We start from the raw sequence: 57,671 nt of genomic DNA on the forward strand, positions 1-57,671 counted from the left end.
CTCCGGTACAATACCGAAGCCATCTCATAGCAGCTTAAAACGTTAAGGGTGCTTTTATTAAACTGTCCAAACTCTAGGGCTCAGTTCACTGAAGAAGGCGTATGGTCATTTACTCAATGAAAATTTAGGTCAATTTTGGTTTAAATAGTCCTCAATCATCACCCGATGCGAACCGACGATTTGCTCCGGTAAATCTTTCAAAGAGAAATACGTTAACGCAACACTTTCTGCGCTAATCCGCAACGTTCCGGTCGTTTCGGAAGCAACGTAAGCGAGCGAAACGCTTTGAAAGACATCGCCGTTCGCAAGCGTCGTGACATAATTTTTTCCGGAATAGACACCAAGCAAAGTCAGTTTTTCGGCGATAAGTCCCGTCTCTTCTAGCAATTCACGGCGTGCGGTTTCATCTGTTGATTCAGCCCATTCCATCAGACCCCCCGGCAGTCCGAACCGGGCCTGTGCTTCATTCCGTTGCTCGAGCAAAATATGTCCGTCCTTGACGACGAGAACGACGGCACCGACGAGAATTAGCGGGGTATGTCCAACCTGTTTACGGAGTGTTTCCACGTAGTTCATCGGGACACCTCCTGATGAAACGGACAGCCGCTTGGAACGCTTGGTTCTTCCGCTGGAGCAGAACGGGCGAAGAAATTCGGTCGTTTGACGGTCGGATCGAAATCTTTGTGGAAGACATGCGTCGCGGCACCGCTCATGGGCGGTACGAGCCAGGACCATTCTCCGGTTACGTCCCGTTCACAGGCCGCTTCATTTTTTTCGAACCGGGCAAATTGTTTCGTCGCCGTATGATGATCGACGATTGTCACACCGCTCCGTTCAAACGAATCAAGAACGGCATAATTGAGCTCGACGAGTGCTCGGTCCTTCCATAACGACCGCTCCCGTGACGTATTCAGTCCAAGTTGTTTGGCGACCAGCGGCAAAAGATCGTAGCGGTCAGTATCGGCCAAATTTCGGGCACCGATTTCTGTTCCCATGTACCAACCGTTGAATGGAGCACACAGATAGGAAATACCGCCGACTTCAAGCCGCATATCGGAAATCATCGGCACGGCATACCATTTGATTGTCCGGTCCCCAAACAGATTTTGCTCGGGGTGTTGAATCGTGACTTCCAGCACCAGTTCATCCGGAATCGGATGCAAACTGACTTGGCCGTCGAGTTCAATCAGTAAGGGTAAGATATCGAAATCGGTTTTAGATCCGCTCCATCCGAACGACTCACACAACTGAGTGAAGGCGATTGAAGCCGAATCCCCAATGATACCGTCCGGGGTGTCATATCCGGCGTAACGGATCAATTGATGGTTCAAGACACGGACCCGGTCGGGATCGAAAATCGTAAGGGTCGAACGGATCCGGCCTTCGTTGGTCGCATACGAAATGTGACGGAACAAGGCATCCCGGACCGATTCGACTGTCAGCGCATCGCGGGCATCCATGACGTGAAGTTGATCCCAAAAAAGGCGTCCGATACAGCGGTTGCTGTTCCGCCAGGCGAGTTTTGCTCCATACGTAAGTTCTTGAAGCGTTTGCGTATACGTACCTGTCCGCAAAATTTCTTCGCGCACTTCATGCAGGCGATGTGCCTCTTGCGGGTATTGTTCTATATAGTCATAAAAAAAGCGTTCGGCTTCAGTGAGTAAAGTAGACACGGCGTAAATCCTTTCTTTATCCAACACGACGATGGTTCTTGCTTCAGTGTACCGTTTGCTTGCGCTTTGTGCCAAACGATAATCGTTAAACGCTTACTTACAAGTTCAAAAGACGTTAAAAGTTTAGAAAGTGTATGGAAAGGGGGATAGAGGAGAGAACTATTCGAAAGTGAGGAAATTGTTATGTCATTATTAAAACCTGTATTTGCCCGATTTTTTGGCGAAGCCTTTTTTGATAAATCGGCTCAGCTTGCTTATTATCTGATGTTGTCCTTATTCCCATTTTTATTATTCGTAGTGGGCCTTGTGTCTTTTTTACCGTTCACATCGGGTGACGTCCTCGATTTGATCCGTCCGTTTGCTCCGGCGGAAACCTATGATTTAATCCGGAAAAATGTCGTCGGGATTTTTGATAACGGGGGCCTGAAACTGGCCTCGATCAGCTTCCTGGCAGCCTTTTGGCTCGCTTCGATGTCGGTCCAGTCACTGGTCCGTTCGTTAAATGATGCGCTAGAAGTCACGCGGAAAGTGCCGTTTTGGAGAGGGTTACTGCAGGACTTTGGTTTTACGGTCGGAATGATGATTATCTTACCGATGTCGCTTCTCGTTCCGGTTGCTGAAAAGTTAACGCGGCGTTTCATCACGCATTTTGCGATCGTCAATGATGTCGTCACGAACTACTCCTGGATTTGGTTTTTATTCCGTTGGGGACTCGGATCACTGTTCCTGTTGGTCTTCTTCATTCTGCTGTATCGTGTTTTACCGAGTGTCCGGTTGACAGTCCGTCAAGTCTTACCGGGTGCGTTGTTTGCGACAATCGCCTGGCAGGCTGTTTCTGAATTCTTCTCGTATTACGCGGAATTCGGCAGTTACGACCGTTTGTATGGACAACTGGCCGGAATCATCGTCCTGATGACGTGGTTCTATTTGTCATCTGTCGTCCTGATGCTCGGTGGATTGATGAACGCTGAACGGATGCGGCAAAAGAAAGAAGCAAAGGTCTTAAAACCCGAAAAAATCAAACAAGAGACTGTCCGTTAAGGGTAGTCTTTTGTTTGACGTTGACTTACTTTTTGATAGAAAAATACACCGATTAAACCGGTCGTAAACAAGGCAAGCAGAAGTAACGAGAGTTGTTCAAAATGCGTGGTTTTTAAGAAGACGCTCGCTGCAACAGCGGCATAAAAACTGCCAAGACTCTTTTTGACGAATTGACTGCTGAAGAGATTGAGGAATGACGCGCCGAGCGGTGAGCCGATGAGTGCTCCGATGATTAGAGCGATCCCTAAAGCAAGCGGTGCCTGTGTACCTGACATGAAATAACTCGTAACGCCGCCGAGTACAATCAACGTAGCTGCCGCAATACTTGTTCCGATTGCTTGCTTCAGCGGGAAACGCACCCATCCCATCAAAAGCGGTGTCAATAAGAATCCACCGCTGACGCCCATCAAGGACGACAGGATTCCGGCAGCGGTTCCGATCGCGACCAGTTTATAGAACGAGGCGTGCGGCACAGGTGTCTCCCGAATGACTTTTTTAGCCGGTTTCAAAAACTGGATGGCAAACAGCAGGAGCAGAACGATGTAAAGGGTGGAGATGACCGTATCCGCACCGCTGTGCCGTTCCATCCAAAAGACGACAGGCGTAATCGCGGCGGAGCCGATGATACCGGAAACGCCGATCGTAACAGCATCCCGCAGGTGAAAGTTATTTTGACGGAGATGGGCAAAGGTGCCTGTTACCGTCGAACCGAGTGTCAAAAGTAAACTTAAGACGATTGCGGTGCTTGGGGTGTATCCTAAGATCAATAAAAGAGGGGTCAGGATGATGCCTCCGCCGATTCCGAAAAAACCGGAGAGAATGCCGATTGCGGCTCCAAGTACGAGAAAAAGTAATAAATCCAAGCGTATTCCTTCTTTCTGTGAAGTGATACAGATGACTCTACGGGGAAAGTAATGATTAGGAAAATGAATTATACTGATGGTAACGATTAGAAAAATAAATGAGGTGAATCCATGAATTTTAATGAACTGAAGACCTTCGTCGCGTTGGTCGAAACCAAACATTTTACGAAAACAGCGGACCGCTTATACATTTCACAGCCGACGGTTAGTCTCCATTTAAAACATCTGGAAGAACATTTCGGACAAAGTTTGATTCATCGCCATACCTTTAATAAGACGATTGAAATCTCGGAAGCGGGATGGATTGTGTACCGGCATGCCAAGGAAATTTTGCACCAAGCGATCCGGCTCGAGCAGGAAATGGATGAGTTGGAAGGCATTACACGCGGGACGCTCAGAATCGCGGCCACACATACGATCTACGAAGCGATGTTAGAAGAGATGATTCACGACTTTTTGCTGGTCTATCCGGATGTTTCCGTCGATGCGCGCGTCATGAATCAGGAACAAGTCGAACAGGCCTTGCTCCATTACGAGATTGATTTAGGTATGGTAGAAGGACTGCATCGCTCGCACCAAATCGAAGCCATTCCTTTTGCGACAGATCGACTGCGCATCATCGGTCATCATCAGCTGGTTCCGGAACAGGCAACCTGGATTTACCGGGAAGAGGGATCAGCCGCACGTTTAGCACTGGAAACGTGGTTGCAGACACAAGCAATTGTTCCGAAGCGGATAATCACGGTATATTCCAACCGCTTAATCAAACAGTTAATCAAAAATGGAACGGGAATCTCAATTCTTTCGGAACGCTTGGCGGGAAGCCTGCTCGAATCAGAACGGTTTCAGACACACGATGATTCGCAGATTGATCCAAGGATGTTTCAATTCATTACACTTAAAGGAGAGACGACCCGTCTGTCTCAAAAATGGATCGATCAACACAGTAAGTCCGAATAAAAACTTTTTCGTTGACATATACCCCTATAGGTATTATTGTATGGAATGTAGCCAACAGATATGACACAGGTCACACGGTAAAAAGGAGAGTGTTCTTCACATGGAAAAAGTGTACGAAGACAAAATCATTCATCGGATGAACCGGATTGAAGGTCAGCTTCACGGCATTAACCGGATGATGAAAGAAGAGGCATCCTGTAAAGATGTTGTTACTCAACTGAGTGCGACACGGAGCGCGATTGATCGTGTCATTGGACTTGTCGTGAGTGAAAATCTCATCGATTGTGTCACGAATGACGAAACAGCTGATAACCACGAACAGTCTGTAGCAGAAGCTGTTCAACTGTTATTAAAGAGTAGATAAAAAAATTTACAACGATTAATACCCCTTAGGGTAAAATAGATGGAGGAATTTTTCAGATGTCAGAGATTAAAAAAACAACGATTGTCTTGTTCAGTGGAGATTACGATAAGGTCATGGCAGCGTATATCATCGCCAACGGCGCAGCCGCTTACGACCATGAAGTGACGATTTTCCATACATTCTGGGGATTAAACGCCATGCGTAAAGACGAACCGATTCAACCGGATAAAACATTACTTGAAAAAATGTTCGGTAAATTCATGCCGCGCGGTGCCGACAAGATGCCGCTTTCCAAAATGAACTTCGGTGGTGCCGGTCAGAAGATGATCAAAAACGTCATGAAAAAACACAATGCGATGCCGCTTCCCGATTTAATCGAACTGGCAAAAGAGCAGGATGTAAAACTGGTCGCTTGTACGATGACGATGGATCTGCTCGGCTTAAAGCAGGAAGAACTGCATGATGGGATCGAATATGCCGGCGTGGCAGCGTATCTTGCTGATGCTGAAGACGGAAACGTCAACCTGTTCATCTAATTTCGAGGAGGATTGATGCAAGTGGATATCTTGAACATCGTATTTCTAGTGATTGTCGCTTTTCTCGCTTACCGGATGTTCGCCCCGACAAAAGGTGTCAACAAATTGTCGGCGTCCGACTTAAAGCAACGGTTAGGCGACCGGACCCGGTTTTATTTGGATGTCCGGACACCGGGTGAGTTCAAAGGAAATCACATTAAAGGATTTAAGAACATTCCGCTCCAAGTCTTGCCGACGCAACTCGATAAGATTCCGAAAGACAAAGAAGTCATCGTAATCTGCCAGAGTGGCATGCGCAGTAAACAAGCGGTCAAACAATTAAAAAAAGCCGGATATACGCAAGTAACGGAAGTGTCAGGCGGAATGAATGCTTGGCGTTAAAAAACACGAGGAGGAATAACAAATGAAACGATTCACAGCAAAAGAAGTACAGGAAAAGCTAGAGAACGGAGAACAACTTAACATTATTGATGTCCGTGAAGTGGATGAAGTCAAAGAAGGTAAAATTCCAAATGCGATTCATATTCCACTCGGTCTCGTCGAATTCAAAATGAACGAACTCGATAAGAAAAAACAATACGTCATGGTTTGCCGTTCCGGTGCCCGCAGCGGCCGTGCCGCAACGTATCTTGAAGGACAAGGCTATGATGTCATCAATATGGATGGCGGGATGATGGCGTACGAAGGTAAAACCAACTAATTTTTTTAATTTTAATTATACCCCTATAGGTAAAAGGAGCGAATACTTTTGCAGACAATCAAAACAGATATCGTACTTGATGCACGTGGTTTAGCATGTCCGATGCCGATTGTTCGGACGAAAAAAACGATGAAGACAATGGAACCGGGTCAAGTCGTAGAAGTTCAAGCGACAGATAAAGGATCGACGGCTGATCTTCGGGCCTGGGCCAACAGTACAGGCAACCAATACCTTGGAACGATTGAAGATGGCGATGTTCTACGTCATTACGTCCGGAAAGCTTCCGGTAATGATCAGGAAGCGCCGGCATTTCAAAAAGTCGTCAACAACGAGACGGTCGAAGCCGTTTGCGGCAACGCGGATATAATGATTCTGGATGTTCGGGAAACGGCGGAATACGCCTTTTCACACATCCCGAGTGCCGTCAACATTCCACTCGGTGAACTGGAAGAACGTATCGAAGAACTCGACTCGTCGAAAACAATTTATGTGGTCTGCCGGACAGGAAACCGCAGTGACTTAGCTTGCCAACAACTCGACGCTAAAGGATTTAACGTTCAAAACGTCGTTCCGGGGATGAGTGACTGGAAATACGACACAAATCAAACCGTTTAATTCGTAAATTACGATCAGGAGGAATCAGACAGATGGCACAAGCAATGACTACAAAAGAAGTCACCCAAAAAATCATTCGCCGTGAAAAAATGTTTATCTTGGACGTCCGGAATGAAGACGCGTTTCAAGACTGGAAAATTGAAGGCGAACAATTTTCTTATCTGAACGTTCCATACTTTGATTTACTTGATGGTGTGGAAGACATACTGGATCAACTGCCGACCGATCAAAACGTACTCGTCGTCTGTGCAAAGGAAGGATCGTCGATTTTCGTTGCGGATTTGTTGGAAGAAGCAGGGCGGACGGTCTCGTATCTCGCAGGAGGAATGAAAGCCTGGAGCGAACACCTCGAACCAATCTCACTTGGATCATTAAATGAAACCGGTGCAGATCGTGGAGAAGTCGTTCAGTTTGTCCGCATCGGGAAAGGCTGCCTGTCTTACATGATTATCTCGGAAGGCGAAGCCGTCCTCGTGGATGCAACGCGTATGACAGATGTTTACCTCGACTATGCAAAAGAACGTCAGCTTGAAATCACACATGTTTTTGATACACATCTTCATGCCGACCACATTTCAGGTGGACGTGAAATTGCGGAAAAAACAGGCGCGACATATTGGTTGCCACCAAAAGACGCGCCAGACGTCACATTTGATTATGCAGCGCTCGAAGATGGAAGCCACGTTCAGGTAGGAGATACACAAATTGATGTACGGGCACTTTATTCCCCGGGACATACGATCGGATCGACTTCGTTCGTTGTCGATAATCGTTATCTCCTGACGGGCGACATTTTGTTTATTGATTCAATCGGGCGTCCTGATTTAGCCGGTCTCGCAGAAGACTGGGTCGGTGACTTAAGAGACTCGCTCTACAACACGTACCGTGAACTGTCGAAAGATCTGATTGTTCTGCCTGCTCACTTCATGTTAATCGAAGAATTAAACGAAGACGGCAGCGTCGCAGAAAAACTCGATGTATTACTTGCCAACAATCATGGCTTGAACATCGAAGACGAAGAAACATTCCGGAAAATGGTGACAGAAAACTTGCCGCCGCAACCGAATGCGTACCAGGAAATCCGTGAGACGAACATGGGGAAACAGACACCGGATCTCGAAGCACAACGTGAGATGGAAGTCGGTCCAAACCGATGTGCCGTTCGCTAAACTAAAAAAATCACTTCAGGAGGAATTACAATTATGAAATCAGAACTCGTATTAGATGCAAAAGGACTTGCATGTCCAATGCCGATCGTTAAAACAAAAAAAGCAATCGCCGGACTCGAATCCGGACAGATTCTTGAAATCCATGCAACCGATAAAGGGGCTAAAAACGATTTACAGGCATGGGCAAAATCAGGCGGCCATGAGCTCATCAAACACGAAGAAGATGCCAGCGTTTTAAAATTCTGGATCCAAAAAGGGTAATTCAAGTTGAAGGAGGGCTGGCGACAGTCCTCCTTTTTAAAGGAGTGAATTAAATGGAAATTGGATTTATCATTACCATTTTTTTGATTGGATTCGTTGGATCATACATTTCAGGAATGCTCGGAATCGGTGGTTCAATCATCAAATACCCGATGCTGTTATACATTCCGCCGTTGCTCGGATTCGCTGCCTTTTCGGCCCATGAAGTGGCGGGAATCAGTGCGATTCAAGTCTTTTTTGCGACGATTGGCGGCGTTTGGGCTTACCGGAAAGGCGGTTATCTCAACAAGTCATTAATCGTAAGTATGGGTGGGGCCATTTTAATCGGAAGTTTTATCGGTGCCTACGGATCAAATGTCTTGGCGGAAGATACCATCAATATCGTCTACGGAATACTGGCGTTAACGGCAGCGGTCATGATGTTCGTTCCGAAAAAAGGACTGGATGATATTCCGCTCGATCAGGTTCGGTTCAACAAAACAATTGCGGCGAGTAGCGCGTTCATCGTCGGAGTCGGGGCCGGAATCGTCGGTGCGGCGGGAGCATTCTTACTTGTTGCGATTATGCTCGTCGTTTTAAAAATCCCGACCCGGATGACGATTGCTTCGTCGCTCGCGATTACCTTTATTTCGTCAATCGGCGCAACGGTCGGAAAGATTACGACAGGGCAGGTCGATTGGGGACCGGCGGCTGTCATGGTCGTCGCCAGTCTGATTGCGGCACCGCTCGGCGCAATCGCCGGGAAAAAGATGAACACGAAAATACTGCAAATCATTCTCGCTGTCCTGATTTTAGCGACAGCCGTCAAAATTTGGATGGATATTTTATGAAAGAATACAAAAAAGCGATACTTTGCTTGTACGTCAGCAAAGTATCGCTTTTTTTGATGAAGCTACAAACGGCTTTTTTCAATGACATCGACAAGTTGCCGTTCGACATCGAGTGCGACTTGTTTTAACTCGTCTTCTTCCACCAGACCAATCAGTGAGGTCGGGCGCGGCATGCCGATTTTCGTTTGTCCATCTTCCGTATAGACAGCGAGTTTACACGGCAAAAAGTAGCCGGCCCGCCGTTCCGCCGACAAGACACGATGGGCTTCTTTCGGGTTACAAACTTCAAGGATATGATACTGGTCGTCAAACGGTAATTCTTTTTCAGCGAATTTCTTCGCCAAATCAAACTCCCATAAGACACCGAACGAAATCTCAGCAAGTGCTGTCTTCAGACGTTCAATCGTTTCTTCCGTTGAATGATTGGAACTGACCGTGTAATCAAACATAAATACCCCTCCCGGTTTTTTAGATGTCTTAGATTTATTTCCCTCTTTTGACAGGATGAATCGTCTTTTTTGAATGTGCCGAATGAAGGCAGACCGGGCGACAAACTGTGTGAAATCAAGGTACATTAGAAAAAAGACATCTGCCCGCGGGTGAACGACGTAAGCTTAAAAAAGGAGGCGGAGGGAGATGAAGAAACGAATGTTGACGATTGTATCAGTCGTAGCATTGATTGCGATCATGATTGGCGGCTACTTTGTTTTCCAGCAACAACAGGCAAAATCGAGTGGGAGCAAAGAGTTGTCGTATACAAAAGAAGAAACGGCGATTCTCGCCGGAGGATGTTTCTGGTGCATGGAGCCGCCGTTTGAAGAGTTAAAAGGGGTGAAGTCAGTAGTTTCCGGTTATACCGGCGGAGAGGTGAAAGATCCGACGTATAACCAGGTATCGGCGGAGACAACCGGTCACCGGGAAGCGGTCCTGATTACGTTTGATCCGGATGTCATTTCGTATAAACAACTGCTGGATGTGTACTGGCGTCAAATCGATCCAACCGATCCGAACGGTCAATTCGTCGATCAGGGGGAGTCGTATACGACAGCGATTTTCTATACGAATGCGGAACAAAAACAGATTGCGGAACAGTCGAAGAAGGATTTGGCTGCGAGCGGTATCTTTGATAAAAAAATTGTCACACCGTTGATTGAAGCCGGTCCGTTTTACGAGGCGGAAGCGTATCATCAAGACTATTACTTGAAGAGTGAAACGAAATATAAATTCTACCGGGCTGCATCCGGACGTGATGAGTTCATCAATCAATATTGGAATGATCAGCCAAAACTCGATCTACCGAAGTATTCAAAATTGACCGACGATCAAATCAAAGCAAAATTGACGGATATTCAGTATAAAGTCACCCAGGAAGACGGAACGGAGCCTGCTTTTGATAATCCGTACCATGACTTAAAAGCAGACGGGATTTATGTCGATTTGATTTCCGGTGAACCGTTATTTTCATCAAAAGACAAATTTGATTCGAAAACCGGCTGGCCGAGCTTCATCCGACCGTTAGAAAAAGGAAATATCATTGAAAAAAGCGACTTTGCTTTAGGAATGAAGCGGATGGAAGTCAGAAGCCGGCACGGAAATGCCCACCTTGGTCACGTCTTTAATGACGGTCCCGAGTCGACTGGTTTACGTTATTGCATGAACTCGGCTGCTTTACGGTTTGTGCCGAAAGCCGACCTTGAAAAAGAAGGGTACGGTCAGTATGCTTCTGAATTTAAATAATCAGCTAAAAAGGGATTTTTCACTTTCGTGAAAAATCCCTTTTTCTTTCGAAAATGTAAGGTAGCCGCTCCAAAAATAACTATCCATTTTATCCAAATATTGTTTATACTGTAAACAATGTAAGATCATATCTTGAGGAGGAACATCGTGAAAAAGTTAACGATTTGGCTCATGCTGAGCTGTTTGATTCTGACACTCGGAATCGGACCGTCAGCTGTGAAAACGGCAGCGGCAAGTGAATTGTCGGAAGCCGTCTTATTAAAAGCAGGTCAGGAAACGGTTCTTAAAACCGGAGCCGAAAAAAAGAATACATACTGGTACAAGGTCGAACACCAGGCCGGGATTGAAAAAACGGCGACACACTTTGAATTATCAATCGATACGGATCAGCCGATTGAAGTAACGGCTTACCCGAGTCAGGAAATGGCATCAAAAGACGAGACCTTTGACCGTTACCGCGGATATGCAGAACCTAACGATAAAGAGGTTACAAAAATTGCTGTTCCTTATGCCTGGGACGGACCATACTACGTCAAGGTCGATTATTATCCAGAAATCGAAGAAGACAAGTCGGTCAAACCAGCCAACGTCAAGTTGACATACAACAATGTCAAACTGGCGGTCGAATACGAGCCGATTAGTGATATGAGCTGTATGGCGGAAGAAGCACTCAAACAAACATCAGATGAAAAACCGATGCTTGCCTTGATGCACGCCATTCAAAAACAAGTACTGAGCCAATCGGAACAAGGTCGCAACTTAACTTCGTTGTACTATAAGGCTTCACCATACGTCGTTAAAACGTTGTTGTTCAACAAAGATAAACGGACACAAGCCTACGAGGATTTAAAATCGTTGAAGCCGGCTATGACAGCTCTTGTCAACGGTACAGCGTACACATTGACAAAAACCGATCAGGCAGCCGTCAATCGCTTATACGCATTGACACGTGACGCATCACCGGAAGTCATCGCAACGGAAATCAATCAAGTCGCGAAAACGGCGAACATTGAAACGATCGGCGGTTCAGACTTAACAGAAGCGTTTAAACCGTTCGGTATTCAGGTTAAATCAGAAGCGAAAACACGGTTCATCGTGAAGTTGAAACCGGGTCATACCGAGCGGACGATGAAAATCGCCGGTACACAGGCAACAGACGTTGAGAAGTTATCGCTGGGTAAAACAGGCGAATTCGTCATCGTCACGGAAGATCCGACAGTTAAAAATCAGTCGGCAGCAGTCCTGAAACAATCATTGAAAAAATCAAGTGCTGTTGAGTATGTCGAACAAGTCCAGACATACCGGGCAACAGGAGATATCAACTATGACTACCAATGGTCGCTCAATCAAAAGTCGATGGTTGAACAGTTCCCGGATGCAGGAATCGGATTCGAAAAATTCCTGAAAAACAATGCTGGTCAAAAGTTGAAGCCTGTCACGATTGCCGTCATTGATACAGGAGTCGATTACCGCCTCAAGGATCTCCAAGGGAAAGTTGATATTGCCCAGGAAAAGAACTACGTTGATGTGAATGGAAAAGGTGATGCCATTGACGATAACGGTCACGGTACGCACGTCTCGGGTGTCATTGCAGCCGCTCTCGAAAACGATTACGGCATCCGTGGTATCCATCAGTCGGCAAAAATTCTTCCTGTTAAGGTATTGAATGCCAACGGTGAAGGGGAAACGGATGCGATCGCCCTCGGAATTAAATACGCGGTCGATCACGGAGCAAAAATCATCAACATGAGTCTTGGCGGCGGGGAAAGCCGGACAATGGCATACATGATGAAATATGCGGCAGATCACGGTGTAACGGTCGTCGCGGCGTCAGGTAACGAATACGATTCAATGGTCGGCTTCCCGGCGAGCTCAGAGTACGCGATTTCGGTCGGAGCAACGAATCCGCTCGGTATGGTCGCTGATTACTCGAACTACGGCATCGGACTTGATGTCGTCGCACCAGGTTCAAAAATCGCAAGTCTTGTTCCGGACGGAAATACGGTCTACATGGACGGAACAAGCATGGCAGCTCCGCACGTTGCAGCGGTTGCCGGCATTTTGGCATCACTCGATTCTAAATTGACACCAAAACAAATCGAGACGATCTTACGGACAAGTGCTGAGCCGCTTGCCTTTGAAAATCCAAATGACTGGTACGATGAAGAAGACGATATGGAAGATGAGTATCCACCGGGTTATGAGAAAGAACGGACACCAGACTTCCCGGCTTTCGTCAGTCCGGTATCGGGATACGGAAAAGTCAACATCACACGTGCCATCTCGCAATTGCATTTAAACGGAAAAGTCAATCCGGTCTATGACAATCAGCTTGTTGTCAGCGGACAAGTCAAAACCGGAACAAAAGTTAAAATCACGACAGTCAAGACAACAATGATAAACGGTAAAGAAAAGAAAGAAACGATTACTTTAGCAAACACAACAGCTAAATCCGGTAAATACAGTGTGACGATTCCGCGTCAGGAAAAGACGACTGTGTTGACGATTCATTACACGAACGGTCTGGATGTCACATCGGAACGGACGGAAGTCTTGCCAGGGAAAGCTCCAGCTGCCCCGAAAGTGAACCGCGTATTGGCCGGAGCGACGAAAGTCACCGGTACCGCGATTGCGAACGGTAAGATTACGGTAAAAGATCCGAAAAACAAAGTAGTCGGAACAGCGGTCGTCGACAGCAAAGGGAAGTTCACGGTTAAAGTTAAAGCACTGCAACCAAACACCCGTCTTGCCGTCACGGTCAAAGACATTGCCAACCGTTCGAGTAAAGCCACTGTCGTAACAGTTCTTGCTCCTCCGGCCGCGCCAAAAGTGAAGCCGGTAACAGCTGGTCAAACGAAAGTAACCGGTACTGGTGAGAAGAAAGCGCATGTCTATATCCAAAATGCGAAGAAAAAAGTCATTGCCAAAGGAACGATCACTTCTAAAGGAACGTTCTCTGTAAAGATTGCGAAACAAAAAGCAGGAGCGAAGCTATATGTCTACCTTAAAAATGACTTGAAACAAACAAGTCCTAAAACAGCAGTTGTCGTCAAAAAAGCGAAGAAATAAGTCTTAAAAGCACCCTTTTTCGGGTAAAACGAAAAAGGGTGCTTTTTTTTGATAAGTTATCTTACTTTTAAAGTATTTTTTTTGAAAATATGTTACTTTTAATTGATTCGACTATTTTTTAAAAAAGCATCATTCGAAGCGAATGATGAGGAGGATATTTCATGATTAATTGGATTCGGAGACGAATCGGGCGGCAACTACTGGCAGTATTATATGTCTTACTGTTTTTGGTTTCGATGACTTCCTTTATGGTTTATGGTTATATGGAAAATCGAATCGAATCATCACGCGATAACTTAGAAGTCATCAGCGAACAAAATCGTCGCGCAGATCATTTATGGGATAACTGGCAGAACGTCCAGTTTGGTTTGCGGGGATTTGTCATTTTCGGTAACCAGGAACGTTTTGATCAAATCCAGGAGCTACGGACAGAAATCAAAAGTGAAACGGATTGGTTTACCCGTAAAGCCAAAACGGATGAAGAAGAAGAATTTGCCGCCCAAATGACGAATATGTACAACTTATATTATGGAGCCTTGTTTCCTTTGACCCAGTCGTACGTAAATGAAAAAAAGGCGAATCAAATCAATGAAGATTTTTTACAGGGTGACAGTCTGTTCTCATTACCGATTGCTAAACGATTGGTGGAACAAGGTCAATTAAAACAAACAGCGGACGGTTCAATTGATGTCGAACCGGATATTGAAAAAGCATCTTCGGCATTAAATGAATACCGGAATAATTTACAACAACAGCAGGATACAGCCGTTGCCAACCTGCGGAGTGAGGTCGCAAAAACGAAATGGGTTTGGATTTCGAGTATCTTTGTCCTTATTATCTTTATTTTACTGTTTGTTCATCCGTTCCTGAAACGAATGACGAAACAGTTATTACGCCTGATTGAGGACAATCGAAAGCTGTCACGAAACGAGCCGATTGAGATGGATGTCATGGAGCGGCGGACAGATGAGATTGGCATGTTGCGCTCATCCTTTAATCAGATGGCTGTGACGACCAATCTACACAAAGAAGAGATGCAGAATAAAAACGAAGAGTTACAGGCACAGAGTGAAGAATTACTGGCCCAACAAGAAGAATTACAATCGCAACAAGAAGAACTCGAAGAGGCGTATCAGGCGACGAAACAAAACGAAGAGAAGCTGAAGATGCGCAGCGAATTAACGGAAGCACTCGCTGTCCGGGAAACAGTCGAATCGTACCCGGCGATTGTTCAAAAAATGTTGGATATCACTTCATCCGAATATGGAGCCTTGTTGTTGTATGACGATGGCGTTTACATCGGTGCGACGACGAACGGCATGAAGATACAACAGGTTCAATCCTTACTGGATGATGAGAATTCCTTATTGAACCGGATGCGGTTAGGGACAAAAGTCGTTCAGTCGGAAAAACGGGTTTCGCGGACAAACGACACACCATACAGCTTCAGTACGTATGAAGTTGCTTTGCCGATTTATGATCCATCGACGCATCAGTTGATGGCTGCCGTCTACATGGTTCGTTATCAGTCTCCATACCAGTCGCAACAGTTGGCGGATATGCGTGAGTTCTCGCAACAGATGACTTTATCCCTGTTGCGGACGCGTTCATATGACGAGATGAAGCAGGAAAAACAAAAGACCGAGCAGGTACTTGACTCAATCCGGGAAGCGATTATTTATCTGGAAGACGGAAATGATGAATTATACGTCAACCGTCCGTTGTTCGAACTGATACCGGAGCTGCAATCCGAATTTACGAGGGATCGGACTTTATCGTCGGCCAGTTATGTGATTGAAGTGATGCGTAATATCGTCGATGATGTCGAACGATTTAACGATTATTTGGACTTGATCCGGTCCGGGGAAGTTTCTCCGGATAAAGTTCAATTTGATGTCCGTGGTAATTCCGCACATCTTGAAGTATATGCAGAACGAATCGATATTGAAGGTGGTTGGAAAGGGGTCATCCTCGTCATCCGTGATATTACCCGGGAAACAGAAGCAGACCGTCTGAAGACCGAACTTGTTTCGACGGTGTCTCACGAATTGCGGACTCCCTTGTCTTCGATTTACGGATTCACGGAATTGATGCTCAATCGGGAGATTGATGCGATAAAACAACAGAAATATTTGTCGACGATTCATAATGAAACGGAACGGCTGTCGAATTTGGTGACCGATTTCCTCGATGTTCAACGGATGCAATCGGGTGGACAACGTTACCAAATGGCTCATCTTGATTTGTATTCGATTGTCGATCAAGTGATTGGTGTCTATAAGGCGTCAAACGGACTTCACGATATTCAGCTTCACTTGTTGAGTGTAGAACGACCGGCGATTATTGGAGACGAAACACGGATTAAGCAGTTGCTGAACAATTTAGTCAACAACGCCATCAAGTATTCACCGGACGGTGGACAGGTTGACATTACAGTCAGCACGGATCAGGAAAATGCGACGATTCAGATTACCGATCACGGTATCGGGATTCCACAATATGCCTTTGCCCATCTGTTTGATAAATTTTATCGTGTGGATAATTCAGATACACGACGAATCGGGGGTACGGGACTTGGTCTTTCGATTTGTAAGGAAATCGTCAAAGAACATGACGGTGTGATTCATGTCGAATCGACTGTCGGAAAGGGAAGTACCTTTACGGTCGCCCTGCCGTTGCACGCATTGGAAAATGTCTAATCTAAACAGGTATCGGATTGCTTCGGCAACCGGTACCTGTTTTTGTTTTACAATAATTTTTCAAACGCTGAGAAAAAACACAAGACGTTCAGTGAATATTTAAATATAATGAAGAGATAGTTAAAAAACAGAAAGATTTGCCGATAAACATATAGGACAAACGAACTAGGACAAAAGAAAGGGCGTGGACGATGCATAAACTAATCTATACCATCATCGGCGGATGGGTGATGTCTCATTTGTTATGGTTAGGAATCATCGGCACATCATCGGATCTTTCGAGAACAGGGAACAGCCTGTTCATGATTCTAGGCGCGGTCCTTTCGACGATCATGTTGGTAGCGGCGGCGCGGCGTCATCCGAATCGTCCCATTACGCAACGTCTATTTTTACTGCTCTTATTCGGAAATATGTCGCTGGCGATGGGCGAAACGGCAGAATTGATCGTGTCCCAACAGCACTTGGAACGTTCCGGAATGTTTGATGGAATTGATTTAATATTCAGTCTGCAAATCGGATTTTATTTGCTGGCTTTTTGTTATTTTTTAATCAGTCGCCGTTCAGAAGTGAATTTACGATTTTTCCTATTTGATGAACTCATCATTTTGATTGTGACAGGGGCGATTTCCTGGCATTATCTCGTCACGCCGTATTTGGAACAGGCGGAACTGTTCAGCATGGAAACACTGTTATTACTCCGTTATCCATTAGGAGATCTGTTGTTACTGGGTGGGATGCTGATCCTGTTCTTTGGTGTCATGAAACGTGGAAACAGTATCCCGCTTCTGATGATATTGATTGGTTTTCATCTGCAGTTGATTGCGGATTTATTATACGTCATTTTGGATCGAACCAGTCTTCCGATTTCTTTGATGTGGTTGGATCCGATTTGGATTGCGACCGTCTTATTAATTGGCGGGGCAGGACTGTTATTTGATGTCGATGAACGACCGATTGGATTTAACGTCAACCGGCGGATTCTGGACGGGATTCGTCTCGTGACACCGTATGTCTTCCTGTTGATTTTGTTTGTGACAATGGCACGTCAAGCCGTCAGTTGGAATGGTTTAACGATTGGTTTAATGATTGCCATTCCTTTATTGATTTCAAGGCAGGTTCGGATCGTGATGGACAATCAACGGTTGCGGGAAAATCTTGAGGCGAAAGTCGAGGAGCGGACGGCAGCACTCGAACAGGCGTTGGAAGAGATGGAGCATATGGCTTATCATGACGCACTGACGAATTTACCGAACCGGTATTTGTTTGCCCGCTTGTTCAAGGAGGAACTTCGCCGGGCGGAAATTCATCAACGATTTGTCGGTCTGTTTTTCATCGATATTGATCATTTTAAACAAGTGAACGATACATACGGCCATCAAATTGGAGATCAGTTGATCATTGATATCGCCAACCGTCTTGAAAAAAAATTGCCGCATAATACGGTCATCTCCCGACAAGGTGGGGATGAGTTTGTTTTACTGTTATTTGATGTCAAAGACGAATCGGACATCGAAGCATGTGGCCGACAGCTGGTTCAGTTATTCGAACGACCGTTCATTCTGAAGGACACGCCTGTCTTCATGACGGCAAGCATTGGCGGCGCTGTCTATCCGACGCATGCGACTTCCCGGACGGCATTAATCGAACAGGCGGATGTCGCGATGTATGAAGCGAAGCGGCGCGGGAAAAATCAATTTCATGTGGAAGTCTGAATCAAGCAAAGAGTCCCTGACAACTGTCGGGGACTTTTTTTGACTCATTTCATCTTACTTAGTAATTTTTCCAAAGCAGCCGGACTAGTCACCTGCTCATTGCAATGGTCACTGTCGATACAAATATAGTTTCCGATTGCCCGGTATTGATCAGCGGATTGATTCGTCCGGGCGGAGACGAGAGTGACATCACTGTATTGATTGCAGATGGTACAGATACCTTTTTGAATCGTCGGCAGATACGTGCCTTCGATTCCGATCCATTCTCCTTTCAAAGGATAGACGAAAAATTTCTTTTTATTTCCGGTGTCGTTCCAACTTAAATAGGTCGTCTTAAGAAAATCGATCGAGTGAAGGGGCGGGTGCCGTAACTTCTTCGTTTTTCGGAACAGTTGCTGCAGTTGCGTCTCGGTAATCGACGGGAAAGACCGCACGACTGGTTGAATATCCTCAAGATACGAGGTGGAATCTGCCTCGGTTTGAACGGTTCGAACGACCATCAATAACGCCTCCTGTTCGGCAGTCAAAACCGGAAGCAAATCAAAGATTTTTTTAGAAGCGCTGTAAATGACGGCGTCCCGGACGTCCGGATCATGGACAGCGCTTAACTGTTGAATCATCGAGTCGATCTGGCTGCGGATAAAATTATACTGAAATGGCTGAATGAAAGGTTCCATTTTCCATCGCTCCTTTATAGTTCTGTATTCACGAAAATACTTTCATCGAAACGGCATTTTTTTGTTTTCTTCAAGCAGTGCACGGGAAATAAATACCTGAGGAGGTGTACGGGAATGCAAGCATTGACCGGACTACGCCTGTTAAATTTAATCAGCTTTTTATTTGTTTTTTTAGCACGTGTCGTCTGGTATGAGGCACCGACCGGAGAACCTCTTGCTATTGTGCCGGCATCGTTTACGGATGCGGTGTTTGGTGTTGTCTATACGACTTTGCTGATTTGGTGTATCCGGCCTGTACAAGCCTATCCGGCTGACCGGACGTTGATTTTTGATATCAGCGGCTGGTTTGTGCTGACGATGCTCGGATACGGGGCGGGCAGTATCGTCGGTCCGCCGTGGGAACTGGTGTTGACGACGATTTCATTCATCAGTTTATGTATCATCTATATGAAAGTACAACATCATCCGAACCGTTCCCCGTGGATGCGATTCCCATTTTCCGTATTTCTCGCCTGGTCGAGCATCCAGATTCTAATCTTACCATTTCGTATTTTGCGTGACTTCCGGTTTGAAGATTTGTTTGGACTGATGACGTCGGAGTGGGTGACGATCATGTTGATTTTATTTGCCTGTGGCATCGTATTTTTTATTTTCGTCCACACCGATTGGGTATTTGGTCTCGTCATGATTTGGTATTACGTCGGTCTGTTCTTTAATGGTCGGTTGACGGACTTTCAGCAAGGCGTGGCGGTCTTTAGTGTGATTGCCGTTCTGGCAGCGGTCATTCTGGTCTTTCGGAAACGCGACCGGCTGTTTGCCGAGGAAAAAAGACCGGTTTCATAAGAAAGCGGCAGTTGGTGTCATTGCTTTTCGGTTTTTGGGGTATATCCCTTATAGAAGTATAAAAGGGGGAAATGACCAATGGGGAAAAAACAGTTGATCGGAACATATGAGAATGAGACGGATTTGATTCGCCAGATTGAAGATTTACACTTTGCCGGATACCTGGAAGAAGATTTATATGTCGTTCTGCAGGATAAAACCGATATGGCGATGTTGCGTGGCCAATCGGCAGCCCAGCTTGTTTCGGGAAAACGGACATTATTTGAACGGTTTACAGGGAAGCCGGTGACAGAGGAAGAGACCCGTGAAGCGTTCGAATCCTTAGGACTGGCAGAAGGCGACATGGAACGGCATGTGGCAAGCGTCAAACACGGGGCTTATGTTCTGTTGGCGGATGAAGAAGGGGCAAGACGCCCTAAACCAGAACCCCAAAGTATTTTAGAGAGTGAACCGGAAGGCATCGAGGCCGAGCGGAAGCTTGACCACGAAAACCGGGCACTTGAGAACGAAAACGACCGGATGTTGTAATCGTGCCAGAGTGGAAAGGGTGAACGACGATGGATAGCCATTATCACACGATTTTAGTAGCAGTCGACGGCTCCAAAACAGCAGACTTAGCTTTTGAAAAAGCCGTTCAGTTCGCGAAACTCGATCAAGCAAAACTCGTCATCACACATGTCATCGATATTCAAACCTTTGCGAATGTCCGGGCGAACCAGCGCTTCATCGATCAAAATGTCACGGAGTACGCCCAGGAACTGCTTGATAAATATCAAAAACGGGCGGTCGAGGAAGGCGTAGCGGAAGTTGAACTGGTCATCGAAAGCGGGTCGCCGAAAACGCTGATTCCGAAAGTCATCGCACCGCGTGTCGGGGCAGGGCTGATCGTCTGTGGTGCTGTCGGAATGAATGCAATGGAACGAATCATGATCGGGAGTGTCTCTGAAAACATTACCCGTTATGCGAAGTGTGATATCTATATCGTTCGTCCGAAAACACTCAAGTGAATACCACACAAACAGGCTGTTTCGATGAAGAATCGAAGCAGCCTGTTTGATGTTCAGTGATCTTTTTAAGTTAATAAATAATAAAAAATGCCTAAGATGATCAAAATGACCGGCAACAAGACTAAATACATCCAGGACATGTTTTTGGCTGTCTGGCTGTTGCTGTACGTTTCTTCGTTTCGACTCTGTCCGACCATTACTGTAAAAATAAGTCCAAGTACACAGATTACTAAAGCAATCCAAAATAAGACGGTCATGTTTAGCCCTCCTTCAGTAAGATAAATCCTCTCTCCCATCATAACGAAAAGTGGGTGTAAATGTCAGAGTATTTGTGACAGTTTGGAGTTGACGCCATCTGGTTTAGGGGCTAAACTACTGATATGAGTTTAGGGGGTAAACTAATCATGAAAGAAAATCTTCGGGAAGCCGTTCAGTTATTTGAAGAAGTGATGATTCACGGGACGGAACGTGTCTTGAAATCAGTCGATTCACCGGTGTGGCGTCTCTATTCACCGGAGCAGCTGCATTTGTTAAAGCTGGTCGATAAATATGGACCGATTGCTTCCGGGCGGATTGCCGTCATCCAAGGAGTTCATAAAAGTGCGATTTCCAATCGTCTGAAAAAGTTAAATGAACACGGCTTGGTGGAAGTCGAACGTTCAGAAGATGATCACCGGACCAAGCGGATTATTTTGACGGATGCCGGAAAAGAAGTCGTCGAAGCATCCGATCAAGCGATTTACAGTTATTTGGAACAGTTGATTGATGGAAAGGTCGACGATGACGAAATTAAACAATTCATCGAGACGTTCCGAAAAGTCAAAGCCATTTTAAAGATTGAAGATTAAGTCAGAAAAACAGACAAAGAAGAGGTGGAACGGGAATGCGACAAATCGTCAAATGGCGTTGGCCAATCGTAATCGTCTTGTTGCTTGCGACAGTCGGATTATTTTTAGCGGCACCAAACTTATCAAAACAGGCGGAAGATGCGGGTGCCATTCAGCTCGCGAGTGACACGGATTCACAACGGGCAGCCGATATTTTAAAGGCAGCCGGTGCAAGTGAAGAAACGATTTCGCTGGTTATTCCGTTAAAGGAAGCCGTCACGAAACAAGATCGGACCGAAATCGGTCAAATCGTCAAAGATTTGGAGAAACTGGATAAACCGGTGACGGGAGTTCTCGATCCGTTTGAAAGTAAGGAAACGGAAGGACAATTGATTTCAAAAGATAAAAAAACGGTCCTCGTTCCGATTACCGTCGATGGTTCGCAGGAAGAAATCACGGCACTCGCCGAGGACATCCGGAGTGATCTTTTACCGGACGACCGGACGATTTATCTGACCGGTGAATCGTTGATTAATGCCGATGTTAATAAAAGTTCACAAGAAGGATTGAAACGAACGGAATTGATCACAGTCGGTCTGATTTTTGGTCTGTTGCTAATCGTGTTCCGTTCGATTGTCACACCATTCGTTCCGTTATTTGCGGTGGGTGTCACGTATTTAATGAGCCAATCGTTTGTGGCCTTTTTCGTTGATTGGTTCGGATTCCCTGTCTCGAATTTCACGCAGATTTTCCTTGTTGCGATTCTCTTCGGGATCGGGACGGACTACTGTATTCTGCTTCTCAGCCGGTACAAGGAAGAATTGACTGCCGGACACGATGTCGAGACAGCCATCGTCAACACATACAAAACAGCGGGACGGACGCTGCTCATCAGTGGTCTTGCCGTCCTCGTCGGCTTCTCGGCGATCGGTTTCGCTGATTTCCCGATCTTTAAATCATCGGTCGCCGTTGCGGTCGGGATTGCAGTCTTGTTACTGGTTCTCTTTACACTGGTACCGTTTTTCATGGCAACGTTAAAAGAGAAACTGTTCTGGCCGTCTAAAAATGCGGCGAGTCACCAAGACAGTCGTTTGTGGGCCCGCTACGGCGGATTATCGATTCGTCGTCCATTACTTGCGATGGCCATCGTCGCTGTCGTGACGATTCCAACCTTGTTCACGTATGATGACGATCTGTCGTTCAACACTGTTGATGAGATTGGTGCGAAATATGAAACGGTCAAAGGATTAAATGCCATTTCAGACGGCTTTGGTGCCGGTGAGTCATTACCGGTCAATATTATCCTGAAGGACGATCAAAATATCGTGACTGAAAAAACTGTTCCATATGCAGAACAGTTGAGCCGTGAACTCGTTAAACTGGACGGGGTCAAAGCCGTTCGCTCGATTTCGCGTCCGACGGGCGAAGTCATCGACGATTTATACGTCGATCAACAACTGAAACAAGTCGCATCCGGTCTGACGGATGCCAAAGACGGGCTCGGTGAAGTCGGCCAAGGTCTACAGACTGTGGAAGATAATCTGAAGACAATCAGCGGTCAGCTTCCGGCCGGTGACCAGGCGTCAGCAGGTGCAGCACAATTGCAGCAGGCCGCAGACGGTCTCGGTCAAATTAATCAGCAGTTAACGCTTGTCGGTCAAGGATTACAGTCAGCGGAAAACATTCCGCAAACTGTCGGGACACTAACAGCGTTATCCGGTCAATTGACCCAGATGCAAACGGGAATCGCACAAGCGGCAACCGGAATTGAAACGCAAGGCGCACAAGCCGGTCAACTCGGTAGCGGATTAACCCAACTGGCGGATGGTGTCGGATCTGCCAATGCAGGGCTTGGTAAAATCGAAGACGGATTAACGGAAGCTGCCGATTTCCTGAAAGAGATGGGGAACTCCAAAACGATTCGCGGTACCGGGATGTTCATTCCGAAAGATACCTTAGCGAGTAAAGACTTCGAACCTGTCATTGACCGTTATACGATTGATGATCAAACCGGTCTGAAATTCGAAGTCATCCTGAATGATGATCCGTATTCACCGGAAGCGATCGAAACGGTCGCTGCGATCAAGAAAACGACAGCGAGCACACTGAAAGATACACCGCTTGAACAGGCACAAGTTGCGTACGGCGGTATCTCAAGCATCAACAGTGATTTAAATGATACGTCTAAAGCCGATTTTTCACGGACGGTCGTCATCATGATCATCAGTTTGTTCATCGTCCTTGCGATCATGTTCCGTTCATTGATCATGCCGCTGTTTATGATCGGTTCGCTCCTGTTGACGTACTATACGTCGGTATCGATTGCTGAACTGATCTTCGTCAACGGTCTTGGTTATGACGGCATCAGCTGGGCCGTTCCGTTCTTCGGATTCGTTATGCTCGTCGCTCTTGGTATCGATTACTCGATCTTCCTGCTCGACCGGTTCCGGGAAGAAACGATTAATGGACTCGAGACGAATGAAGCGATGTATGTTTCGATGAAGAAAATGGGATCTGTCATCATCACGGCTGCCATCATCCTTGCCGGAACGTTTGGTGCGATGATGCCGTCGGGTGTCCTGAGTCTGGTTCAGATTGCAACAATCGTCATCACGGGTCTGCTCCTGTATGGATTAATTGTCTTACCGCTCCTGATTCCGGCAATCACGGTATCGTTCGGACCGGGTGTCTGGTGGCCGTTCCGTCAAAAGCAAAATAAGAAGTAAGTCGATTCGACTGGTCCATTCGGAAATCATCCGGATGGACTTTTTCGTTATACTACAAACAGGAGGCGATGGAAATGCAACAGTTTAAACAATTAACGGACCGGATCTGGTATCAAACGCCGGTCAGTGAAACGGATCGGCCAATCGTTGCCGTCATTACGGGTGACGACCGGAGTCTTGTAATTGATGCCGGAAACTCAAGTCAGCACGCGACACTCTTTTTAGAGGAGATGAAGAATCAAGGGCTCGGACGTCCGGATCTCGTCGCATTGACGCATTGGCACTGGGATCATATTTTCGGCATAAAACAGATGGCGGTACCGACGATCGCAACGCACCGGACAGTCGAAGAAATGCAGAAAATGCTGGACTACGAATGGACGGATGAGGCACTGGAGGAACGGATCCACCAGGGCATTGAAATTCTGTTTTGTGCCGATGCGATCAAACTGGAGTTCGGGAAGGACCGGGAGATTGAAGTCATCTTGCCGACGATTCGTTTCACGGGAGAACTTGCAATCGACCTCGGGGGCGTGACGTGTCTGTTACGACAAGTCGAGAATGACCACTCACCAGGGAGTGCTCTTGTCTATATTCCGGAAGAACGGGTTTTATTTTTAGGAGATGCCATGTATGCGGATATTTTCTCCGACAAGTGGAATTATACAGTCAATCAAACAACGCGGCTGTTAGATACGATTGCTGAATACGAGGCGGATTATTATGTCTGGTCTCACGGCGAAGCGATGGCGAAAGACGCGTTTGAGCAAGAGGTACACGTCTTACGCCAAATCATCGAAGTGACAAAACAAGCAGAAGGACATGTATCGGAGATGCGCCGGCTGTATCGTGATCTGGTCGGACGGGACTTGACGACAGACGAAGAAGAAACACTCGTATTTTTTGCGAATGGTGCGAAAAAATAATTAAAACAGCAGGTGCTGAACCGTTCATTCGAGAATTCCTTAAGTATAAGATGGAAAAACGGATTTTAGCAAAGGGGTTCTCGTAATGGATCGTAAGCCTGAAGATCGGAATGAAACGGCCAATCGTGTATTTTTTGGAACAACTAACATTTTCACGATCCTTGTAGTGATTGGCTTTGCCTTATACCTGCTGTATCAATTTTTTGTGAAATGACTGATCACCCTGTAGCTCAGGGTGATTTTTTTCGTTTTAGGGGAGTGCAAGCGAACCAGATATTGGGTAATCCTTAACTGAGGGCACAAAGAAAACTCACTTAAAAGGAGGCACTTCAACAATGAAACGCATCCAGATTGCCGACTTTGATCGTCGAATGCCACCACTTGAACTACGAGAGATGGATGACTATTACGAAGCGGTATTGGTATCAAACTATGATGAATTGTATCCTTCGACCCAAGTACGGACGATACAGTTGGCAGATATTTATGTCAATCTTGTGATGACTTCTGAAGGGGCGCATCTCGTATCCGCGCTCTTTTTAAAACCGGTCGAAGTACCGGATATCGTCGCCTGGATGCAACTCTATACGATAGGTTTTGCGACAGCGGATGCAACAGGTTACTACGTGGAACAAGCAGATGAAATTTTAGAAATCGTTTTATATCAGGGAAATCCGATTGTCATTGCGACGAGAGGAACCGATCGATTGTACTATGAGACGGAAGGAGCAATTGAGATGCGGCGGGAATCAAGCGAAGTGATCGGGAAAAAACCATTGTTGTATTTGAATGGGGAAGCCCGGTTTGAGGTTCCTCATCTTGAATTCAACTCGAATCAGGATGAGGTTCATATCAATGGAACCTTTTTATTTGCAGACTATATGGATACGTATCAGGGACGGGTCGGATTTTTCCGGAAAACGGATTCGAATCTGCCGATTGTCTTATTGGTCGGTAAAGCCATTATCGAAATGGAACTGACAGAAAATCCGGATGGAAGCCGGATCCTTGTCATTGAGCAGCCATACGATGAAGCTTAATTTTCCCATGAGGATACCGGGGATTTTTTCTGAGAAAAGTTAAAAGGGACGAATCTTTAGCTAATCATGAAATCCCTTACAAAATATGCGAGAATAGGAATAGAGACAAAAAGGGAAGGGATGCGGGACGAACATGGTGAAAGAGATGCCACGAAATTCAAAGTGGATGCGTTCCTACAATCGGGCACTTGTATTACGTTTGATTCGGATGCATCAACCGATTTCACGAGTGGAACTGGCACAACAAACAAAACTGACGAAACCGACCGTTTCGAATATCGTCGGAGAACTGATTGCCGATCAACTCGTGACAGAGCGTGAACTCGGCGTTTCAAACGGTGGACGAAAGCCGATTCTGCTCGAACTCGTGGCGAAAGAACAATACGTCATCGGGATTGATGCGACAAGTCACCGCTTCATCGGAGTTATCGCGGATTTAAGCGGAAATACGATTCACGAAGTGGAAACGATGGGTAAATTTGATACAAACGAAGAATTGATGGAGGCTGTCGTTCTGTTGTGTGAAGAACTGATTGAGGCGACGGAGCAGGCCGGAACGATTCACGGCATCGGAATATCCGTTCACGGGATGGTCAATCCGGAGACCGGAGTGATTCTGTTTGCTCCTCGTTTTCATCTCCATGATGTGGCCTTAAAAGAACATTTGGAAAAGCGGTTTGCGTACCCTGTTTTTATCGAAAACGATGTCCGGGCTCTCGCTTCGTTCGAATTGTTATTCGGAGAAGGTGTCGGGGTCGATCAATTTTTCTATCTGTATGCCGGAGAAGGAATCGGAGGGGCGTATGTCCTGGACGGAAAGCTGATTGACGGCGAAAATCACATTACAGGTGAGGTCGGGCATATGCGGCTTGATTTGGACGGTCCGATTTGCTCCTGCGGGAATCGGGGATGCCTCGAAGCATTGGCCGGGGAAAAAGCATTGTTGCGTGATTTCGAAGCCATTGACCCGCAAGTCAAGACACTGACGGAACTGAGAAAACGTCTGACGGACGGGGATCCGTACGCGAAAGCCGCGTACCACCGGGCCGGCGAGTACATCGGAATCGGTGTCCTGAATACAATTCATCTGATCAATCCGAAGCGGATTTTACTTGGAGGACCAATGTTTGAACTGGCTCCTTCGATCGTTGATCAAATCAAAGAACGGGTCGAGCACACGGCTTTGACGACGGCTTCACGTGAAACCGATGTTAAGATGGTTCCCTGGAGTGAAAAACAAGGGGCACTCAGTGCAGCGGCACTCGCAACAAACAGTATTTTTCAAACGATTTAAAATGCAGCTTGCTGGATGACGGTGTTTTCACCGGATCCGGCAAGCTTTTTTTATGAAAAGAACGAAGAAAAAATATTTTTTGAAACCGTTTACAAAACAAAACAGCATGTGCTATAGTTTTCTTAAAGTTAGATAATAAATTTAATTTACTAAGTTTTCATCAACCAGTGGAGGTGGATGCAGACCGGCAGGGACCGGTTAAGCTGAAACAGAAAGAAGGGGGCGTCGCGCAGATGGAAACAGAGGATTTATGGGTTTCCTACCGTGAAGCTTTCGGGCGTTACGGAGCAATCCGTGGCTTTTACGTGAACCGTTTGACAGGAGATATGACGGAACAACAGCCGGGAGATAAGCGGTCTGCAGATCAAGACGGCGTTCTCGTTCGGCCACGACAAGATGGAGTCTTTCAATTTCGGATGTCGTCCGTACAAGGGGTACTGACGATTCGATCTTCAGAACTTCATCTTCGAAAAAATGAGAACGGATACATTGAATTACGGGTGTTGATGCAACACATGCGCACAGCCGGTTGTTTGACGCTCGGTGGAGAATTTTATCTGTTCGTGACACCGGAAGTGGACACGCTCGACTATCGTCTGCGACTGATTGCACGGGTCTTGATTCAACTCCAACGGATGCCGATTGGCATGGAAGTCATCGAACAATGGTGTCAACACGCACAGCTTGAAGGACAACAGCTTAGAAAGTACGCTTGACCACTCACATACAAAAGGGGATCACTCACATGAAATTCAAAAAAACCAAAGTACTCGCAGCGGCATCAGTTCTGACATTATCGGCACTTCTCGCTGCTTGTGGCGGCGAAGATGAAAAACAAGCCACAACCAAAGACGGCAAAACAATCATTTCCTGGTGGGGTTGGGCACCTCAGCCTGAAGCCGGTAAGGAAGTCGTCGATGCCTTCAACAAATCACAGGACAAATACGTCGTCGAATTCAAACGGTACAGTGAAGATTACGAAAAGCAACTTCAAGTCGCGATGTTATCTGGTAAGGGACCAGACATCATCGGCTTAAAAGAACCAATGATTCAACAATACAAAGACCGTGTCGTACCGGTCGATTCTTACATGGATAAAGCAGCCGGCAAAGGATGGAAAGATAAATTCGTTGAGCTCGGAATTGATCAAACGACGATTGACGGCAAACAATATGCAGTTCCAATCGGATTTACGGGGCAAGCCTACTTGATGTACAACAAAACGATGCTTGATAAATACGGCGTAACACCACCGAAAAACTACAAAGAAACAGTCGACGCTGTCAAGAAAATCAAAGCGTCCGGCGATAAAGTCATTCCATTGATGCTCGGTGCAAAAGATGCTTGGATCGACATTGATGTCTACAACGTATTAAGCCACCAGGTAGCACCTGGTTACATCCAAAAGGTCTTATCTGGCGAAGCGAAATGGACAGACGACGAGATGGTCAAGACAGCGCAAATCTGGCAAGATCTGTTTGAAAAGAAAGTCTTCCAAGAAGGTGCACTCGGACTTGCGACATACAATGACGGGATGAACCAATTCTTCGATAAAAAAGCAGCGATGTGGGTCATCGGTTCGTGGGAAGCCCACTCGATGACGACAGCTGAGAAAAAAGACAAATGGAAAATCAAAGACGAGCTTGGCTTCACACCACTTCCAAACCTTGCAGGCGGAACAGAACAGCCGATCATCGCTTCCATCGATATGGCGCTTGCCGTCAACAAAGAATCAAAACAACAAGAAGGTGCAGCTGAATTCGTTGCCTTCATGAGCCAAGGCAAAGGACAAGAAGTTTACATGGGCGAGTTCGAAATGGCACCGGGAATCAAGGATGTCAAAATTGATTCAGATGCAGCCTTCACATCTGAAGGGGAAAAAGAGTCGTACAAAATGCTGAACGAAACACTTTCTAAAGCTGTAGCAAGCCGTGGTATCCGTGATACAAAACTGAACGATATCCTCGGTAAGGAACTTCAAAACATCGCGACGGGTCAAAATCCGAAAGAAGCACTCCAACGTGTTCAGGATGCAGCCGATCAATCGAAAAAATAAGAACGATACAGTGAAGTGGTGCGCCCAGCGTGCCACTTCCTGATTTTTAAAGATCAAGAAAGTGGGGAAATCGTTATGCAGACAGAGCAACAAGAATTGCCGATCAAACCGAAAGCGGAAACGCTGAAAGCAGCACCACGTCCGAACGTTCCGAAACAGAAGAAAAAAGGCAAAATAAAGCAAAACATGGTCGGTTGGGCGTTCGTAGGTCCCATCGTCCTGTTTGTCGTCGCGTTTATCTATTACGGCATTTTCTATAACGCCTATAACTCGTTCTTCTCGTGGGACGGCATTTCGTTTGATAAAGTCTTCGTCGGGTTTGAAAACTACGCGGAAATGTTCCGTGATCCGGATTTCTACCTCTCGCTTAAAAATACATTCATCTTCACGATCTTGACGGTTACGATTCAAGCTTTCATCGGTTTGGTTCTCGCGTACTTCCTGCACACACAGGGACCGTTGCGGACGGCGATGAAATCGGTCTTCTTCTTCCCGGTTGTCCTGAGTCCGGTTGTTCTTGGAGCCGCGTTCTCACAAATCTACGACTTCCAGTTCGGATACATCAATGAGTTTCTCCGTGCAATCGGTCTCGGCAGCCTGGAGCAAAACTGGCTCGGCGACCCGGATATCGCGCTTTATTCGGTCATCGCCATCAACATCTTCCAGTGGACAGGTTCATCGATGGTCATGTACTACATGGCGATGCTGACGATTGAAAAAGAAATCTTTGAAGCTGCCAAAATCGACGGAGCCGGATTCTTCCGGACGCTTTGGAGCATCGTCTTCCCGAACTTAAAAGGAACGACATTTACGTTATCAATTCTCGGAGTCATCGGTGGTCTGAAGACGTTTGATTTAGTCTGGATCACGACAGCCGGCGGACCCGGTTCTTCAACGGAATTCATCTCGACGTACCTGTTCCGTAAATCGATGCTGCAACAAGAAGTCGGTTTTTCAAGTGCCGTTGCCATCATCCTGCTGACAATCGCTTTACTGATCACGTACTTCCAGTTACGTGTGCAAAAGAAAATGGATAACTAAGGAGGAACGTCCCATGAATGTAGAATCTAAAAGAAGTCGTTGGGTCATCAACCTTGTCCTGATGCTCGCTTCGATCGTCTGGCTGTTCCCAATCTTCGTCATGTTCAAGGAAAGCTTACGTGTCAACGGATTTGAAAACTATATCGCAACGCTGCAAAACCCGAATTTCCCGACATTCGTCTTTAACAGTTTCTTTGTCGCTTTCTTCATGATCATCATTTCGATCACGATTCTTGCGTTTGCCGCATTCGCGTTCTCAAAACTCGAATTCGCCGGAAAACGTCTGTTGTTCAACATGGTACTTGCCGGTCTGATGTTACCGGTCGCTTCCATGATCGTTCCATTGTTCTTCACATTACGGTCGTTTGACGGTCTGAATAACCACTGGGGTTTAATCGGGGCGGAAGTCGCGTTCTTCCTGCCGTTCGGTCTGATGCTGATCAAAGGATATTTTGACGAGTTACCAAACGAATTAATGGAAGCCGCGTACATTGACGGCGCAACGATTCTTGAAGTCTTCTTCAAAGTCATGTTGCCGCTCGCGAAACCGGCTCTTGCAACAGCATTGATCTATGCGTTCCTCAACTCGTGGAACGAGTATTTGATGGTCTTGACGTTCATGACGGATCCGGCTTATCAAACGGTCACGATGGCACCAAGCTTCTTCAAAGATGCGCTCGGCGGTGATCCAGGGAAAATCTACGCTTCACTCGTCTTGATCAGTTTACCGACGATGGTGTTCTATATCTTCTTCCAACGTTTCTTCCAAAAAGGAATGACGGCAGGTGCAGTAAAATAATTTGTTTTGAGTCAGGGGGAGCACAATGTATTTAGGCGTCGATTATTACCCGGAACAAACTCCACGTGCGTTATGGGAGGAAGACTTCCGATTGATGAAAGAACTTGGTGTCAACGTCGTTCGGTTGGCGGAATTTGCCTGGACGATGATGGAGCCGGAAGAAGGAGTTTACGATTTCCGGTTTTGGGACGATATCATCGAACGCTTGAGTGCCGCCGGTTTTGACATCGTCCTCGGGACACCGACGGCAACACCACCGGCCTGGATGTGTCACAAGTATCCGGAGATTCTTCCGGCAGACGAGCACGGCGTGACAATCAGTTTCGGAGCCCGTCGCCATTATACGGTTCACAGCGAAACGTACCAACGTTTTTCCGTTGCCATCACGACAGAAATGGCGAAACGCTATGGAAAACACCCGCGTGTCATTGGTTGGCAGACGGACAACGAATACGGTCATGAGAAATCAGACCGTTCCTACAGCGATGTCGACCGGGCTGCTTTCCAGGTCTGGCTCAAAAACCGTTACGGCACGCTCGATGCGTTAAATGAAACATGGGGAACCGTCTTCTGGAGTCAAATCTATACGGCATGGGAGCAAATCCCGGTGCCGCGGAAAGTCTATCAGGAACACAATCCATCGTTACTTGTCGACTTCGACCGTTTCTGTGCCGACGGTTACAACCATTACAACAAACTGCAAGTCGATGCGCTCCGGGAACACATCCATCCGGAGGCCTTCATTACCCATAACCTCGTATACAGCGACATGGCCGTCAATCAACAGCAGATGGCACAGGATCTTGATTATGTCGCCTTTGATAACTATCCGGTCTGGGGAGGTCTGCCGGAGCCGAACCGATTCGAGAAGATGGCAAGTGACCACGATCTCTGCCGCTCCTCGAAACAGGGGAAAGGTTTTTGGGTGATGGAACAACTGAGCGGAGCACAAGGCTGGAGTAAAATCGGTTACCTGCCGCGCCCCGGTCATATCCGGTTATGGACGTACCAGGCGGTTGCCCGCGGTGCGGAAGCCATCGTCTATTTCCGCTTCCGGGCGGCGTTGTTTGGAACGGAAGAGTTTTGTCATGGAATCATCGATCACGACGGAAAACCGAAGCGTAAATTCAACGAAGTCAAACAAATCATGACCGAACTGAACACGTTTGGTGACGAAATCAACGCGAGTAGCTATCAGGCGGAAGTCGGCGTGTATTTCGATCAAGAAAATGTCTGGGCCTGGACCCATCAGCCGCACAGTGATGCGTTTGATTTCCGGACCGAGTTCGTCCGTTTCTACGGTGGTGCCGTCCGGCGTCAAGCGTCGACGGATATCGTCTTCCCGGGAGACAAACTGGATCAATATAAATTAATCATCGTTCCGCTGTACTTCCTGACGAATCCGACATTCGACCAGTCATTAATTGAGTACATGGAGCAGGGCGGACACGTCATCTTTACGTACCGGACCGGCGTCAAGGATCCTCACAACAATGTCCTGCCGCTGACGTTGCCTGGTAAGTTTGCACCGTATGCCGGGATTGAAATCGATGAGTACGAATCGTTGCAGGCCGTGCAGGAAAACCGGGTGGAAGGGATCGGTGCCTTCGCGGGACAAGGTTCACCTGCCCGTCTCTGGTGTGATTTGATTACACCAACGACAGCCGAGGCACTTGCTGTCTACCGCGATACGTTTTATGACGGCGTCGCTGCCGTGACACGCAACGAATACAAAGGAATGATTACCTATATCGGCGCGTCGATTGACGATGCGATGATCGATACGATTTACCGTCAAGCGTTTCTCGATGCCGGTGTTCAAACGTTTGAAGCACCGGATCAAGTCGAGATTGTACGCCGTCATGGTGAGACACGTGATTTCCTCTTCCTGATGAATCACGATACGAAAGCAAGCCGGGACGTTGTGCTCGATGCTGCCTATCAAGAGTTGAATACGAACGAGACATATAGTGGAACAGTGACGCTCGCCCCGCTCGAGACGCTGATTCTGACAACGTAAGGAGGAGAACGACCATGGCCATTCTTGAACTGCCGAATCAGCGGTTCGTCCTCGAAGGACAACACGTCGCGCATGTCGTGACAATCGGACAGCACGGCAAAGTGTTGCATACGTATTTTGGAGCGCGTCTGCCGTACCCATCCGACTATGAAGCCTTACCGAATCCGGTCCTGGTACACAGCTCATTTGAATCGCCGGACGGGGTTGCGGTCTATGACTTCATTCCATTTGGTGAGATGGTCTACACAGAACCGACTTTAAAATCAGAACGGGAGGACGGGCAACGAATCAGTCAGTTCGTTTTTGAACGCGCCGAACAATCCGATAATGGATTGATCTTATGGTTGTTTGATTCGTTACAGGAACTCCGGGTCGGTATCAAATACGATCTGTACGAAACGTACGATATGATCGGACGATCACTCGTGATTGAAAACACAGGAACACATTCCGTCCGGTTGACGACGGCCCAATCGTTTGCGATGGGGATTTTACAACGACCGGACTTGAACTTACACCACTTCGCGGGAACATGGACCGGTGAATTCCAAAAACAAGTCACACCGCTGACACCGGGACGTAAGACAATTGACAGCCGACGGGGTGTGACGAGTCACCAGGCGAATCCGTGGTTCGCTTTGGAACACGGCGCAACGGAATCAGCCGGCGAAGTCATTTACGGACATTTCGCTTATTCCGGCAACTGGTCGATGCACTTCGAGCAGGATGCCTTCGGATTCGTCCAGCTATCGGGCGGGATGAATGAGTTTGATTTCAGCTGGCGACTTGAAGCCGGTCAGCATCTTACGACACCGGAATTTTATATCGGATACGCGCCAGACGGCTTTGCCGGGATGAGTGCCCGCGCCCACGATTTCCAGCGGGACGTCATCATGCCGGAATCGGACCGGAACAAGGTTCGGCCGGTGCTCTATAACTCCTGGGAAGCGACCTATTTTGACGTGACGGAACACGGTCAACGAACACTGGTGGATCAAGCCGCTGCCATCGGCTGTGAACTGTTTGTCGTCGATGACGGCTGGTTCGGTGAACGGAACTCCGACCAGGCCGGTCTTGGCGACTGGGTCGTCAATCCGGAGAAGTTTCCGAACGGATTAACGCCGTTGATTGATTATGTGAAACAACAAAACATGTCATTTGGACTTTGGGTCGAACCGGAGATGGTTAATCCGGATTCAAATTTATACCGGACCCATCCTGACTGGATTTATCACAGTCCCGGTGCCCGTCGGACGACATCACGCAATCAGTTTGTCTTGAATCTCGGCTTGCCGGAAGTGGAACAATTCGTATTCCGGATGATGGATGAACTGCTCGCAACCCACGCCATTGATTACATCAAATGGGATATGAACCGTGCGTTTTCGGAACCGGCTCTCCCGGGTGCGACACCGGCAGAACAACAGGAATTATGGAAGCGGCATGTCGATGCGCTGTACCGGATTTTTGACGGATTGCGCGTCCGTCATCCGGAAGTTGATTTTGAAGCGTGTGCCGGAGGCGGCGGACGGATTGATCTCGGAATTCTCAAACGGACGGAACAAGTCTGGACGAGTGACAATACGGATCCACTGGATCGCTTGACGATCCAACACGATTTCTCCTTTGCCTACAATGCGAAGATGATGAGTTGCTGGGTGACGGATGGTCCGAACTGGCTCAACGGTCGGAACTTACCGCTTGCGACACGCTTCGTGTCTTCGATGCAGGGAACGCTCGGCATCGGCGGTAACTTAAGCGAATGGACAACGGAAGAATTGGCGGAAGCGGCGGAATGGATTGCGACGTACAAAACGATTCGGGAAACCGTTCAATTCGGCCGTCAGTACCGGTTGAAAGCGGACCGCGTGACGACCTCGCTGATGCAGTATACGTCAAACGATCAAACGGTGATTCTGGCGGTCGCCCCGATGCGTAAACACGGAATCGGTCACTACCATTTCCGGTTAGCCGGCCTTGAAGCGACCACATTTTATCAGGTTGAAGATCGTCAACTGAGTGGTGCTTACTTGATGCAACAAGGTCTGACCTGGAACTACACGAACGATTATGAAGCACGTTGCCTGCGGATCCAACCGGTTCATCGCAGCATAATACCTACATCAGAGTCAAAGGAGCCGATCGTATGACAGACCAGACATTAGAACAGATTTTCGAACAACAATTCGGTCAATCGTCGACCCACCGTTTTTTTGCACCGGGCCGGATTAACTTGATCGGAGAACATACAGATTATAACGGTGGTCATGTCTTTCCGTGTGCCTTGACGCTCGGCACCCATGCGGTCGCCCGAAAACGGGACGATGTGGTCTTTCGGTTTTATTCGCTGAATTTTGAAGATGACGGGATCATTGAAGTCGCAGGTGATGACTTGACGCCTCAATCTGCCCATGGCTGGGCCAACTATGCCAAAGGAATGATTCATGTCTTACGGGAAGCCGGTTACCGGATTGATACAGGGTGCGACATTTTAATTAAAGGTGATATCCCGAATGGTGCCGGATTATCTTCGTCCGCGTCACTCGAACTCGTCATCGGTGTCTTACTCGATAAACTGTACAATCTGGATATCGATCGGATTGACCTCGTTAAATACGGTCAACAGGTCGAAAACCAGTACATCGGCGTCAACAGCGGCATCATGGATCAGTTTGCAATTGGTATGGGCAAAGCAGGATCCGGACTGTTGCTTGACTGTGAGACGCTTGAGTACACGTATGCACCGCTTGATTTATCCGGTTATACGATCATCATCATGAATACGAACAAACGCCGTGAACTGGCAGATTCAAAATACAATGAACGCCGCTCGGAATGCGAAGCGGCGCTCGCTTATCTGCAACAGTACCGTCCGTATGCCTCACTCGGCCAATGGTCGATGAATGAATTCGAAACGGTTTCGTTTGAGGACGAACGATTGGAACGACGGGCCCGGCATGCGATTTCTGAGAATGAACGGACATTGCAGGCACTGGATGCACTCAAAGAAGACCGGCTCGAAGCATTTGGTCAACTGATGAACGCTTCCCACCGTTCGTTACGGGTCGATTATGAAGTAACGGGGAAAGAACTCGATACATTGGTCGAAGCCGCTTGGGCGCAACCGGGAGTTCTCGGTGCCCGGATGACAGGTGCCGGTTTTGGCGGCTGCGCGATTGCAATCGTTGAAGACGACACAGTGGAAACATTCATGACGGCAGTCGGACACGCGTATGAGACCGAAATCGGTTATCCGGCATCGTTTTATACGGCAACCGTTGGCGATGGAGCACGAGAAGTCGAACAGGAGGTTATCTAAATGGCAGTACTCGTAGTAGGTGGAGCAGGATATATAGGATCACACGCAGTCTATCAACTGGTCGATGCCGGACAAGATGTTGTTGTCATCGATCATTTAAAATCGGGACACTGGGAAGCGGTTCATCCGAAAGCCCGTTTTTACGAAGGGGATATCCGGGATCGTGCCTTCCTTGACACCGTTTTTGAGACGGAAACAATCGATCAGGTCCTTCATTTTGCAGCCTTTTCGTTAGTCGGGGAATCGATGGAGCATCCGCTCGCTTATTTCGACAACAACGTCTACGGCACACAAGTGTTGCTTGAAGCGATGATGGCGCATGATGTGAAGCAGATTGTCTTCTCATCAACCGCGGCCACATACGGCGAGCAGGAACAGATGCCGATTCTTGAGAAGGCCACGACGAACCCGACAAACGCCTACGGTGAAACGAAACTGATGATGGAGAAGATGATGCGTTGGTGTGAAACCGCGTATGGTCTCCAGTATGTGGCGCTCCGTTACTTTAACGTTGCCGGCGCACGTGCAACGGGTGAAATCGGAGAAGATCACACACCGGAAACCCATTTAGTGCCGCTTGTCCTCGAAGTCGCCAACGGTCAACGGCCGATGATTTCGATTTACGGCGATGATTATGCGACGGAAGACGGCACGTGTATCCGCGACTATATCCATGTCGAGGATTTAATCGATGCCCACCTGTTGGCACTGGAATATTTAAAACAAGGCAACACGAGTGACGTCTTTAATCTCGGTTCAAGCCGCGGCTTTTCAGTCCGGGAAATCATTGAAGCGGCACGCCGTGTAACGGGACATGCGATTCCGGAACAAGTTGTCGCACGACGTGCCGGAGACCCGAGTACATTGATTGCGGGATCTGATAAAGCGAAAACGGTTCTCGGCTGGACACCGCGCCGGACAGAAATCGACACCATCATTCAAGATGCATGGCGTTGGCATGAACAGCGTCCGCAAGGCTACAAAACACCTGTACGGTAAAGAGAGAGTTAGGAGAGTGAATGGCGATGAATGAACTCATCAAACAATTAACAGAGCAGGCGGTCCGTCACCGGTTGATTGAACCGGAAGATACGGTATATGCCCGAAACAGGCTCTTATCGTTGCTCGGAGAAGCTGCATATGTGGATCCGGGAACAGTCGACACGCGTCCGATTCCTGATCTTTTGGACGAGATGATTGAACACCAGATCACGGCCGGGAAGCTGGCACCGCGTCTGGACGAAAAAGAACGGTTAGCGGCAGAATTGATGGATGTGTTCGTCGATCGCCCGTCTCAGATCACTTCGACTTTCCGTCAGCTGTACGCGGAACATCCGCAACAGGCGACTGACTATTTTTATCAGCTCAGTCAAGCGAATAATTACATCCAGACAAAACGCATCGCTAAAAATATTCAGTATCAGGCGGACACGGTCTACGGGGAAATCGATATTACGATCAACCTGTCAAAACCTGAAAAAGATCCCCGTGAAATTGCGGCAGCCCAGACAGAAGCCGTCGAATCAACGTACCCGACCTGTCTCTTGTGTGTTGAAAACGTCGGCTATGCCGGACGGAGCAATCATCCGGCCCGTGCGAATCACCGGATCGTACCGCTGTCACTCAGTGGCGAATCTTGGGCGTTACAATATTCACCGTACGTCTATTACAACGAACACAGCATCATCCTGTCGCAGGAGCACCGGGATATGGTCATTAACCGCCAAGCCTTTGCGCGATTGCTTGAATTCGTCGCGCAGTTCCCGCATTATTTTGCCGGATCCAATGCTGATCTGCCGATCGTCGGCGGATCGATTTTGACGCATGATCATTATCAGGGCGGCCGGTATGAATTTGCGATGGATCGGGCAAAGACATTACAGAAGTTTGGCTTACCGGATCACCCGGATGTCACCGGTGAAACGTTGCATTGGCCGTTGACGGTCGTTCGTCTGAGCAGTCTAGACGCTTCCGCGTTGCTTGATGCGGCGGACGAGGTCTATCAGACCTGGTTGACATACGAAGATGCCGAGCATGAGATTCTTGCGGCGACGAACGGTGTCCGCCACAATACGGTGACACCGATTGCCCGGATGCGCGGCGGACGCTTTGAACTTGATCTCGTCTTGCGTAACAACCGGACATCGGAAAAACATCCGGACGGCATCTTTCATACGCATGCCGACATTCACCATATCAAACGCGAAAACATCGGTTTGATTGAAGTGATGGGCCTTGCGGTGCTGCCGGCCCGTCTGTTAAGTGAACTTGAGCAAGTCGAACAGTTCATCGTAGGGACGGCTGATTCGACGGCTCCGTCGCATCAAGAATGGGCAACGGAATTGAAGGCGGCCTACACCGGACAGGACGTGACGGACTATGTCCGACAAGCAGTCGCGGCAAAATTTGTCCGCGGACTCGAAGATTGTGGTGTCTTTAAACAGACGCCGGACGGGCAGGCGGGACTTGACCGCTTTCTTGAAACGGTCAGCCGCCAAGTGGCAGGTGATCGGCGATGACGAAACAGACAGCATTGATCCGGGAGACGGATCTTATTCGTCACACGCTGACGCAACCGGGAATCGAAGTCGAAATTTGGAACTACGGCGGCATCATCAATGATATCCGCGTTGCAGATCGAAACGGGCGGATCGAAAGTGTCGTCTTAGGTTTTGATACCGTTAAGGAATACCAGGACCACTCCCCGTACTTCGGGGCAATCGTCGGACGGGTCGCAGGACGGATCGGACAAGCGCAGATGGAAGTCGAAGGAACCGTCTATCCGCTCGCGGCAAACGATGGAACCCATCATCTGCACGGAGGAATCGACGGATTTGATCAAGCGCTTTTTGAGGTCGTCGAGGCCGCGACGGATCGCCTTCATCTCCGTCTGTTCAGTCCGGACGGAGCGGAAGGGTATCCCGGGAACGTCACACTCGATGCCGTCTATCAGCTCGAAGGTCTTGCCTTGACGTTGACGATGCACGCGACGACGGATCAGACGACACCGTTAAACCTGACGAATCATACGTACTGGAATCTGTCGGGGAACTTACAACGGGATATCCTCGACCATCAATTGACGATCCCGAGTGAAACGTACTTGCCTGTCGGAGCGGATTTACTGCCAACCGGTCAGCAGGAGGACGTAACAGGAACACCTCTTGATTTCCGAACAGGACGACTGATTCGAAGCGGAGCGGAATCCGGTCATCCGGAAACAGCAGCCGCAGGAAACGGCTACGATCATCCGTTTCTTTTATCAGGACAGCCGATCCGGTTGGAAGACCCGGTAAGTGGCCGGTCTCTTGAAGTGACAACCAATCAACCCGTCGTCATCCTCTACACCGGGACGCAACTCGAGACGGATTATGAAATCCGCGGTGTCCGTTCCCGTCCTTCACTCGGACTGTGTCTTGAAACGCAGGTTCATCCGAATGCAGTGAATGAACCTAGTTTCCCAGATATTTTGGTTAAACCAAATCAGACCTACTACTGGGAAACGACTTACCGGTTTGGTGTAAATAACGATTGAACCAACCAGAAGGCCGATAAATACATTTTTTATGGAAAGAGAGTCGGTGGATTAAAATCCGCCAACTCTCTTTTTGTGTATGAACGAAGTGTTTCCCGATATTCTTCAATCATAGGAAAGGGAGTTTCGAGGACGAGACCTGTTCGATCTCTAACAGCTGACGTTTCATGTTCAGACCGCCCCAGTAACCGGTTAAGTCGCCTTTTTTGCCGACGATGCGGTGGCAGGGAACGACAATCAAAACACGATTTTTACTGATGGCGGTTCCGACAGCACGTGTCGCACTCGGCCGGTAAATCTGTTGGGCGATATCTGAATACGTTACCGTCACACCGTATGGAACCTGACATAAGGCCTGCCAGACCTCCAATTGAAAGGGGGTGCCGATCAAATGAAGCGGGAGCGAGAACCGGGTGCGTGTCCCGTCTAAGTATTCGAGGAGTTGTTCTTGATACGGTTGCATGATACGTGGATGCTCAATCAGTTCAGCCCGGGGTAAATGCTTTCGGATCCAGTCGTCAAATAAGTCCGACGGTTCATTTAACGCACCGACATAACAGAGTCCGGTTTCCGATGCCGCAATGGGAAAGGATGTGTCGTTCCAGTTCAACCGTGTAAAGTAGACTTCCATCGTCTAACCTCCTTCGTACTAAAAATCCAAACAACAAACCGGCCGTTACCTAGGAAAAGGAACGGTCCGGTTGCAACTTACGACTTCGTTAAGACATCCTGCTGACGAGGCGGTAAATGGATCGCCTGTCCGAGCAAAGCTTCGACGGCTTCCGTAAAGGCTTCGTTCCGACTTGGATGCGGCATGACCGGGAAGCGGACGTCTTCTTCTTTCGCATGCAGTTCAAGCGTTTGAGCAAAGACACCGGCCAGTTCGATCGCACCTTCGCCGATCATATGAATACCGAGGATGAGACTGGTCGTCGCATCGGAAATCACTTTGATGAACCCGCTGCCTCCTTCGATGGTCGTCGCTCCATTGGCGTTAAGTGCGAACTGCGCGGTCCGGAACGAATGACCGGCGTCTGTCGCCGTTTGTTCCGTCAAGCCGATCGAGACAATGGGCGGAAGGGAGCGGATGATGGTCGGATAATAGGGAACCGTCGTATCAGCCGACTGTCCGCTCAGATGTTCAGCGGTCCGTTTTGCCTCGTGGATGGCACGTGTTGCAATAGCGGGACCGGGTGTCACATCGCCAATGGCATAAATGTGAGGACGGTTCGTCTGTCCGAATGGATCGACGGGAATCGTTCCGTCTTCTGCTAACGTCACACCGATTCGTTCAAGCCCAAGCTCCAATGTATGCGGAACCCGGGGTAACGAGTGAAACAGGAAAGGAGCGGACCAGGTCGTTTCCTGCCCCTGTTTGACAACAGTCACGGTCACGTCCTCCTGAGCTTCGATTGCCGTGACGGTACCGGTGACCAACTGGATTTTTTGTTTTTTAAAGAGACGCCGCAACTCTTTGTCGAGACTCGGATCAAAATCGAATGCATCTGCAATCAGTGTGACTGACGTCCCGAGGGCTTGAAAACTCATGGCGGCTTCGATCGCGATATAGTCCTGTCCGATGATGACGAGACGTTCGGGTAACTCGGTCAATTGATATAACTGTTCGGCATTCAGTACGGAAGGGGCATCTTGCTTGATGCTGTGACTGCCGGTCGCAATCACGACATCGTTAAACCGGTACGTATCAAACTGATGCCCGAGCTCGACACCGATCCGGTCATCCGCCAAGAAGGAAGCCGTTCCGTGAACGACTTCAATTGCGTTGGCCTGACAGAGCGCTTCGACTCCGGTTCGTAATTGACGGATGGTCCGTTCCCGGTACTCGACCAATTGACTGAAATCATGTGTCGGATGAAACGAGAAGCCGAGAGCAGTCATATGTTTCGTTTGCAGTTTGACTTCTGCGGCATGAGCAACGACTTTAGACGGAATACATCCTTTGTTCAAACAAAGTCCGCCGATTTGTGCCTGTTCAATCAAAGTGACGGTTCGACCCAATTGACTGGCACGGATCGCAGCGGTGTAACCGGCTGGACCACCGCCAAGAATCACTAAATCACGTTCTTGCGTCAGTTCACCTACGACCATTTAAATCAGCTCCATCAATAAAGTAGTGGGGTGTTCGATCAATCCGGCGAACCGGTTCGTAAAAGCAACGGCCGTTGCGCCGTCGGCGACGCGGTGATCAAAGGACATCGAGAGATTCATCATCGAACGGATGACGATTTGATCGTGGTCGTCAACACAGACCCGTTTTTTTGTTTTATGGAAGGCAATCAAAGCAGTTTCCGGATAGTTGATGATTGGCGTCGCTCCCGTACTTCCGAGGGGACCGACATTACTCATCGTGAACGTGCTTGGTTTCAGGTCTGCAGCGCGTAAATCGCCTGTCTTGGCACGGGCCGACAGTTCTGCGACACGCGTGTGCAACTGTTGCATCGTCAATTTGTCAGCGTCACGGACGACCGGCACAATCAGTCCATCCGCCGTCTCGGTTGCGACGCCGATATGAAACTGTTGCTCGAGAATGATCTGTTCGTTGGCCTCATCAAGTTTAGCGTTAAAGACCGGGAAGTCTTGCAGTGCGACGATCAAGGCTTTAATGAAAAAGGCGTTGACGCTGATCGGTTTACCGGCCGTCTTTAATTCTTCGCGTAAGGCGAGCAGGCGGGTCATATCGACTTCTTCGAAATGCGTGACATGCGGAATCGTAAAGAGCGACTGTGTCATTTTTTTAGCGATCTGCTTCCGGATGCCTCGGAACGGAATCGTTTCGACCGGGTTAGCGGAAAGTGTACTTGTCTGTTCGACGACATCGGTTTTCTCGACGGAAGTATCGGCATCAAGGAACCGCCGGACATCTTCCTCTGTCACACGACCTGACGGATCGGAAGGCGGAACTTGTTCCAAATCAATTCCATGTTCACGTGCGATTTTACGCGTGTACGGTGTAGCCAAGACACGCCGATTATTTGACGGAACAGCCGGTGTGACAACAGGCGGCCGGACTTTGATTTGTTCCGTCGTCTGCTGGATCGGTTGTTCCGCAGTTACGGCCGTTTCTGTTTCAAGGGCTTCAATCAATAATAGGACCGTACCGACCGAGACGGTTTGACCGACAGGGATGATGAGGTCCGTAACGACACCGGAAACCGGTGCCGGTAATTCAGCGACCATTTTATCGGTCGACACTTCGACGACAGGCTGATCAATTGTGACACGATCCCCGACCCGGACCAGATAGTTCGCGATTTCACCTTCCGTCATCCCTTCACCGACGTCATGCAGCTTTACTTCAATCATCACATTCACTCCTTAAAAATCGACCGTACGCTGGATCGCTTCAAGCACACGCGTCGGCGTCGGGATGTAATGGTCCTCCAGGGCGAATAATGGAACAGGAACGTCGAACCCGGTGACGCGGGCAACTGGTGCCCGTAAATATAAGAACGAAGTATCGTTGATCAGCGCAAGCAGATCATTTCCAAGACCACCCGTTGCCTGGGCTTCATGAATGATCACAGCCCGGCCGGTTTTTTGGACCGATGCTGAAATCGTTTCACGATCCAGCGGATAAAGGGTCCGTAAATCAATCACTTCACAGGAGATACCACGGGTCGCGGCTTCCGTCGCGGCTTTTTGTGCGACTTGAACCATTGCTCCCCAGGCAATCAGGGTCACGTCCTGCCCTTCGGTGATGCAGTTGGCTTTACCGATTTCAATCGTATACGCTTCACTTGGAACCGGCTCCTTAAAGGCCCGGTAACTCCGCATCGACTCGAGGAACAGGACCGGGTCCGGATCTTCAATGGCGGCAATCAATAATCCTTTCGCATCATACGGCGTCGAAGGGCAGACGACTTTCAGGCCGGGCATCGAAGTAAACAGCGCTTCCGTACTGTCGGAATGGATTTCCGGTGCCCGAATGCCGGCGCCATAAGGTGCACGGATGACCATCGGTACACCGTAACGTCCCATTGTCCGCATCCGGATCCGTGAGACGTGGGTCATGATCTGTTCGTAAGCAGGATAGATAAAACCGAGAAATTGGATTTCGACAATCGGCTTAAATCCGTTGACCGCGAGACCGATCGATGTTCCGACGATGCCGGCTTCACTAAGCGGCGTATCGATGATCCGGTCTTCCCCGAACTCTTCCTGCAAACCGTCCGTTGCCCGGAAGACACCGCCGTTTTTTCCGACATCTTCTCCGAGTACAAGCGTCGTCTCATCGTCCGTCAGTTTTGTCCGTAAAGCATCGGTGACAGCCTGGACAAGCGTCATCTCTGTTTGCCGATTGATAGGTGTCGCCATGTTAATTCCCCCTTGCAGTCAGATAATCCGTTTTTTGACGGACTAAATCGTCCGGTAATGTTGCAAACGTATGGTCAAATAAATCATTGACGTCAGCAGGCGGGAAGGATTCCATCGTCTTGACGGCGGCTTCGACTTCTTCCTGATGACGGGACCGAATCGTTTCGATCTCCTGCTCATCATAAAAGCCCTGTTCCTTCATGAATGCTTCTAGTCGCTCGAGAGGATCCACTCGGTCCCGGGAGCGTTCCTGATCGCGGTATTTCGACGGATCGTCCGCCGTCGTATGGGCACCGAAGCGCCACGTGACGGCTTCGATCAATGTCGGACCGCCACCGGAACGGGCCCGCTCCAGTGCTTTTTGCATCGTGAAATACACGGCGAACACGTCATTGCCGTCAATCCGGACACTCGGCATACCGTATGCCAATGCTTTTTGGGCAATCGTTTCCGAATGCATCTGTTTTTGAATCGGGACGGAAATCGCATAGCCGTTGTTTTGATTAAACAAGATGACTGGAGCCTGGAAGACGCTGGCGAAGTTCATGCCTTCATGAAAATCACCTTCCGACGTCGCTCCGTCGCCAAAGTAAGCGACGGCAACTTGGGTCGATCCTTTTCGTTTTTCCGCCCAGGCCGCACCGACTGCGTGCGGAATTTGTGTGGCGATCGGAACAGCGGGTGGAAAGATATGCAACTCATCCGTCGGGACACAGCCTTCGACGCGTCCGTTCCAATATAAGAACGTCCGGACCATGTCGGCGCCAAACGTCAGTGTTGCTCCGTGATCCCGGTATGTCGGGAAGACCCAGTCTTTGTCCTGCAACGCATACGCACTGCCGACCTGTGCGGCTTCCTGTCCTTCGAACGGTGCATAGGTGCCAAGCCGCCCTTGACGTTGGAGATTGATCGCTTTCCGGTCAAACGTCCGGATTCGGTTCATATGTGTAAATAAGGCGAGGCTCAAGTCTTTTGTCAGCAAATCGGTTTTAGATGTATCGAGGACGTGTCCTGCATCATCAAGGATTCGGTAAATCGGAAATTCGGTTTCCATTCGTGTCACCTCCATTTAGTCGTTCCGGATGTTCCATTTCGGTTTGATCGTATTCGTAAAGATATTGTTATGACGAGACCGGATCTGAATCCGTTTGTTGCACATCCGGTTGGCGGCTTCGAGTGTCGTGATTGATTCTGCATGCGACTCGTTAAACACTTCTAGCACCGCATCATAGATATGTTTCGTTTTTAACAGGACACGTTCATGGTTTGCCCCGTACAGTTCGTCAGCGACTTGAATCAGACCGCCGCCGTTGACGATATAATCGGGTGCATATAAAATCCCGCGTTGCTGTAATTCGAGTGCCAGCGCATCGTCGGCCAGCTGGTTGTTGGCCGATCCGCAGATGGCTTTACATTGCAACTGTCCGATATTCGCCGCCTGGATGACACCACCATAGGCACACGGGACAAAGATGTCCGCATCTGTCAGATGAATTTCATGGGCAGCAATGACACGGACCGTTCCCGGTGTTTTTTCCGCCTGCTCAACGAGAGCAGCGAGAACGGCTTCGCTCAAATCGGATACATACAGATTCGCGCCGGCGGACAATAACTGTTCGGCAACTTTATAGCCGACTTTTCCAAGTCCCTGGACGGCATAACTGGCCCGGCTCAAGTCATCGGATCCGTATAAGGTTTCGACAGTTGCCCGCAAACCGTAAATGACACCTTCTGCCGTCGGAATCGATGAATCGCCGCTGCCGCCGAAGGCTTCCGGAATCCCGACGATCCGTGACGTTTCCCGGCTGGCATGGACGAAATCGTCCATCGTCGTGCCCATGTCCGTTCCGGTATAAAACCGTCCGCCGAGCGAATCGACGAATCGTCCGAAAGCACGGAACAATTCAGGTGTTTTGTCTATTGCCGGATTGCCGATGATGACGGCTTTCCCGCCGCCGAAATCAACGTCGGCTGCAGCGCATTTATACGTCATGCCGCGTGACAGCCGCAAGACATCATCGAGAGCTTCATCGACGGTCGAATACGGTGCCATCCGGCAACCACCTAGGGCGGGACCGAGTGTCGTATCATGAATGGCAATGATGGCTTGCAGACCGGACACAGGATCATTACAAAAAACGACCTGCTCGTGACCTGAGATTTTTTCCATGATCGATAGCGATGGATTTGTGGATGGGTTCAACATGTTCATAAAAACATCCTCCTAACTTTAGTAAGCGCTTTCATTTTTAAGTTCAAAAAACATGCGGCGTCAACTTTTCCTGAATCAGCTGCTTATTTAAGATAATCTGTTTGACTTCCCCAAGACCGATGACACGATTGCCGTGTCTGACTTCGACTTTTGCCAATACGCGACCCGGGGTAAGCTCACTGACAACGGCTTCAATCCGGATATTCGATCCGAGTGTCGCCATTCCTACATGCTTTAAGGAAACAGCTCCACCGACACCTTCCTCCTGTTCTTCCAGATAAGGAAGGATGAGTTTTCGGGCAGCCCATTCCATATGATAGACCATCGAGACGGTCGAATAGGCGGGATGGACAACCACACCCTCAAACTGTGCAAACATTTCTTCTGTGACAGTCGTCTCGATCACCGCAGAGTCGCCGAGCGACAAACCGTTTTTCACGTCGATTCCCCCTTACCCCTGACCAGAGCTGGTCTTACCAAAAACAGTATAACACTTGTCACACGATATTTTATCAATCAGTTACAAAATGAGCAAACAATTTCAGGAATATTTTCCAAAAAGAAATATCGTTTTTTGAGTTTCTCTTTAGGAAAGGTCTTTATTCACATATTTAATCGAAATAAAGACGGATCTTAAGAAAGTTGGGAGCTTTTAACAAAATGAAGGATTGACAACATTGTGAACGTATCGTAGTTTAATGGTATAACCATTTTAAAACGAACGTTTATTTATTGTGTTATATAGACGCGGGAAGGGGTGCCACTTGTATAACGAAATCCTGGAAACGATGGAAGCGGAAGAACGGACGCGCTTACAACTGACAAGTCTACGAGAGACCGTTCGTCATGTGATGGAACATGTTCCGTTTTATCAAACCCGCTTCAAGGAACGGGGACTTGATGCCGAAGCACTGCAAACGATGGCAGACATCCAAAAGTTGCCGTTCACGTATAAAAGTGACCTTCGGGAACAGTATCCGTTCGGATTGTTTGCCGTTCCGCCGCATGAAGCGGTGCGGATCCATGCCTCATCCGGAACAAGCGGAAAACCAACCGTCGTCGGTTATACACAAAGTGACCTCGATGACTGGTCGACCGCTGTTGCACGTGGTCTGGTCGCCATCGGTGCTGAAAAAACCGATTTGTTGCACAACGCCTACGGCTACGGTCTGTTCACCGGCGGACTTGGCTTGCACAGCGGAGCTGAACAGCTGGGAATGACGATTGTTCCCGTGTCCGGCGGTAATACGGATCGGCAAATCACATTGATTGAAGATTTTCAGCCGCGCGGAATTTGCGGAACACCGTCTTATATGTTGCATCTGGCGGAACGGATGGAAGAGAAGGGTCTCGATCCGAAGATGAGCAGCCTCCGGTACGGGATTTTCGGAGCCGAGCCATGGTCGGAAGAGCTGCGGCAGACCCTCGAAGACAAGTGGGGGATTCGGGCATTTGACATCTATGGTCTCAGCGAAATCATGGGTCCCGGTGTCGCGATGGAATGTCAGGAACAAAACGGATTGCATCTGATGGATGATTTGTTCATCACAGAAGTCATTGATCCCGTAACGGGCGAACCGCTACCAGAAGGAATGGTCGGGGAACTCGTTTTTACAAGCTTAAAAAAGAAAGCGCTTCCAATCATCCGGTACCGGACCGGGGATTTGGCATCCGTGACGACAGAAGTCTGTGCCTGCGGCCGGACGACGACCCGGATGTCACGGGTCAAAGGACGAACGGACGACATGATGATTATCCGGGGCGTCAATGTTTTCCCGTCCGAAATCGAACGGGTGCTGTTGCAACAACCGGGTGTCACACCGCACTATCAAATTCACCGGATTCAACGGGCAGGACTTGAAGCACTGGAACTGCACATCGAGCTCGAAGCTGGGACGGTTGCCGAAGAGCTGAAGCGGGTCATCTGTCATGCGATGAAAACAGAATGTCTGATATCAGTGGATCTGATTTGTCACCCGCCATATGGACTTCCGCGGTCTGAAGGCAAGGCCGTCCGAATCATCGACCGTCGCACAGAGTCTGAGAAGAAGTTTGTTTAAGCAAAGGAGGAAATGAAATGTACGATGCGACGCATCTTTTTGAACCACCGGTCATGACCGAAGAGGAAAAAATGGAACGATTTAAAGAACGGATCGAAAACGGGGAAAAAATTGAAGCCGACGACTGGATGCCTGATTTCTACCGGGACACGCTGATCAAATTGATTTCGATGCACGGCATCAGTGAAATCATGGGCGCCTTACCGGAAAAAGAATGGGTGCCGAAAGCGCCGTCCTTACGCCGGAAACTCGGTATCATGGCAAAAGTCCAGGATGAGATGGGACATGGTCAACTCCTGCTTCGGGTCGTTGAGGACTTGATGAAACCGTACGGAAAAACACGGGCGGATCTGATGGATGACTTATTCACGGGACGTCTTAAATTCCATAACGTCTTCCATATGCCGACCCGTTCCTGGGCAGACGCCGGGACAATCGGCTGGCTCGTCGACGGGGCAGCAATCATTACCCAGACGAACATGCTCGGAGCTTCCTACGGACCGTATGCACGGGCATTGCAACGGATTTGTGCCGAAGAAGTGTTCCATGCCCAGCACGGCGAATCAATCATCATGGCTCTGGCAGAAGGGACACCGGAACAAAAAGCAATGATTCAGGAATCGCTGGACGAGTGGTGGGAATCCCTGTTGATGTTCTTCGGTCCGGCATCAAAAGAAACGACCGGTACGTCCAAACAGGACGTGACGATCGCTTATAAAATCCGGACGAAGACAAACGAAGAGTTGCGGCAAAATTTCTTTACGAAATATGTTCCCCGTATCCGTTCGCTTGGTCTCATCATTCCGGATCCGACATTACGGTTTGATGAGGAAACCGGACAATGGATTTACGCCCAGCCGGACTGGACGGAATTCAAGAAAATCATTCAGGGCGGCGGTCCCCGTTCGAAGGAACGGCTCGCCTTACGCCAAACTTCATATCAAAACAATGCCTGGGTGCGCGAGGCACTTGCTGAGACGATCGGCTGAAGGAGGAAAGACCATGACGGAAACGTTTTATCAAGAGTTCGAAGTGTTCAGTAAACGGACGCCGAATGCAGCCTTTACGCATCAGTTCAGTTTACTGGCACCGAATAAAGAGATGGCTCTACTGATGGCGCAGGAAAATTTCATGCGCCGCGAACCGGTCGTCGACATCTGGGTCGTCAAACGGGCCGATATCCGGGGAATGACACCGGATGAAAAGCTGATGCTGCAACGGCTCGACAACAAAGATTACCGGACGACGAAAGGGTACGGTTACCTGAAGAAAAAATGGCGTCATTATGAGCAACAGATGCTCGATGAAAAAGAAATCATGTCCTGGCAAGGAGGCGATTCGAAATGACGGAAACAGAACGTTTAGCGTTGGCTTCACTGCTCTATCAACTGGCGGATGATGACTTTTTATACGCCTACCGGGGATCAGAGTGGTTAGGGCTCGCTCCGCATATCGAAGAAGATGTCGCGTCATCCTCGATTGCCCAGGATTCGATGGGGCATGCGGCGATGTACTATCAGCTGCTTGAAGAAATCGGAGAAGGAAAAGCCGATGCACTCGCACACGTCCGGCTTGCGCACGAACGGAAAAACTCCGTTCTCGTCGAACGCGTCAACGGACCGGGCTATTATATGGAAAACCCGGAATACGACTGGGCCTACGCCGTTGTCCGCAACTATTGTTACACGCTCGCGAAAAAGGTTCGGATTGATTCGTTGAAAAAAAGCAGTTATACGCCGCTTGCGGCCCTCGCCGTCAAGGTCAACATGGAGTTGTATTATCATCTGCTGCACTGGCAGACGTGGTTCACCCAGCTGTATCAATCGACGGAAACAGCCCGTCAGAAAATGGATGCGGCGCTTGAACGGGTGCTGGCAGACTTCGGTGATCTGTTTGATTACGGGGAAGCGTCAGAACTGATTGATGAAATGCGGTTGATTGAAGGTCAGGGGATTTTACTGGATCGCTGGTATCAGGCACTGACGCCGGTGCTCGTCGATCTAAACGTCACGTTGCCGGAAATGAAGATGACCTACAACGGACGAAACGGTGAGCACTCGCCTGATTTGAACGATGCCTTATCGACGCTCGGGGAAGTGTATCTGCTCGATCAGTCAGCGGTATGGTGAAGGGGGAACGGCAGATGACGACACGTTTAGAACAGGAGATCCGGCAGGCGCTCGATACGGTCAAGGATCCGGAAATCGATGCGGTCAGTATCCTGGATCTCGGGATGGTCGAAGCGACGGAATGGACGGAGACACCGTTCGGATACGATGTCCGGGTGACACTGCTGCCGACATTTTTAGGATGTCCAGCGCTTGATATCATTCAAAAAAATACGGAATCCGCGTTGTTGCAAGTACCTCGGGTCAATACGGTCAATGTCGTCTTCCTGTTTGATCCACCCTGGACATCGGACCGGATTACGGAACAAGGGATTGCCGGTCTGAAGTCGTTTGGGATTGCCCCGCCGCGGGTCGTCGATGGGAAATGGGAAATCGACTGTCCGTACTGCGGATCGACGTTCGTCTCGATTGAAAATCTGTTTGGTCCGACAGCTTGTCGCAGCATTTTATACTGTAAATCATGCAAAAATCCATTCGAGGCGATGAAACCCGTCTCTACTCTCATGTGAAGGAAGGTAATCATTATGGTAAAACTAATCGCGCTTTATACACATCCGGAAAACAAGGAACAGTTTGACGAGCATTACTTTAATGTCCATGGTCCGCTGACGGCCAAGATTCCCGGTCTGCAACAGATGACGGTCACGAAAATCGTCGGTTCACCGATGGGCGGAGACGGGAAATATTATCTGATGTGCGAAATGGTCTACGAAAGCCATGAAACGATGAAAGCCGGCATGCGTTCGCTTGAAGGGAAAGCATCCGGGAAAGATTTGATGGGCTTTGCGGGAGATCTTGTAACGCTGATGATTGGTGAAGAAGTCCATGCTGACGCCACAGTACGTTAAGGCGAGTATCGACGGTCGGATCGGCCGGATCCGGCTGAACCGTCCGGAGCGTTACAATGCCTTAAACCGGGCGATGATCCGGGAAATCGTCGAAGCGATGGAGCGGTTCGATCAGGATGAAACGGTTGCGGTCATCGTCCTGAACGGTGAAGGAAAATCCTTTTCCGCCGGAGCCGACATCGAGGAGATGGTCGACGCAACCCCGGTTTCGATGGAATTGCTTGATCCGTTTGCGGATTGGGACCGAATCAGCCGGCTGCATAAACCGTTGATTGCGGCCGTTCATGGCTTTGTGCTCGGCGGAGGGTTTGAACTGGCTCTCGCCTGCGACTTAATCTATGCGACACCCGAGACGCAGTTTGCGTTTCCGGAGGTCGGACTCGGCGTCATGCCGGGAGCCGGCGGGACACAACGGTTGACGAAACGGATCGGTCGGACACGGGCACTGGAATGGTTGTGGACGGGAGACCGGATGCCGGCATCGGAAGCACAGCAACTCGGGATCATCAACCGGATCGTGGAAGCGGATCAGCTTGAAGCACATGTGTTGACAGTGGCCGAGCGGATTGCAGCGCAACCGGTGATGTCCGTGCGTCTGATTAAAGATGCGGTCGATAAAGCAGGGAATCTGTCGTTGCAAGACGGCATGGATCATGAACGACGCAATTTCTACTTACTATTCGGGACGAACGATCAGACGGAAGGCATGCAAGCTTTCGTTGAAAAACGCCAACCGACATTCAAAGGAAACTAAAAGGAGTGGGAGCTATGTCAACGGTACATGAAAAAACAATTGAGATGAAACGTTCCGTCTATCATCTGGTCATCAACGGCGAACAGGTCGAAGGGACATCAGGCGAGACATTCAAAACCTATAATCCGGCGACGGGCGAAGTCATCGCGGAAGTCGCAAAAGCGTCAAAAGCCGATGCCGATCGTGCTGTCCAGGCGGCGCGTGATGCTTTTGATCACGGGAAGTGGAAAATGTGGCCGGTCGGTCGCCGGTCACAAGTGCTGAATAAAATTGCCGGCATCATGCGTTCACGTTTTAATGAGCTCGTGGAACTTGAGATTCTGGATACCGGGAAATCACTTGCTGCGGCACAGGGACAAATCACGCAAGCGATTGAAGACTTTGAATTTTATGCCGGTGCCATCGTCGGTCACCGCGGATCCGTCAATAACGTGCCGGGTCAATTCCATAACTACACGGAAAAAGAACCGGTCGGCGTCTGTGCCCAAATCATTCCGTGGAACTATCCGTTGATGATGGCGGCGTGGAAAGTCGCACCGGCGATTGCCGTCGGCTGTTCGGTTGTCGTGAAACCGGCGACGCTGACACCACTGACAGCCATTATCCTGGGTGAAATCTGTCTCGAAGCCGGTGTACCGGCGGGCGTCGTCAACGTCATTCCGGGATCGGGCCGTGAAATCGGCAACCATTTGGTAGAGCATCCGAATGTTGATAAAGTGGCCTTCACCGGTTCAACACCAGTCGGAAAAGATATCATGGGCCGGGCGTCGGAAAGTCTGAAACGCGTCACGCTCGAGCTTGGCGGTAAATCACCGAACCTCGTCTTTGAGGATGCCGATATCACGGCAGCTGTCGACGGTTCGTTGTTCGGAATCTTCTACAACAGCGGTCAGTCGTGCGAAGCGCGCTCACGCCTGTATATTCATGAAGACATTTACGATACGTTCATGGAACAATTCGTCGCGAAAACGAAACAATTGGTGCTCGGTAATCCGTTCGACAAAGGCACACACGTCGGAGCGATCATCGATCAACAGCAACTCGATGTCATCGACGGTTATGTCCAGTCGGCAAAAGCGGACGGTGCTACGATTTTGACTGGGGGTCAAGTCGAGAAGGTAGCCGGCTTTGAAGAAGGTTTCTGGTATGCACCGACGATCATTGCCGATGTCACACACGACATGAAAGCCGTCCAGGAAGAAATCTTCGGACCGGTCGTCGTCGTGATGAAGTTCAAGGACGAAAAAGAAGTCGTCCGTCTCGCAAACGATACGGAGTTCGGACTCGGATCAGCGATTTGGACAAAAGACGGAGCGCGGGCGACACGGATTGCGAATCAAATCAAAGCCGGTATCGTCATGATCAACTGTCCGTTCTCGGCCTTCCCGGGCACACCGTTCGGCGGCTACAAACAATCTGGTTTCGGTCGTGAACTCTGCATCGAGACGCTTGATTTATATACGGAAACGAAAAGTATCCTGTCGTACTACGGCAGTCGTCCACTTAATCCGTTCGGACTGTAAAACCAAAGCGTGCGGACGTTCGTCCGGACGCTTTTTTTAAAGGGGGAAATCAGATGATGGTTCAACAGATGGTTGTCGTAGGATCAGGTGTGATGGGAAGAGGGATTGCGTACGTCGCAGCAGCAAGCGGATTTGACGTGACGCTCGTCGATGTGGAGCAACAACTGCTTGCGTCAGCGCAGCAAGAACTGGAAACGATTGCGGATAAAGGTGTCAGCCGTGGGAAAATGACGACGGAAGAAGTCGGTCAACTGTTCGACCGTTTGCGTTATGCAACGGATTTAGAAGAGGCGGTCAAAGAAGCAGATCTCGTAATCGAAGCTGTTCCGGAACGACTCGAAATCAAACGAATGGTGTTTGAGACACTGGACCGTCATGCGCCGGCGGAGTGTGTCTTTGCGACCAATACGTCGACGATGAGCCCGACCGAGATTGCGTCGTTTACGAAACGTCCGGAACGGGTCATGGCGATGCATTTCTTTAATCCGGTCCACCGGATGCCGCTCGTCGAACTGGCACGGGGTCTTGAGACATCGGACGAAACGGTAATGATCTGCGAAACCGTTGCGCAACAGATGGGAAAAGAGACGGTCGTCATTCAGGAGTTTCCCGGATTCGTTACGTCACGGATCAGTGCCCTTGTCGGAAATGAAGCGTTTTATATGCTCCAGGAAGGACTCGGGACACCGGAAGAAATTGATAAAGCGATCAAGCTTGGACTGAACTATCCGATGGGACCGTTTGAACTCGGGGATCTCGTCGGACTCGACACCCGTTTAAACAATCTGAAGTATCTGCATGAAAAATTGGGTGAAAAATACCGGCCGGCACCACTGCTCGAACAGTATGTCAAAGCAGGACGGCTCGGGCGAAAAACCGGACGCGGTGTCTATGAGTATTCTGACAGCGGGGTGAAGACACGATGAGACGTGTAGCGATCATTGATGCGGTCCGTACACCAATCGGCCGATATAACGGGGCACTGAAAGACGTCCGCCCGGATGATTTAGGGGCGTGTGTCATTCAAGCACTCGTTGACCGCAATCCGAATGTCGATCCGAAGCAAATCGAAGAAGTGATTTTCGGAAATGCCAATCAGGCGGGAGAAGATAACCGGAATGTCGCTCGGATGTCCGGCTTACTCGCCGGTCTGCCGGTCGAAGTCGCGGGAACAACCGTCAACCGGCTGTGCGGTTCCGGACTGGATGCCGTCATTGCGGCAGCCCGGGCGATTGCGATGAATGAAGGCGATATTTATATTGCCGGCGGAACGGAAAGCATGACCCGGGCTCCGTTCGTCATGGGCAAACCGGAAACGGGTTTCGCCCGCGGGAATCCGACGCTGTATGACACGACAATCGGCTGGCGGTTCGTCAATGAAAAGCTGCAAGGAATGTACGGAACGGACTCGATGCCGGAAACGGCGGAACACGTTGCAATCCGGTACGGCATTTCGCGGGAAGCGCAGGACGATTTTGCCTTTTCCAGTCAGCAACGGGCGAAGCAGGCGATGGAAACACATCGTTTTCAAACCGAGCTGGTGCCGGTCCGGTATACGACACGTAAAGGTCAGGTCATCGAAGTCGATACGGACGAACATCCGCGTCCCGACACAAGCCGTGAAAAGCTTGGAACGCTCAAAAGCCTGTTTCCGAACGGTACTGTTACAGCGGGAAATGCATCGGGTGTCAACGACGGGGCAGCTGCGCTGTTGTTGATGAGCGAAGAAACGGCGGAACATCTTGGTCTGACACCGCTTGCCTATTACCGGGCCAGTGCCGTCGCCGGTGTCGAGCCTGCTGTCATGGGAATCGGACCGGTCGACGCGACCCGGAAAGTCTTGAAACGGGCCGGTTTGACGGTGGAGCAGCTGGACTTGATTGAACTCAACGAGGCGTTTGCGGCACAAAGCGTCGCCTGTATGAACGAGCTTGGATTACCACCGGAAAAAGTTAATGTCAACGGAGGTGCGATCGCATTCGGTCATCCACTCGGCGCAAGCGGGGCACGGATTTTGACGACGTTAATCCACGAAATGTGCCGGACGAATCAGACATATGGTCTCGCAACGATGTGTGTCGGAGTCGGACAAGGAATTGCACTCATCGTTGAACGGGAGGGACTGATATGATTCATTTGGAACGTTTGGATCACGTCGCCGTTATTCGGGTGGACCGGCCGGAACGGCTGAACTGTTTCGATTATCCGACGCTGGTCGAATTGAAAGAGCTCGTCGCAACCGTCCGTCGCGAGCCGGATATCCGGGTCGTTCTCTTCACGGGAACGGGAAAAGCATTTAGTGCCGGAGCGGATTTAAAGGAACGGGTGACGTTAAACGAAACGGAAGTCCGACGGAACGTCGAAATGATTCGTGACGTCTTCGCAGATATTGCCCGTTTGCCGCAACCGACGATTGCTGCCGTCAACGGTCATGCGCTCGGAGGAGGCTTCGAATGGATGCTCGCCTGTGATTTCCGGATCATCGTCAACGGGGCGCTCGTCGGCTTAACGGAAACCAGTTTCGGGATCATTCCCGGCGCCGGCGGGACACAACGTCTGCCCCGGTTGATTGGGGAGACCCGGGCAAAGGAAATGATTTTCACCGCAAAAAAAATCGATGCGGAAACAGCGGAACGTTACGGCATCGTCTCGCGTGTCGTTCCGACCGTCGAAGAATTGATGGAAGTCTGTCTGGCTTTTGCCGACGAGATGCTGCGCAACGGACCGATTGCCATCCGGCAGGCGAAACAGGCAATCGACCAAGGGCTTGATCATACGCTTTCAGAAGGCTTGAAACTTGAAACAGCTGCCTATGAAACCGTCATCCCGACGGAAGACCGCTTGGAGGCGTTACGTGCTTTTGCCGAGAAACGGACACCGCAGTTTCAAGGAAAATGAGGATGGTCGTTCTCTGAAATAACACGTATACTAACGGTACACAAAAAAACGTTATATTAAAGAGAGAGTGAATGACATGAGTGCGAATACACAATCGATGATTTTTACGGTCTACGGGGATTACATCCGTCATTACGGCAATCAAATCTGGGTCGGCAGTCTGATTCGTCTGCTCAAAGAGTTTGGTCATAATGAACAGGCGGTCCGGGTCGCGGTTTCCCGGATGGTCAAGCAAGGCTGGCTCACCTCACAAAAACAAGGCACGAAAAGTTTTTATTCGCTGACCCCGCGTGGTGTCGAGCGGATGGAAGAAGCCGCCCGGCGGATTTATAAATCGACACCTCATGTCTGGGACGGAAAATGGCGGACGCTGATGTACACGATTCCGGAAGACAAACGGCAAATCCGTGATGAATTGCGGAAAGAGTTGTCGTGGAGCGGCTTCGGAAATTTATCGAACGGTGTCTGGATTTCGCCGAACCCACTTGAAAAAGAAGCAGAACGGTTGATTGAAGCTTATGATATCAAGGCGTATGTCGACTTTTTTGTCGGCGAATACCATGGACCGCAACA

57 protein-coding genes (1 of these 57 running past the window's edge) are annotated in these 57,671 nt (G+C 48.9%); 44 read left to right on the plus strand and 13 right to left on the minus strand.

From position 1 onward, the window contains the following. Positions 1-129: 129 nt before the first annotated feature. The gene (locus KNP91_RS13745; RefSeq protein WP_214850567.1) at positions 130-576 is read right to left on the minus strand and encodes an NUDIX hydrolase; all 447 of its coding nucleotides are present in this window, start codon (positions 574-576) and stop codon (positions 130-132) included. Then, a complete protein-coding gene (locus KNP91_RS13750) occupies positions 573-1,673 on the minus strand; it encodes a nitric oxide synthase oxygenase (RefSeq protein WP_214850569.1) in 1,101 nt (366 codons plus the stop codon). Before KNP91_RS13750 ends, KNP91_RS13745 begins: the two co-directional genes overlap by 4 nt. 183 nt (positions 1,674-1,856) lie before the next feature. Here KNP91_RS13750 and KNP91_RS13755 point away from each other — a divergent pair, with 183 nt between their 5' ends. Next, complete coding sequence (locus KNP91_RS13755; protein ID WP_012369253.1) at positions 1,857-2,714, plus strand: YihY/virulence factor BrkB family protein; 858 nt, start codon at positions 1,857-1,859, stop codon at positions 2,712-2,714. On the opposite strand, the gene KNP91_RS13760 is transcribed toward KNP91_RS13755, so the two are convergent. Then, a complete protein-coding gene (locus tag KNP91_RS13760) occupies positions 2,711-3,577 on the minus strand; it encodes a sulfite exporter TauE/SafE family protein (protein ID WP_214766321.1) in 867 nt (288 codons plus the stop codon). The two genes, KNP91_RS13755 and KNP91_RS13760, sit on opposite strands and share 4 nt — an antisense overlap. A 111-nt stretch (positions 3,578-3,688) precedes the next feature. Here KNP91_RS13760 and KNP91_RS13765 point away from each other — a divergent pair, with 111 nt between their 5' ends. The 9 genes from KNP91_RS13765 (at position 3,689) to KNP91_RS13805 (ending at position 9,012) form a co-directional block, all read left to right on the plus strand. Further along, positions 3,689-4,537, plus strand: a complete 849-nt coding sequence (locus KNP91_RS13765) for a LysR family transcriptional regulator (RefSeq protein WP_214766320.1) — start codon at positions 3,689-3,691, stop codon at positions 4,535-4,537. Positions 4,538-4,637: 100 nt separating this feature from the next. Next, positions 4,638-4,901 carry a metal-sensitive transcriptional regulator gene (locus tag KNP91_RS13770; protein ID WP_214766318.1) on the plus strand — a complete coding sequence of 88 codons (264 nt, stop codon included), beginning with the start codon at positions 4,638-4,640 and terminating at the stop codon, positions 4,899-4,901. 56 nt (positions 4,902-4,957) lie between these two features. Beyond that, positions 4,958-5,437, plus strand: a complete 480-nt coding sequence (locus KNP91_RS13775) for a DsrE/DsrF/DrsH-like family protein (protein WP_014969361.1) — start codon at positions 4,958-4,960, stop codon at positions 5,435-5,437. A gap of 15 nt (positions 5,438-5,452) precedes the next feature. Next, positions 5,453-5,818: a rhodanese-like domain-containing protein gene (locus tag KNP91_RS13780; protein ID WP_012369258.1), complete on the plus strand. Its 366-nt coding sequence runs from the start codon at positions 5,453-5,455 to the stop codon at positions 5,816-5,818. A gap of 22 nt (positions 5,819-5,840) precedes the next feature. Beyond that, positions 5,841-6,137, plus strand: coding sequence for a rhodanese-like domain-containing protein (locus tag KNP91_RS13785; RefSeq protein WP_012369259.1), 297 nt, complete (start codon positions 5,841-5,843; stop codon positions 6,135-6,137). A gap of 48 nt (positions 6,138-6,185) precedes the next feature. Continuing rightward, positions 6,186-6,752, plus strand: a complete 567-nt coding sequence (locus KNP91_RS13790) for a sulfurtransferase TusA family protein (RefSeq protein WP_214850570.1) — start codon at positions 6,186-6,188, stop codon at positions 6,750-6,752. Between the two features lie 32 nt (positions 6,753-6,784). Beyond that, positions 6,785-7,921, plus strand: coding sequence for an MBL fold metallo-hydrolase (locus KNP91_RS13795; protein WP_214766314.1), 1,137 nt, complete (start codon positions 6,785-6,787; stop codon positions 7,919-7,921). A gap of 33 nt (positions 7,922-7,954) precedes the next feature. Next, on the plus strand, positions 7,955-8,182 hold the full coding sequence (locus KNP91_RS13800) for a sulfurtransferase TusA family protein (protein WP_214766312.1): 228 nt from the start codon (positions 7,955-7,957) through the stop codon (positions 8,180-8,182). 53 nt (positions 8,183-8,235) lie between these two features. Next, the gene (locus KNP91_RS13805; protein WP_214850572.1) at positions 8,236-9,012 is read left to right on the plus strand and encodes a sulfite exporter TauE/SafE family protein; all 777 of its coding nucleotides are present in this window, start codon (positions 8,236-8,238) and stop codon (positions 9,010-9,012) included. A gap of 62 nt (positions 9,013-9,074) precedes the next feature. On the opposite strand, the gene KNP91_RS13810 is transcribed toward KNP91_RS13805, so the two are convergent. After that, a complete protein-coding gene (locus KNP91_RS13810; RefSeq protein WP_214850574.1) occupies positions 9,075-9,461 on the minus strand; it encodes a DUF302 domain-containing protein in 387 nt (128 codons plus the stop codon). 187 nt (positions 9,462-9,648) lie between these two features. On the opposite strand from KNP91_RS13810, the gene msrB reads away from it, so the two are divergent. From msrB to KNP91_RS13830, 4 genes are all read left to right on the plus strand, one after another. Continuing rightward, positions 9,649-10,749, plus strand: a complete 1,101-nt coding sequence (gene msrB, locus KNP91_RS13815; RefSeq protein WP_214850576.1) for a peptide-methionine (R)-S-oxide reductase MsrB — start codon at positions 9,649-9,651, stop codon at positions 10,747-10,749. Positions 10,750-10,896: 147 nt separating this feature from the next. Beyond that, a complete protein-coding gene (locus KNP91_RS13820) occupies positions 10,897-13,818 on the plus strand; it encodes a S8 family serine peptidase (RefSeq protein WP_214766305.1) in 2,922 nt (973 codons plus the stop codon). Positions 13,819-13,979: 161 nt separating this feature from the next. Next, the gene (locus KNP91_RS13825) at positions 13,980-16,517 is read left to right on the plus strand and encodes an ATP-binding protein (protein ID WP_214850579.1); all 2,538 of its coding nucleotides are present in this window, start codon (positions 13,980-13,982) and stop codon (positions 16,515-16,517) included. Between the two features lie 191 nt (positions 16,518-16,708). Then, complete coding sequence (locus KNP91_RS13830; RefSeq protein ID WP_214850582.1) at positions 16,709-18,229, plus strand: GGDEF domain-containing protein; 1,521 nt, start codon at positions 16,709-16,711, stop codon at positions 18,227-18,229. Positions 18,230-18,273: 44 nt separating this feature from the next. Here KNP91_RS13830 and KNP91_RS13835 read toward each other — a convergent pair whose 3' ends face one another. Then, complete coding sequence (locus tag KNP91_RS13835; protein ID WP_214766299.1) at positions 18,274-18,906, minus strand: FusB/FusC family EF-G-binding protein; 633 nt, start codon at positions 18,904-18,906, stop codon at positions 18,274-18,276. Positions 18,907-19,020: 114 nt separating this feature from the next. On the opposite strand from KNP91_RS13835, the gene KNP91_RS13840 reads away from it, so the two are divergent. The 3 genes from KNP91_RS13840 (at position 19,021) to KNP91_RS13850 (ending at position 20,756) form a co-directional block, all read left to right on the plus strand. Beyond that, positions 19,021-19,749 (plus strand): hypothetical protein, encoded by a 729-nt coding sequence (locus KNP91_RS13840; RefSeq protein WP_214766297.1) that lies wholly within the window; start codon positions 19,021-19,023, stop codon positions 19,747-19,749. Between the two features lie 78 nt (positions 19,750-19,827). After that, a complete protein-coding gene (locus KNP91_RS13845) occupies positions 19,828-20,277 on the plus strand; it encodes a general stress protein (RefSeq protein WP_214766295.1) in 450 nt (149 codons plus the stop codon). Between the two features lie 29 nt (positions 20,278-20,306). Further along, positions 20,307-20,756: a universal stress protein gene (locus KNP91_RS13850; RefSeq protein WP_114597045.1), complete on the plus strand. Its 450-nt coding sequence runs from the start codon at positions 20,307-20,309 to the stop codon at positions 20,754-20,756. Positions 20,757-20,821: 65 nt separating this feature from the next. On the opposite strand, the gene KNP91_RS13855 is transcribed toward KNP91_RS13850, so the two are convergent. Beyond that, positions 20,822-21,013, minus strand: coding sequence for a hypothetical protein (locus KNP91_RS13855; RefSeq protein WP_012369273.1), 192 nt, complete (start codon positions 21,011-21,013; stop codon positions 20,822-20,824). A gap of 147 nt (positions 21,014-21,160) precedes the next feature. On the opposite strand from KNP91_RS13855, the gene KNP91_RS13860 reads away from it, so the two are divergent. The 15 genes from KNP91_RS13860 (at position 21,161) to KNP91_RS13930 (ending at position 40,339) form a co-directional block, all read left to right on the plus strand. Continuing rightward, on the plus strand, positions 21,161-21,604 hold the full coding sequence (locus KNP91_RS13860; protein WP_012369274.1) for a MarR family winged helix-turn-helix transcriptional regulator: 444 nt from the start codon (positions 21,161-21,163) through the stop codon (positions 21,602-21,604). A gap of 35 nt (positions 21,605-21,639) precedes the next feature. Further along, on the plus strand, positions 21,640-24,309 hold the full coding sequence (locus KNP91_RS13865) for an MMPL family transporter (RefSeq protein WP_214850586.1): 2,670 nt from the start codon (positions 21,640-21,642) through the stop codon (positions 24,307-24,309). A 74-nt stretch (positions 24,310-24,383) separates the two neighbouring features. Next, entirely contained in the window at positions 24,384-25,235 is an 852-nt protein-coding gene (locus KNP91_RS13870) for an MBL fold metallo-hydrolase (RefSeq protein WP_214766291.1), read from the plus strand. 335 nt (positions 25,236-25,570) lie between these two features. Then, positions 25,571-26,275 carry a hypothetical protein gene (locus KNP91_RS13875; protein ID WP_214766289.1) on the plus strand — a complete coding sequence of 235 codons (705 nt, stop codon included), beginning with the start codon at positions 25,571-25,573 and terminating at the stop codon, positions 26,273-26,275. A 145-nt stretch (positions 26,276-26,420) separates the two neighbouring features. Continuing rightward, positions 26,421-27,569: an ROK family transcriptional regulator gene (locus KNP91_RS13880; protein ID WP_251136071.1), complete on the plus strand. Its 1,149-nt coding sequence runs from the start codon at positions 26,421-26,423 to the stop codon at positions 27,567-27,569. A 233-nt stretch (positions 27,570-27,802) separates the two neighbouring features. After that, positions 27,803-28,285 (plus strand): hypothetical protein, encoded by a 483-nt coding sequence (locus KNP91_RS13885; protein WP_026829381.1) that lies wholly within the window; start codon positions 27,803-27,805, stop codon positions 28,283-28,285. 29 nt (positions 28,286-28,314) lie between these two features. Further along, complete coding sequence (locus tag KNP91_RS13890; protein WP_012369280.1) at positions 28,315-29,625, plus strand: ABC transporter substrate-binding protein; 1,311 nt, start codon at positions 28,315-28,317, stop codon at positions 29,623-29,625. A 75-nt stretch (positions 29,626-29,700) separates the two neighbouring features. Beyond that, positions 29,701-30,666, plus strand: coding sequence for a carbohydrate ABC transporter permease (locus tag KNP91_RS13895; RefSeq protein WP_214766285.1), 966 nt, complete (start codon positions 29,701-29,703; stop codon positions 30,664-30,666). A gap of 13 nt (positions 30,667-30,679) precedes the next feature. Further along, on the plus strand, positions 30,680-31,465 hold the full coding sequence (locus KNP91_RS13900) for a carbohydrate ABC transporter permease (RefSeq protein ID WP_012369282.1): 786 nt from the start codon (positions 30,680-30,682) through the stop codon (positions 31,463-31,465). Positions 31,466-31,490: 25 nt separating this feature from the next. Further along, positions 31,491-33,485 (plus strand): beta-galactosidase, encoded by a 1,995-nt coding sequence (locus KNP91_RS13905; protein ID WP_214850588.1) that lies wholly within the window; start codon positions 31,491-31,493, stop codon positions 33,483-33,485. A gap of 14 nt (positions 33,486-33,499) precedes the next feature. Further along, the gene (locus KNP91_RS13910; RefSeq protein ID WP_214850590.1) at positions 33,500-35,635 is read left to right on the plus strand and encodes an alpha-galactosidase; all 2,136 of its coding nucleotides are present in this window, start codon (positions 33,500-33,502) and stop codon (positions 35,633-35,635) included. Next, positions 35,632-36,804, plus strand: a complete 1,173-nt coding sequence (locus tag KNP91_RS13915) for a galactokinase (protein WP_214850594.1) — start codon at positions 35,632-35,634, stop codon at positions 36,802-36,804. The genes KNP91_RS13910 and KNP91_RS13915 overlap by 4 nt, the downstream gene beginning before the upstream one ends. Continuing rightward, positions 36,805-37,803, plus strand: coding sequence for a UDP-glucose 4-epimerase GalE (gene galE, locus KNP91_RS13920; protein ID WP_214850597.1), 999 nt, complete (start codon positions 36,805-36,807; stop codon positions 37,801-37,803). Between the two features lie 20 nt (positions 37,804-37,823). Next, complete coding sequence (locus KNP91_RS13925) at positions 37,824-39,323, plus strand: UDP-glucose--hexose-1-phosphate uridylyltransferase (protein WP_214850600.1); 1,500 nt, start codon at positions 37,824-37,826, stop codon at positions 39,321-39,323. Beyond that, positions 39,320-40,339 (plus strand): aldose epimerase family protein, encoded by a 1,020-nt coding sequence (locus KNP91_RS13930; RefSeq protein ID WP_214850603.1) that lies wholly within the window; start codon positions 39,320-39,322, stop codon positions 40,337-40,339. The genes KNP91_RS13925 and KNP91_RS13930 overlap by 4 nt, the downstream gene beginning before the upstream one ends. Before the next feature lie 109 nt (positions 40,340-40,448). On the opposite strand, the gene KNP91_RS13935 is transcribed toward KNP91_RS13930, so the two are convergent. The 7 genes from KNP91_RS13935 to KNP91_RS13965 all read right to left on the minus strand — a co-directional run bounded on the left by KNP91_RS13935 (position 40,449) and on the right by KNP91_RS13965 (position 47,325). Beyond that, positions 40,449-40,970 carry a methylated-DNA--[protein]-cysteine S-methyltransferase gene (locus KNP91_RS13935; protein WP_214850606.1) on the minus strand — a complete coding sequence of 174 codons (522 nt, stop codon included), beginning with the start codon at positions 40,968-40,970 and terminating at the stop codon, positions 40,449-40,451. 77 nt (positions 40,971-41,047) lie between these two features. Beyond that, positions 41,048-42,448, minus strand: a complete 1,401-nt coding sequence (locus KNP91_RS13940) for a dihydrolipoyl dehydrogenase family protein (RefSeq protein ID WP_214850609.1) — start codon at positions 42,446-42,448, stop codon at positions 41,048-41,050. Beyond that, complete coding sequence (locus tag KNP91_RS13945) at positions 42,449-43,663, minus strand: dihydrolipoamide acetyltransferase family protein (protein WP_214850612.1); 1,215 nt, start codon at positions 43,661-43,663, stop codon at positions 42,449-42,451. A gap of 12 nt (positions 43,664-43,675) precedes the next feature. Continuing rightward, positions 43,676-44,674 carry an alpha-ketoacid dehydrogenase subunit beta gene (locus KNP91_RS13950; protein WP_012369292.1) on the minus strand — a complete coding sequence of 333 codons (999 nt, stop codon included), beginning with the start codon at positions 44,672-44,674 and terminating at the stop codon, positions 43,676-43,678. Position 44,675: 1 nt separating this feature from the next. Continuing rightward, positions 44,676-45,728, minus strand: coding sequence for a pyruvate dehydrogenase (acetyl-transferring) E1 component subunit alpha (gene pdhA / locus KNP91_RS13955; protein WP_214850615.1), 1,053 nt, complete (start codon positions 45,726-45,728; stop codon positions 44,676-44,678). A gap of 15 nt (positions 45,729-45,743) precedes the next feature. Continuing rightward, complete coding sequence (locus KNP91_RS13960) at positions 45,744-46,886, minus strand: Glu/Leu/Phe/Val family dehydrogenase (RefSeq protein WP_214850618.1); 1,143 nt, start codon at positions 46,884-46,886, stop codon at positions 45,744-45,746. 43 nt (positions 46,887-46,929) lie between these two features. Then, positions 46,930-47,325, minus strand: coding sequence for a thioesterase family protein (locus KNP91_RS13965; protein WP_012369295.1), 396 nt, complete (start codon positions 47,323-47,325; stop codon positions 46,930-46,932). Positions 47,326-47,650: 325 nt separating this feature from the next. On the opposite strand from KNP91_RS13965, the gene KNP91_RS13970 reads away from it, so the two are divergent. The 12 genes from KNP91_RS13970 to paaX form a co-directional block, all read left to right on the plus strand. Continuing rightward, the gene (locus KNP91_RS13970; protein ID WP_012369296.1) at positions 47,651-48,946 is read left to right on the plus strand and encodes a phenylacetate--CoA ligase family protein; all 1,296 of its coding nucleotides are present in this window, start codon (positions 47,651-47,653) and stop codon (positions 48,944-48,946) included. Positions 48,947-48,963: 17 nt separating this feature from the next. After that, positions 48,964-49,935 (plus strand): 1,2-phenylacetyl-CoA epoxidase subunit PaaA, encoded by a 972-nt coding sequence (paaA, locus tag KNP91_RS13975; protein WP_214766264.1) that lies wholly within the window; start codon positions 48,964-48,966, stop codon positions 49,933-49,935. A gap of 13 nt (positions 49,936-49,948) precedes the next feature. Then, positions 49,949-50,293, plus strand: coding sequence for a 1,2-phenylacetyl-CoA epoxidase subunit PaaB (gene paaB / locus KNP91_RS13980; RefSeq protein WP_012369298.1), 345 nt, complete (start codon positions 49,949-49,951; stop codon positions 50,291-50,293). Further along, positions 50,290-51,075, plus strand: coding sequence for a 1,2-phenylacetyl-CoA epoxidase subunit PaaC (gene paaC / locus KNP91_RS13985; protein ID WP_012369299.1), 786 nt, complete (start codon positions 50,290-50,292; stop codon positions 51,073-51,075). The genes paaB and paaC overlap by 4 nt, the downstream gene beginning before the upstream one ends. A gap of 14 nt (positions 51,076-51,089) precedes the next feature. Further along, the gene (paaD, locus tag KNP91_RS13990) at positions 51,090-51,584 is read left to right on the plus strand and encodes a 1,2-phenylacetyl-CoA epoxidase subunit PaaD (protein WP_041261443.1); all 495 of its coding nucleotides are present in this window, start codon (positions 51,090-51,092) and stop codon (positions 51,582-51,584) included. A 15-nt stretch (positions 51,585-51,599) separates the two neighbouring features. Then, positions 51,600-51,923, plus strand: a complete 324-nt coding sequence (locus KNP91_RS13995; protein WP_012369301.1) for an EthD family reductase — start codon at positions 51,600-51,602, stop codon at positions 51,921-51,923. After that, positions 51,901-52,677 (plus strand): enoyl-CoA hydratase/isomerase family protein, encoded by a 777-nt coding sequence (locus tag KNP91_RS14000; protein ID WP_012369302.1) that lies wholly within the window; start codon positions 51,901-51,903, stop codon positions 52,675-52,677. The genes KNP91_RS13995 and KNP91_RS14000 overlap by 23 nt, the downstream gene beginning before the upstream one ends. A gap of 14 nt (positions 52,678-52,691) precedes the next feature. Beyond that, on the plus strand, positions 52,692-54,200 hold the full coding sequence (locus KNP91_RS14005) for an aldehyde dehydrogenase family protein (protein ID WP_214850621.1): 1,509 nt from the start codon (positions 52,692-52,694) through the stop codon (positions 54,198-54,200). A 56-nt stretch (positions 54,201-54,256) separates the two neighbouring features. After that, a complete protein-coding gene (locus KNP91_RS14010) occupies positions 54,257-55,126 on the plus strand; it encodes a 3-hydroxyacyl-CoA dehydrogenase (RefSeq protein WP_041261798.1) in 870 nt (289 codons plus the stop codon). Further along, positions 55,123-56,331 carry an acetyl-CoA C-acyltransferase gene (locus KNP91_RS14015; protein WP_214850624.1) on the plus strand — a complete coding sequence of 403 codons (1,209 nt, stop codon included), beginning with the start codon at positions 55,123-55,125 and terminating at the stop codon, positions 56,329-56,331. Before KNP91_RS14010 ends, KNP91_RS14015 begins: the two co-directional genes overlap by 4 nt. After that, a complete protein-coding gene (locus KNP91_RS14020) occupies positions 56,328-57,098 on the plus strand; it encodes an enoyl-CoA hydratase-related protein (RefSeq protein WP_012369306.1) in 771 nt (256 codons plus the stop codon). Before KNP91_RS14015 ends, KNP91_RS14020 begins: the two co-directional genes overlap by 4 nt. Positions 57,099-57,174: 76 nt before the next feature. Next, positions 57,175-57,671, plus strand: partial view of a phenylacetic acid degradation operon negative regulatory protein PaaX gene (paaX, locus tag KNP91_RS14025; protein ID WP_214766252.1) — the 5' portion only. Its footprint extends 388 nt past the window's final position; the window shows 497 of its 885 coding nt (coding positions 1-497); the start codon lies at positions 57,175-57,177; its stop codon lies beyond the right edge, outside the window.

This window comes from Exiguobacterium sp. s138, assembly GCF_018618775.1.
GTDB classification, from domain to species: Bacteria; Bacillota; Bacilli; order Exiguobacteriales; family Exiguobacteriaceae; genus Exiguobacterium_A; species Exiguobacterium_A artemiae.

Coding starts and splice junctions, on each gene's coding strand:
- KNP91_RS13785 (WP_012369259.1), top strand. CDS start 5,841: ATGAAACGATTCACAGCAAAAGAAGTACAGGAAAAGCTAGAGAACGGA.
- KNP91_RS13805 (WP_214850572.1), top strand. CDS start 8,236: ATGGAAATTGGATTTATCATTACCATTTTTTTGATTGGATTCGTTGGA.
- paaC (WP_012369299.1), top strand. CDS start 50,290: ATGACGGAAACAGAACGTTTAGCGTTGGCTTCACTGCTCTATCAACTG.
- KNP91_RS13875 (WP_214766289.1), top strand. CDS start 25,571: ATGAAACGCATCCAGATTGCCGACTTTGATCGTCGAATGCCACCACTT.
- KNP91_RS13755 (WP_012369253.1), top strand. CDS start 1,857: ATGTCATTATTAAAACCTGTATTTGCCCGATTTTTTGGCGAAGCCTTT.
- KNP91_RS13775 (WP_014969361.1), top strand. CDS start 4,958: ATGTCAGAGATTAAAAAAACAACGATTGTCTTGTTCAGTGGAGATTAC.
- KNP91_RS13830 (WP_214850582.1), top strand. CDS start 16,709: ATGCATAAACTAATCTATACCATCATCGGCGGATGGGTGATGTCTCAT.
- KNP91_RS13865 (WP_214850586.1), top strand. CDS start 21,640: ATGCGACAAATCGTCAAATGGCGTTGGCCAATCGTAATCGTCTTGTTG.
- KNP91_RS14005 (WP_214850621.1), top strand. CDS start 52,692: ATGTCAACGGTACATGAAAAAACAATTGAGATGAAACGTTCCGTCTAT.
- KNP91_RS14010 (WP_041261798.1), top strand. CDS start 54,257: ATGGTTCAACAGATGGTTGTCGTAGGATCAGGTGTGATGGGAAGAGGG.
- KNP91_RS13795 (WP_214766314.1), top strand. CDS start 6,785: ATGGCACAAGCAATGACTACAAAAGAAGTCACCCAAAAAATCATTCGC.
- KNP91_RS13925 (WP_214850600.1), top strand. CDS start 37,824: ATGGCGATGAATGAACTCATCAAACAATTAACAGAGCAGGCGGTCCGT.
- galE (WP_214850597.1), top strand. CDS start 36,805: ATGGCAGTACTCGTAGTAGGTGGAGCAGGATATATAGGATCACACGCA.
- KNP91_RS13800 (WP_214766312.1), top strand. CDS start 7,955: ATGAAATCAGAACTCGTATTAGATGCAAAAGGACTTGCATGTCCAATG.
- KNP91_RS13745 (WP_214850567.1), bottom strand. CDS start 576: ATGAACTACGTGGAAACACTCCGTAAACAGGTTGGACATACCCCGCTA.
- pdhA (WP_214850615.1), bottom strand. CDS start 45,728: ATGGAAACCGAATTTCCGATTTACCGAATCCTTGATGATGCAGGACAC.
- KNP91_RS14015 (WP_214850624.1), top strand. CDS start 55,123: ATGAGACGTGTAGCGATCATTGATGCGGTCCGTACACCAATCGGCCGA.
- paaA (WP_214766264.1), top strand. CDS start 48,964: ATGTACGATGCGACGCATCTTTTTGAACCACCGGTCATGACCGAAGAG.
- KNP91_RS13825 (WP_214850579.1), top strand. CDS start 13,980: ATGATTAATTGGATTCGGAGACGAATCGGGCGGCAACTACTGGCAGTA.
- KNP91_RS13895 (WP_214766285.1), top strand. CDS start 29,701: ATGCAGACAGAGCAACAAGAATTGCCGATCAAACCGAAAGCGGAAACG.
- KNP91_RS13885 (WP_026829381.1), top strand. CDS start 27,803: ATGGAAACAGAGGATTTATGGGTTTCCTACCGTGAAGCTTTCGGGCGT.
- KNP91_RS13905 (WP_214850588.1), top strand. CDS start 31,491: ATGTATTTAGGCGTCGATTATTACCCGGAACAAACTCCACGTGCGTTA.
- KNP91_RS13935 (WP_214850606.1), bottom strand. CDS start 40,970: ATGGAAGTCTACTTTACACGGTTGAACTGGAACGACACATCCTTTCCC.
- KNP91_RS14000 (WP_012369302.1), top strand. CDS start 51,901: ATGCTGACGCCACAGTACGTTAAGGCGAGTATCGACGGTCGGATCGGC.
- KNP91_RS13960 (WP_214850618.1), bottom strand. CDS start 46,886: ATGAACATGTTGAACCCATCCACAAATCCATCGCTATCGATCATGGAA.
- KNP91_RS13765 (WP_214766320.1), top strand. CDS start 3,689: ATGAATTTTAATGAACTGAAGACCTTCGTCGCGTTGGTCGAAACCAAA.
- KNP91_RS13915 (WP_214850594.1), top strand. CDS start 35,632: ATGACAGACCAGACATTAGAACAGATTTTCGAACAACAATTCGGTCAA.
- KNP91_RS13910 (WP_214850590.1), top strand. CDS start 33,500: ATGGCCATTCTTGAACTGCCGAATCAGCGGTTCGTCCTCGAAGGACAA.
- KNP91_RS13930 (WP_214850603.1), top strand. CDS start 39,320: ATGACGAAACAGACAGCATTGATCCGGGAGACGGATCTTATTCGTCAC.
- KNP91_RS13945 (WP_214850612.1), bottom strand. CDS start 43,663: ATGATTGAAGTAAAGCTGCATGACGTCGGTGAAGGGATGACGGAAGGT.
- KNP91_RS13900 (WP_012369282.1), top strand. CDS start 30,680: ATGAATGTAGAATCTAAAAGAAGTCGTTGGGTCATCAACCTTGTCCTG.
- KNP91_RS13860 (WP_012369274.1), top strand. CDS start 21,161: ATGAAAGAAAATCTTCGGGAAGCCGTTCAGTTATTTGAAGAAGTGATG.
- KNP91_RS13950 (WP_012369292.1), bottom strand. CDS start 44,674: ATGGCGACACCTATCAATCGGCAAACAGAGATGACGCTTGTCCAGGCT.
- KNP91_RS13940 (WP_214850609.1), bottom strand. CDS start 42,448: ATGGTCGTAGGTGAACTGACGCAAGAACGTGATTTAGTGATTCTTGGC.
- KNP91_RS13995 (WP_012369301.1), top strand. CDS start 51,600: ATGGTAAAACTAATCGCGCTTTATACACATCCGGAAAACAAGGAACAG.
- KNP91_RS13780 (WP_012369258.1), top strand. CDS start 5,453: ATGCAAGTGGATATCTTGAACATCGTATTTCTAGTGATTGTCGCTTTT.
- KNP91_RS13870 (WP_214766291.1), top strand. CDS start 24,384: ATGCAACAGTTTAAACAATTAACGGACCGGATCTGGTATCAAACGCCG.
- KNP91_RS13855 (WP_012369273.1), bottom strand. CDS start 21,013: ATGACCGTCTTATTTTGGATTGCTTTAGTAATCTGTGTACTTGGACTT.
- KNP91_RS13840 (WP_214766297.1), top strand. CDS start 19,021: ATGCAAGCATTGACCGGACTACGCCTGTTAAATTTAATCAGCTTTTTA.
- KNP91_RS13880 (WP_251136071.1), top strand. CDS start 26,421: ATGCCACGAAATTCAAAGTGGATGCGTTCCTACAATCGGGCACTTGTA.
- KNP91_RS13770 (WP_214766318.1), top strand. CDS start 4,638: ATGGAAAAAGTGTACGAAGACAAAATCATTCATCGGATGAACCGGATT.
- KNP91_RS13845 (WP_214766295.1), top strand. CDS start 19,828: ATGGGGAAAAAACAGTTGATCGGAACATATGAGAATGAGACGGATTTG.
- paaD (WP_041261443.1), top strand. CDS start 51,090: ATGACGACACGTTTAGAACAGGAGATCCGGCAGGCGCTCGATACGGTC.
- KNP91_RS14020 (WP_012369306.1), top strand. CDS start 56,328: ATGATTCATTTGGAACGTTTGGATCACGTCGCCGTTATTCGGGTGGAC.
- KNP91_RS13810 (WP_214850574.1), bottom strand. CDS start 9,461: ATGTTTGATTACACGGTCAGTTCCAATCATTCAACGGAAGAAACGATT.
- paaB (WP_012369298.1), top strand. CDS start 49,949: ATGACGGAAACGTTTTATCAAGAGTTCGAAGTGTTCAGTAAACGGACG.
- KNP91_RS13850 (WP_114597045.1), top strand. CDS start 20,307: ATGGATAGCCATTATCACACGATTTTAGTAGCAGTCGACGGCTCCAAA.
- msrB (WP_214850576.1), top strand. CDS start 9,649: ATGAAGAAACGAATGTTGACGATTGTATCAGTCGTAGCATTGATTGCG.
- KNP91_RS13835 (WP_214766299.1), bottom strand. CDS start 18,906: ATGGAACCTTTCATTCAGCCATTTCAGTATAATTTTATCCGCAGCCAG.
- KNP91_RS13890 (WP_012369280.1), top strand. CDS start 28,315: ATGAAATTCAAAAAAACCAAAGTACTCGCAGCGGCATCAGTTCTGACA.